Genomic DNA, 57,671 nt, shown 5'->3' on the forward strand with positions numbered 1-57,671 from the left:
CCGTAGTTGTTGGAGCAGTTGGAGATCGTGGTGCGCAGGCCGTAGGTGCGGGTCCATGCGCGCACGAGCATGTCGGAGCTGGCCTTGGTCGAGCTGTACGGCGAGGAGGGCTTATAGGGCGTCTCCTCGGTGAACTTGGCCGGGTCGTCGAGCGCCAGGTCGCCGTAGACCTCGTCGGTGGAGACGTGGTGGTAGCGGATGCCGTATTTCCTCACGGCCTCCAGCAGGCGGAAGGTGCCCTCCACGTTCGTGCGCAGGAACGGCTCCGGGTCGGCGATGGAGTTGTCGTTGTGGCTCTCGGCGGCGTAGTGCACGATGGCGTCGTGGCCGGGGACCAGCCTGTCCAGCAGCTCGGCGTCGCAGATGTCGCCCACGACGAGCTCGACCCTATCCTCGGGCAGCCCCGCGATGTTCTCGGGGTTGCCGGCGTAGGTCAGCTTGTCCAGGACGGTGACGTGCACCTCGGGGTGGTTGTTGACCACGTAGTGCACGAAGTTGCTGCCGATGAAGCCGCAGCCGCCCGTGACGATGATATTCTTGGGTTCGAAAATCTCAGACATGAAAATCCAATCTGAAGCATGTACAGCTTCTTTAGTATGCCGCAGGAAGTGACGCCGCGACGCTATTCAACAAAACTATCGGACATTTCGGCATGCGATAAGAGCCATAACCTTCGCAGAATTACCTCCTGTACAAAACGCCTCCGAAATGCAGTCTTTGTCGTAGTGAAAAACCGAATCCCCAGTTATTTCACGTAAGTACTTATAGAAGAAATCCTCCCAGCTTTTAAACTTCTCACTGTTTACAAAGGCTTCTGGGGTTTCCAAAACCGCCTTAACATCTAGCTCTGAAATTACGCCGGAGCTCAGTAGAAGCCACTCGAATGATTCGGGAAGACAAACCGTAACAGTATCGCGGTGAATGTCTTGCAGCTTAAGGACGCGGTCCGCATAGCACCCAAATGCCGCCCCGTCCGCGACAACAAACACGCGATCGTCGAGATGCTGATCCAACCAGCCCAAAATCGCGCTGTTCGTCATGGCCGAAGTACAGGTAAGCTCACTGTCAGCGAAATGCCGTTCAAAGAACTGGAAACCAGACTTACTGTCCTCGCATAGAAGGATAGAAAAGTCCTGTTTTGGCGCCGACCGGGAAATAGCATAACGATGATTCCCGCGATCTTGATAAACAGGGACGAAAGAATGGTATTTTCCGCTCGTCTTAATCTTGTAAATCTCATCCACGCTATACGGAAGATTGGGGAAATCAGCCCTTGAGATCAGCACGAAATAATTCGAGGAATACAGCACATGATGGGCAAACTCATCAGAATGGATCTCTTTTAAGCCCTCATCGACAAATACAATCGAGTCATGAACGGACGAAAGCTGGTTTCGCCAATCATAATCGGTCAGGGCGACACAGGGACAATCGCATTGCAAGGAAACGCCCGACTGCTCGCCCGTTCGCATGTAGTCTGCGACCATGTCAAACAGTGTCGTCTTACCCGTGCCACTATCGCCACGCACAATAGTGATGTTCCGCTTGATGGTAAATGTGTACTTAGTTCCCCTGCGGCGGGAAATCTTAACGAGATGCGAACCGTTCATAAGCAGTACCTACAGATACGGAATCGACTCGTGAATCAATTCGGCCATGTTGTGAACGATTCGGCCGCTATTCACGACTTTAATTTTAAAATCCTCGCGACCAAAGTCCATCACATGATAGAGATTCACAACAAGCTTGCGGTCTTTCGCCATGTCGAGAATCCACTTGGCACAGTTGTCACCACAGGTAGAAGCGTTAAAAATTTGCTTACGATCAAATCTCATAAGCAGCAGCGTTTTCACGCCACCAGAAAGCTGGAGTGGGGAGATGAATCCAAGCACAGGGCTTTCGATGACGTTTTCGGAGACAACATCCGATCGATCAACATCTTTAATTATCGAGACTGCATAGGGATCCGTAATCCAAGAAGACCGGTAAGAGTTTTTGAAATATGTCGCTGTGTTGTAAATCGCTTCTGGCATATCGCCAAAGTAGACGCTTAACACATCCACTCCCAATCATATTGTCTTTATGGTCAACGTAATCATAACGAAAGGGGCCACCAGATAAACGGTGACCCCTAAAAGAAAACAAGCTTGCGCTAGTACTCGCGCGGGCTGTTGACGATCTCGCCGGCGGCGACCTTCTTCAGGTGCTGCCCGTAGACCGACTTGCCGTAGGCCTTCGCTGCCTCCTCCAGCTCGGCGGTCGTGATCCAGCCGTTCTCCCAGGCGATCTCCTCGGGCACGGACACGGGCAGGTCCTGGGAGTGCTCCACGGCGCGGACGAACTCCGCGGCCTCGTGCAGGCTCTCCATGGTGCCGGTGTCCAGCCACGCGTAGCCGCGGCCGAGGGTGACGACGGACAGCGTCCCCTCCTCCAGGTACATCTGGTTGAGCGTGGTGATCTCCAGCTCGCCGCGCGCGGAGGGCTTCACCTGGTGGGCCTTGGCTGCCACGTCGCCCGGGTAGAAGTACAGGCCGGTGACGGCGTAGGAGCTCTTGGGGCACTCGGGCTTCTCCTCGATGGAGACGGCCCTGCCCTCGCCGTCGAACTCAACGACGCCGAAGCGCTCGGGGTCGTCCACGTGGTAGCCGAAGACCGTGGCGCGGCCCGACTCGGCGTTCTGGACGGCGCGCGTCAGGTGGCGCGACAGTCCGTTGCCGTAGAAGATGTTGTCGCCGAGCACGAGGGCGCACGGCTCGCCGCCGATGAACTCCTCGCCGATGGTGAAGGCCTGCGCCAGGCCGTCGGGGCTCGGCTGCTCGGCGTAGGAGAGGTTCACGCCGTAGCGCGAGCCGTCCCCGAGCAGGCGCTCGAAGTTGGGCAGGTCCGTAGGCGTGGAGATGATAAGGATGTCCCGGATGCCCGCCAGCATGAGGGTGGACAGCGGGTAGTAGATCATGGGCTTGTCGTAGACCGGCAGCAGCTGCTTGGAGGTCACGAGCGTGAGCGGGTACAGGCGGGTGCCGGACCCGCCGGCGAGGATGATGCCTTTCATGTAGTCCTCCGTGTCATTTAACTGATTTAGTTACGACTTATATAATAATCTCTATCGGTCATATCAATTAAAAATATATGAGCGATACCCATTGAACAGGCCATCTAATTGCCTCAGCACGGAAAGAGCGTCAGGAACAGTGAAGATTTACATTGCAGCGCATAAGCACTTTGGCATTGATGCGCAAGCGCCATATCAGCCGCTCTACGTTGGGGCAAGCTCCATTCCAACAGACAATCGTCAGGCTGGATGGCTGTACGACGATCAAGGCGATAATATTTCCCAGAAAAACAAACACTACTGCGAGCTTACCGGCCTCTATTGGATATGGAAGAATTCTCCTGAGTCGATAGTTGGGCTCACGCATTATCGAAGGGCATTTGAGTCCCCCAACGACTCGAAGCAGATGCTCAGAGACTATGAAATTGAGAACATTCTTACCAAGCATGACTGCATTGTTGCAGCCAAAGAACCCTGCACAAGCTCAATCGGGTGCAACTTAATCACTGTTGCTGAGCAGTATAGAATGATCCACTCTTCGACAGATCTGCTACAGGCAAGGGAAATCATCAGGACGAAATGCCCTGGCTACTTGGATGCTTTTGATGAAGCAATTTGTGAGGAGTGCTCTTTTTCGCCATGCAATATGTTTATTTGTAAAAAGGAACTGATGGACAGATATTGTAAGTGGCTTTTCAAAATTGAAAAACAACTTGATAAGCGAATTGACTATATAAGTGGTCGCGATAGCTATCAACAAAGGATGCCTGGCTTTATCTCAGAACGACTATTCAATGTCTTCCTTAAAAAGGAAGACATAAGATGCTATGAATGCCGCATCTTTAACCCAATAAATAAAGAGGCCCTCACGATCGATCAAAGCGCGTGGCCTCAAAGGAGACCGCAACTTACGTGCGCTTGCTCTACGAATGCAATATTTAACGGAGCAGACTATTCATCTGTATTTGATTATTCCTTTTATGTAAATCATTACGAGGATCTATTCGATAGATATAAAGACGACCCCCATGGAGCGCTGGAACATTTCATTGCAATCGGCATTAACGAACATCGAGTTGCGCATCCTCATTTTTCTATTAGCTCTCTTCTGAATGGAAATCCCGATTTAAGAAGTAAGTGCAGTGGAAATCTCGAAGCAACGCAAATGTATATAGCGAATCCTAAAGAGTATATGCATCCAATTGGGTATGAAAACATTCATCCGCTAGACGAGCAAAGCAATTCGACTACGGCCACATGGCATGAACGTCGAATTACAGCAGCGCGCATCCGATACCAAGAAAGAATAGAGAGGCTACCCGTACTGGGCTAATTCAATGTAAGAATAAACCCTAGATCAAGGTGAAATAGCACAGACATCTTCAGTGCAACGGAAAGGTAAATTGAAATGAAAATTAACATGGATTGCATTTGCCGCGGAAGCGGGAAGGTGTACGTTCTTCTAAAGAATGTTGAGACAGATGCATCAAATATTCAGGTGACAGCAGCAAAGAGCGACGGAACGACAATACCAAGCTCAATCTATCCATACGAGTCAAATAACAATCAATACGTCATAGTTCTTCCCGACCTCGGAACTGGTGATTGCGATATTCAGATTAATGATTTGAATGCGCAATATGCCTACGATGCCATTAAAATCAGCTTTGGCACGGCAAAATGGGCGTCAAGATTAAACTACAAAATTAAGAATGATTTGTCCCATTCCATTAGGAACTATGACGATAAGCATGACTTGGATGTAGCAAGCATGCGTTTTCACGAGTTTATCGAAGATGGAGATGAGGCCATTCTTCGCTGCTCAGTAAAACTTCCTCAGCGCAACGACAACAAAATAGCCATCAGCTGCTTCGATACTTCGATGAATCGAATTGAGATCGAGCCGATCACCACCGATGACATTACGATTCCCTTGTGGTTTGCCCCCAATAAAAAACGGCGCGAGATTCAATACTCGGTCCGAATCCCAAATAGCACAAATAGGCTAATCTTCACAATCGAAGATGACAATCACCCGAGCTTTAACAGCTTCGCTGTTGTGGACAACGAAGAGCTCGAAAGGCTGCGCATTTTAACCACATCGAAGATGCAACCTATTTCGATTGATCCATCTGCATATCCAAAATGGCTCGAACAACACAAGGCAAGCTCGGCGATGCTCGAAAAACAATCGATGGTTACCTTCAAGAAAATGCCTTTGTTTAGCATCGTCGTTCCCCTATTCAACACACCCGATAATTTGTTCAGGGAAATGGTGGAATCAGTTCTTAAACAGAGTTATGCGAACTGGGAGCTTGTGCTGGTCAATGCAAGCCCAGATAACAGTGCGCTTGTGGATATGATCGAAACCGCTAAGAATAATGACGCTCGCATTAAGGTGATAGAGCTAGCGAGCAATTCCGGCATTTCCAAAAATACTCTTGCCGGAACAAAAGAAGCGAATGGAGATTTCATTTGCTTCTTGGACCACGACGATACTCTTGAGCCCGCGGCGCTTTATGAATATGCGCATGCAATTAATGCTGAAAACAATACTGATCTCATTTACTGCGACGAAGACAAACTGTTTGCCAATGGCAGCTATGGTGACCCATTCTTTAAGCCAGATTTAAGCATCGATTTACTACGAAGCGTTAATTATATTTGCCATTTTCTTGCAATCAGAAAGACACTATTCGATTCTCTGGAGTACGGCGACGAGCAGTACGATGGAGCCCAAGACCATGACCTGACGCTTAAGGCGATAGAAAACGCACGAAATGTGGTACACGTGGCTAAAATTCTGTACCACTGGAGAATGACCGAAAACTCAACTGCAGGTGACCCGAACTCAAAGCTATATGCATGGGATGCTGGCGTCAAAGCCGTACAGGCCCATTTGGACAGACTTGATGTTTCCGCAAAGGTTTACCGTGGAAACGACCCCTTCACTTATAAAGTTACCTATGCAGTTCCAGATAGTCATCCACTTGTATCAATCATTATTCCGACAAAGGACCATCCCTCTGTTCTCGATACGTGCATTAAGTCGATCATTGAACGCTCAACGTACGATAACTACGAAATCGTCATCATTGAAAACAACAGCGAGAACCCAGAAACATTCGAGTACTACTCTGAATTAGAAAAATGCTATCCCGATATGATCCGCATCGAATATTGGGGTGCAGAATTCAATTTTTCAAAACTGATGAACTTTGGCGCTAGCAAAGCAAAGGGCGATTACCTTCTCTTGTTAAACAACGATACAGAAGTTCTAACCCCAAACTGGATTGAAAACATGCTGGGCATTTGTTCACGAAAAGAAGTTGGCATTGTTGGCGCAAGACTTTTCTACAGCGACAATACTTTGCAACATGCGGGCGTCGGTATCGGAGGAATTGGAGCCGGCCACCTTGGAAAAGACTACCCCAGAGGTAATTGGGGCTACTTCAATCTATGTGACCGCACGCAAGATCTAAGCGCAGTAACTGCAGCATGCCTCATGACTAAGAGAGCTGTATTCGACGAAGTCGGTGGCTTTAGAGAAGAGCTGGCTGTTGCTTTTAATGATGTTGACTATTGCCTCAAAGTGAGAAGTCACAACTATCTTGTTGTATATACACCCGACACCGAGCTGTATCATTATGAGTCGCTATCGCGAGGCTATGAAATCAGCGACGAAAAGAAAATGAGGTTCCATAGGGAATACTCATTGCTCAACTACCTATGGCCAGAATATTACGTGAAAGGCGATCCGTATATAAACAGCAACATCATCAGCGGGAATTTGTATTATCAAATTTAAAAGCGCTATGATGCTTATATCATAAACACGTAAAAAAGAAGAAGGGGCTGCCGGTTTAACCAGCAGCCCCTTCTTCCTAATAGGTCAATTCATATAGAACAAACCCGTTTGCTGAACCTAATTGCCTAATTTGTAATTTATCAGATGAAAACTCCGTCAAATCCCTACTAGACATAACGTACTTCACATAAAGCTGCCTCAAATCATCTTCAGTCAAATTCACTGTGAAGAGATCATCCTGAGTGGAATTAAATGACGTAGACGGGGCGAATACATTAGCAATGACATGAGCATACCTGTTGTATGCGCACTCGTTCTCGTTATTTTCATCGATAGAATTCCAACGCGCCAGATCAGGATAAGCATTGGTAGAGTTAATTACAGGCGCTCCATATGCAGCGCAAAGATTGGCAACTGTCCAAGAACCATCGACAACCCATTTATCTGAATAATCACTCTCTTCGACAAACTGATTAACGAGAGCCTCTAAATTCGTATCTGTAATTGGAGCCGCACCGATTTGAACTGGATTGATACAGAGCCCTGGAATTACGCCGAAGCAAATCGCGAAAGCAACAAATAAACCGGTACATTTTTTACCAAGAATATAGGAGCGAAACGAAAGGCACGAAAAAAGACAGAACAATATAAACATCAACAAATACAGCATCCTTGCAACAAGATATTTCGCAGAAAGAAGGATGAAAATCTGGAATGCTGAACTCAGAATAAGACCGATTATTAAGATAATTGACAAATAACCAATGGAGCTATTATTCCCTTGGGATTCTTTAGCCTTTTCGACAGAAATCAAAAATAGGAGAAGTTCCAGGTAACCAATAGGAAACAACAGTCGCAGAACGGGGACGTTATACATTAAGGTCATTCGAGATAGAAATGACGGAAAACCAATAAATGCAAAGGCCAGGAAAAACAATTGAAGTGCCGTAAGCAAAAATAGCTGCCAATCCCGCCTTTTAATAAAACAGAGCAGAGATGCAAGCGTTCCAAGAGGGAAGAAGCAAAGAATGGTTGCAATTTCGCATTCATTTGAAACCAGTGGTGAATCAAAGGCGTAAAAGAGTGAAATTGCATAAGAAAAAAGTTCAGGAAGTCCGCTTCCACCTGTTTCAAAGCGCGCACCAGGATAAACGGTATTCATAACAGATGTCATTGCTTCGGAGGACTGGAAGAAGGAAAGGAATATTAGTCCCGCTGAAATCAACAGGCAGGATACTAAAACAAAAGTATCAATTAGTGACCATGCAAGAACTGAATGTTGATTGTTAGATTTTAAAGTTTGACAATACTCTGTTGTTCTAAATACACCCATCAAGGCAAAAATGAAGAAAAATGGGACCATCCAAGCAGGGTACATGAGCATTATGTAACAACCACATAGCCATGCTATAGCAGCTAGCGCAATAATCCTGATATTTCTTTTTTGAGTAAAGAGCGCCCTATCCAACAACAAGACAAGGGCTTGGCCATAAAGAATCACCTCGCCCGTGCCCCACCATTGAATTAATGGCGAAAAACAAAGCAAGCATGAAAAGAGAAAGCTGAGCGGCTTTGACTTAATAATGAGAAAGGCACAATCAAAAGAGACAAGAACCATTAGACATAGTTTCGCGAACCAGGCAAACGCTAGGCCGAATTCAAAACCAAATAGCAAATAACCCCAAAGCACTGGTCTAAATAACGTGATTACGCTCCAGCAGGCAGCGCCATAAACCATCCGGACATCCGTTAAATCTCCTCTCAGGATTTCCGAAATTGGAGCATAGCCATTATGGGATTGAGATAATTGAAACAGGGTTCCAACTGAGAACTCATCACTTCGAAGGGACCTCGGTATACCCCAAAACGGAGTATCAGCGTTTTCAGGGAGCATAATGCTCCACATGCCAAGCGATGAACCGCTGATTTTAAAAGCAACGGCAAGCAACGCTACAGTCATACCGATTAACCATCGATATTTATACAAAAACTCGCTTTTATACTCAACCAATTTGATTACAGAAATGACAAATATAATAGTCAATCCAGCAACAAATAGAACTGCCCTATCGTCATTAAGCATCGGGTTGGCAATTGTAAAGCCAACCGTGCCATAGAAAGCATCAATGTAATTAACAAACAAAGACAGATATATCAGTGCAAAAGATAACGGCAGGACAAAAATACCGACATGGTAAAGGCGATACAAGCCGCCGCAAACGCGATGGTTTCGAGCTTCCGCTGCTAAATAGTTGTTCATACAGTTAATCTAAACTCCGTCTTTAATTAACTCTGCTGATTCCGCAAAACATCATTCTCATTTTCAAGTATCGCAATACGTTGAGTTAAGTTCTTGCAAGCCGTAACGAGTCTGCTGATCGCAATACTGAGAGATAGAGAAATCATCAATAAAAGTACCACGGCGACGAGAAACGCAAAATTCGAAGGACTAATAAACCCGATACAGCCTGAGATTCGATAAATCAACTCCGGAAAGCAAACGCTTAATAGCGCCACCACGCACAGGCAGAGCCATAGTAACGAGTACTTTAAAAGTAGCTTTCCTTTGCCGACTAAGGAGACGACATAAAAGAAAAGGCCACTAAAAATTACGCCAGCGCCCACACGAATTATCATACTCATTAGTGAGCCGCCTTTCTATAAACAAAACAGGCCATGGAAATTGCAAGCGAAACTTTAATCATGTAATAAATTGAAGAAAAGCCAGAAATTGATGACACTCCGCCCTGTCTCTCGCGCATAAGTACGGGAACCTCAACCACTGAAAGACCAGTTTTTAATGCTGCGGCAATAGATTCAGGCTCAGGGTAATCGTCTGGGTAGTCCCTACAGAACAGGTCTATAGCCTTTTTTCCGCACGCGCGAAATCCAGAAGTAGGATCTTTAATCGTCTTTCCGGTAAATAACCTCAACCAACCAGAAAGCCATCGGATACCCACTCTCCTTAAAAATGTAGACTGAAAGCCTTCCGTGGGCACGGCAAATCTGGAACCGATGGTTAAATCGGCACCATCAATAATCGGCTCGATTAAATTCCCGATATAAGAAGGATCATGCTGACCGTCACCATCAACCTGGACATCAATGTCATAGCCATGTCTGAGCGCATATTTATGACCGGCCTGAACGGCACCACCGATGCCTAAATTCTGCGGAAGGTCGAGGACATTAAATCCATGCTGACGACAGATAGATAGAGTTTTATCGGTTGAACCATCATTTACAACAACATAATCATAACCAGCTTCAACAACCGACGAAACAGTCTGAACAATATTGGCTTGCTCATTATAGGCAGGAATGATTACCAACACCCGCAACATGTCATCCATTAAAACCCCAACGATCCACATCGGACCTATATTGAAAATAGAACTTGCTTAATTTTATCCAAACAAACCAATCTCGAGAAATGCTCACGATAATAATTGAAGCCATTGGATCCCAACGCTTCAATGGCGTCTTTATTCATTGAAGCAATTTTCACCATGTTGCTAGCAAGTGCGCTAGCATCTGAGGGATTGGAGACGAATCCGCACCTAGCAGAACGAACCGCATTGGCGCCTTCGCCGCGCATTACAGCAAGTATTGGTTTCGAAGACGCCATGCAACTTGAAATTTTCGCCGGAATAGTAAGCTCTAACTCAGGATTGTCAGCAAATGGTGCAATCATTGCCGTTGCAATATCTGAATACGTGGGCACAACTTCAGGATCTACGCGCCCTATAAACAAAATGGACTCGCTTAGTCCCTTATTTGCAACGGTCTTCTGCAATTCCGCTCTGGACATGCCATCGCCAAGAATTAGCAGCTTCATCTCAACAGAACTATTTTTGATTGCATACGAGAATGCCTCAACAACTGTGTCAAGACCCTGTGCGGGAGTTATTGATCCGGCAAAAAGGAAAACGCACTGACTTCCAAATTGCGATCTCAGCTCCTGTGAAATACTCTTTTGTTCGTAAACCTCCTCACAGTGCTGAGGTATTACACTTATCGAAACATCCGGATTCAAAGGTTTAATCCTATGAAATAAGTTGTCGGCCAAAGAGTCACTCAAGGCAATCAGCTTATTACAGGCAGCATACTGCTTGTCGCAAAACGATTTGGCAAAAGCTCTCAGAAAGCTATTTTGGACATTTAAAACGGTGTACAAATTTTCAGGCCAAATATCCAAGACATAGGTGACAAGAGGACATTTACTTCGCAATGCAGCAAACCTTGCTGGAATTATCATCAAAATAGGACTTGTATTATAGCAAAATACAACGTCGTAATTGTTTTTGAGCCTTAACGCCTTGAAAGATGCAGTAATCGGCCAGCTAATATAGTTCAGGAAAATGCGGGCCGAAGTATTACCCTTTCGGCGTATTTCACCAGACCGAAAGACAGACGCACCATGGTAATCATCGCAACGATGGCCACAATAACCATATCCTTCAGCCCATTCACCTGAAGGATAATTTGGAATACCGCAAAGGACATCAACGCTTGCACCGTCTTCAATAAAGCCTTCGACGATGTCGTTGACTCGAAAAGTCTCCGGATAAAAATGCTGCGTTACGACAAGTATTTTTTTACCAGCGCATGAGCTAGTCATTAAATGCTCTTCCTCCACACCATCTTGTCCACGACGCCGGTGTAGCTCTGGATGATCTTGACAACCTTGGTGGACACGGTCTCGTCGGCGTAGTCGGGAACGGGCGCCTCGGGCAGCGACCCCTCCGCATCGAGCTCGACGGCAGTGTGGACGGCCTGCAGAAGACCCTTCTCGGAGATGCCGGCGAGCGTGAAGCACGCCTTGTCCAGCGCCTCGGGGCGCTCGGTGGAGGTACGGATGCACACCGCCGGGAACGGGCGGCCGACGCTCGCGAAGAAGCTGGACTCCTCGGGCAGGGTGCCGGAGTCCGACACCACCGCAAAGGCGTTCATCTGCAGGCAGTTGTAGTCGTGGAAGCCCATGGGCTCGTGCATGCGCACGCGCGGGTCCAGCTTGAAGCCGGTGGCCTCCAGGCGCTTGCGGGAGCGCGGGTGGCAGGAGTACAGGATCGGCATGTCGTATTTCTCCGCAAGCGCGTTGATGGCGGTGAACAGGCTCGCGAAGTTCGCCTCGGTGTCGATGTTCTCCTCGCGGTGGGCGGACAGCAGCATGTAGTGCTTGGGCTCCAGGCCGAGCTCGGTGAGGATGTCGGAGGTCTTGATCTTATCCAGATTTGCGCGCAGAACCTCCGCCATGGGCGAGCCCGTGACGTAGGTGCGCTCGGGGGCGCAGCCGGTGTCCTTGAGGTAGCGGCGGGCGTGCTCGGAGTAGGCCAGGTTGACGTCGGAGATCACGTCGACGATGCGGCGGTTGGTCTCCTCGGGCAGGCACTCGTCCTTGCAGCGGTTGCCCGCCTCCATGTGGAAGATGGGGATGTGGAGCCTCTTGGCCGCGATTGCCGACAGGCAGCTGTTGGTGTCGCCCAGGATCAGCAGCGCGTCGGGCTTCACCTCAACCATGAGCTTATAGCTCGCGGCGATGATGTTGCCCACGGTCTCGCCCAAGTCGGCGCCCACGGCGTCCAGGTAGACGTCGGGGTCTTCCAACGACAAGTCGCGGAAGAAGATGCCGTTGAGCGTGTAGTCGTAGTTCTGCCCGGTGTGCGCCAGCAGGCAGTCGAAGTGGCGGCGGCACTTCTTGATGACCTCGGACAGGCGGATGACCTCGGGGCGGGTGCCCACGATGATCAACAGCTTTAGGCGGCCGTCGTTATTAAAAGAAATATTGGAAGTCATAGTTTTCCCTAAAAGCCGAGTCTAGTATTTAGCCAACAATAATGAGGCGGACAACACGTCACCACATTCAACAAGTTTTGAATCGTCCCTATGCAAGGTCTCGGAGCATCCACCGACATCGTAACAAACGACCGGAACCCCACAAGCCTCAGCCTCAAGATTGACCGTAGGATAATTATCTTCGTATGTTGGATTGAATAAAACGGAGGCAGAACTATATAGTGAGGCCAACTCTATCTGAGAGTCGGTTCGCGGAATACCAACCACCCCCGGAGGTAGTTGCCTCATCTGCTTAGCACTCAGTCCAACCAAAACAATAGAATACTCGGACTTGTCAAGCTTATCCGCAAGGGCAAAAAAGTCTGAAAGACCCTTACGCTTGGACCATGGAGAGGCAACCCCTAAAATAATTTTCCTCGAATCAAGGCCGTATTTCTCCTTAACGCTAAAAACCTCACTATTGGATCGTGGCTTAAAAACGTTGAGATCAATCGTATTGTGTACAACCTCAATCGGATACTTTGATAAATAGCTACAAGCGACCAGTCCAGCCAGCCATTTAGAAGGGGTAATGATAGTCATTCGATTGGAAGGCAGCGAAGTGAAAATCGAACGTTTGGCCTCGTAGCTCCATTTACATGATGCAGAATTAATAGTTGGAGGATATCCCATAAGTTGAGGGCACCTCTTGGCGCCACATCCAGTTTTCCATTGATTGCAGCAAGAATAGGTGAAATAAGGGCAATGGCCGGTAAAAGCCCAGCAGTCGTGCAAAGTCCATACAACACGACAATCAGATCTAATCAACCATTTAAACAGTTTATCAATATTCAAATAGTAACCATGGAGGTTGTGCAAGTGAACCACGTCAGGACCGAACTCATCAAGACGATGAATCAACGCGTCGGTTTGCCTCACCGAATGAAAGCCCGCCTTACCGTCAAGGAGAGTAAGACCAACGTCAAGTATAAAATTAGCCGGTGACCCAAAACAGTATTCACTGACACTGCTCGCAGGCCTTCTTCTGCCCCAGCAAGCAAGCGATTCGTGTCCCTGATCAATAAGAGCAAGATGCTCCTTCATCATAATGCGCCCAGTGGATCCATTTGGAACGCTATTAATATGAGCGTATCTGGTCAAAACCTCTAGACTTCCTCGTAGTAAGTGTCGGGGTCCTCGGGGTCGAAGGGCTCGTTGGCCCACATGACCGTCACGAGGTCCTCGGTGCCGGACAGGTTGGTGATGGAGTGCGTGTAGCCGGGGACCATCTCCACGGCGCGCATGTCCGAACCCGAGACGATGTACTCGTCGACGGGGAACGGGTTGCCGCCGGCATCCTCGCCCACCTTCCTCAGCTTGATGGAGGCGGTGCCGGAGACCACCAGGAACCTCTCCCACTTGCTCATGTGCCAGTGGTTGCCCTTGGTGATGCCGGGCTTCGAGACGTTGATCGAGACCTGGCCGCGCTCCGGCGTGCGCAGGAACTCGGTGAACGAGCCTCGTTCATCCATGTTGGGCTTAAGGCCGTAGGCGAAGCGGCCCGGCTCGTAGTAGGAAAGGAACGTGCTCCAGAGTTTCTTGGAGAAGGAGCCCTCGGAAAGGTCCGGCACCGAAAGCGTCTCGCGGCTGTCGCGGAAGCTGCCCAGCAGGTAGACGATCTCGCCCAGGGTCCTCACGTCGGTTTCCGGGACGTAGCAGAACCCGTCGCCCTCGACGCGCTCCAGCCCCTCGTAGCCGCAGCGATGCTCGTTTCCGAGCAGGGCGCCCAGCATCTCGTCCACCAGGTCGTCGATGTAGAGGAGCTCGAGCTCGACATTGGGGTCGTTCACGGTGTAGGGGCGGCCGTTGGCGATGGCGTCGCAGAAGGTCGCGACGGCGGAGTTGTAGCGCGGGCGGCACCACTTGCCGTAGAGGTTGGGGAAGCGGTAGATGAGCACCGGGGCGCCGGTGCGCTCACCATACTCCCGGAACAGGCCCTCCCCAGCGAGCTTCGACTCACCGTAGGCCGATCCCTCGAAGCGGCCCGACAGGCTCGCCTGCGCGGAGCTGGAGAGCATGACGGGGCACGTGTTCCCGTGGCGCTCCAGGGTATCGAGCAGCGTGGAGGCGAAGCCGAAGTTGCCCTCCATGAACTCGGACTGGTCCTCGGGGCGGTTGACGCCGGCCAGGTTGAAGACGAAGTCGGCGCGGGAACAGAAGTCGTCAAGCTCGTCGGCGGTGGAGTCGATGTCGCACTCCATGACCTCGAGGGGCAACAGGGCCTGGTATTTCGCGCGGCGGTCCTTGCCGTCCCTTATGTTCTTCAGCGCGCAGCAGAGGTTCCTCCCCACGAAGCCCCTCGCGCCGGTGACGAGGACGCGCACCCTACTGCACCGCCTCGTGCTCGCGGCCCTCCAGGGCAAGCTGCACGTACTCGGCGGTCTTGATCTTGGCGATGGTGCCCTCCACGTCGAGCCTCTCGGTGTTGTGGGAGGTGTAGGACTCGTCGGCCTGGGTCTCCACCTCGCCGTCCACGACGAACTTGTCGTAGTTCAGGTCGCGCGAGTCGCATGCCACGCGGTAGTAGCCGCCCATGTCCTCGGCGCGCAGGCGCTCCTCGCGGGTCATGAGGGTCTCGAAGAGCTTCTCGCCGTGGCGGGTGCCGATCACCTGGGTGCCCGTGCGCCCGAAGACCTCCTGGACGGCCTCGGCGAGGTCGCCGATGGTCGACGCCGGCGCCTTCTGGATGAACAGGTCGCCGGGGTTGGCGTGCTCGAAGGCGAACTGCACCAGGTCGACCGCCTCGTCCAGGTTCATGAGGAAGCGGGTCATGTTGGGGTCGGTGACCGTGAGCGGCTCGCCCTTGCGGATGCGGTCGATGAACAGCGGGATGACCGAGCCGCGCGAGCACATGACGTTGCCGTAGCGGGTGCAGCAGATGGTGGTGCGGCCGGCGCCGTTGCGGGCGTTGGCGTAGATGATGGACTCCATCATGGCCTTGGACTTGCCCATGGCGTTGATGGGGTATGCCGCCTTGTCGGTGGACAGGCACACGACGCGGTCCACGCCCTCGTCGATGGCGGCGTGGAGCACGTTGTCCGTGCCGATGACGTTGGTGCGCACGGCCTCCATGGGGAAGAACTCGCAGGAGGGCACCTGCTTGAGGGCGGCGGCGTGGAAGATGTAGTCCACGCCGTGCATGGCGTCGCGCACGCTCTGGGCGTTGCGGACGTCGCCGATGAAGAAGCGCACCTTGGAGGCGAGCTCCGGGGACTTCTCCTGCAGGCGGTGGCGCATGTCGTCCTGCTTCTTCTCGTCGCGCGAGAAGATGCGGATCTCGGCCAGGTCGGTGTTCATGAAGTGCTTGAGCACGGTGTTGCCGAACGAGCCGGTGCCGCCCGTGATCATCAGGGTCTTGTCCTTGAATACGCTATCGCACATTTCAAGCTCCAATTAAATAAACTAAAGGTGAATGAATCTTAAAAACCTTAGTCGATGCTTAACCTACTAATACGTTTCTTATCCTAAACGAAAAGACGACTGCTGCACATAAATTAGAATTAAAAAGCTTTTATACCTGCGCTAAAACTGATAACTCCCCCAATTAGCGTTGAAGAAGTCATTACGGGTGGATATATAGTCTCAGCCAAACACTTTTGTATCTAAGTATTTAACAAATCTCTGATGCACTATTTCCGAATAATGCAAGGAAGCATCGCGACACATCCGACAAGATAAGCAAGCGAAATTGCGGCACTCGTTCCGTTAGGTCCAAATAGCCGAATCAATAAGCTAGAAAGGGGGACGGCAACGATTAAAGCAACTAAATTACCAACAAGATTACCAGCCATCTTTCTCTTAACAATCGTCAGGTCGGAAAAGAAGCCGATAAACGCCGTAAGCAGCGAGCTAATAACCGCACCGTATAGCAAAAAAGAGTACTGATGAATTTGGTCACCAAAAATTAGTCCCAACAAGTAGTCGCCGCAGATAAAACAAGCTAACAGAATAACAATGGACAAAACTAGAGCACCAAGAACGACCTTCATCAACATAGCATTAAATGTTTTATTATCCCCCGACTCACTAGCGCTCGCAAAAACGCCGAGCAAAGGGGCATAGGCATTAGCAGCACCCGCCTGAACGATTGCCGCAGGAGAACACACCGAGGAATAAACACCCAACATTGAGGCACCCAGTACGGTAGCAAGTTCTTGACGCGAAACGGATGTAACCGCAGCACAACAAAAAACCCCAACCGTAGCGGGAAGACACTTATAAAACAGTTCAGACATCGCCTTGAACCTGAAAGAAGGAACGATCGTGTCGAAATTAGAAGCCCAACGTGCATCAACAATCATCACGGGGAGAGACACCGCGATCATCAGAACAATACTCAATACAAGAGAATGTGAGATATACATTCCGGCGCAAAACACCAGAAGAGACAAAATACCTCTCAGTAGCATCGACATGCCACAATAAAACATATTTCCCGCTTTTTGATCAATGCCATGGAACACATCAACCATAACTTCAATTGACTTATATATGCAATAGAGGTACACGGGGAGAAGGGAAGACTGCTGACAGGTAAAGAATGCATAAGGTAATACGAAAACAAATCCCAACACTATTGTGCTTAAACGAAAACCAATGTATTCCCCTGAAGAATACTCACATGAAAGATCGGATACTTGAAAGGATCGAATCTTATATAAACCGATCGGAACAAATAGATTGCTGATTGTCATTGCCAAAGATAAATCACCAGCATAGGTAAAATCCGACGATAGTCGAACTACAGCAACTGTCGTTAACCACTGGCAAGCAAGGTATGCAATAGAGCCAACGGTATTCCATGTAATGTTTTTCTTTAAATTATCAGTCAAATTAACCCAATCGGTTTTAGATTTTATTAAATAGCCTAACCAATTACCTCTTTAGCGATTGCATCAATGCTTTCACCATATCCAACGCCAGGAACAGCCCATTTACCATTTAAATCAATGGTTCTCGGAGCGCAACCACGACTGACATATTTAAAGCGAGCGTCAATACACGGATTGACCAAGGGCTTCGTAGAACCATACGCCTTTAGATGTTGGACCTGCGCCCGCAGTCCCTCACGAACAGATCCGAAGCTATAGCCTGGGTTACCAGCCCCCGTGGCACCAAGGCCTCCAAAATTACACTGATCAGGCTGAACCAAATTGCCAAACTTTAGATACCCAGTTTCTTTCATCACCTGTCCATATAAAACCTCAGGTGAGACGCCTTCCAACTGAGCCTCTTCATATAGAATTCTGCAGAAATCTCTAATGTTCGACGCTCCCCTATCCGTATACACGGCTGAAGGGAATCCTTTAGTACCCACAGTCTTTGTGAACTGATTGGCAGCATCTAGATAGGTTGAATAGGCGGGCGACATAATAAGGCCTTCATATCCAGTCATACTTGCGCCATTACGCCCCTCCTTAATGCCGCAATTTAAATAGTGAATGTAATAGCTCTTCAGGTTCAGCCCGATAGCCTTCCTCAGGTCCGTATAACGATTTCGATAGCCGTAGACGTCGAAGGACTCGCTCCCGCGCCGGCCCTCAGCCATGCCGCAGCTGACGAAATGGCGCAGCACGGCAGCATCGTCAACGAACCTCAAACCGCCCTTGACGGCTGTAAAGGCGTTCAGGACGTCACCGTTGTTGGAGGTATAGAAGTGGAAATCGTAAACGGGGGAATAATCGGTACCGCCCTGCGAAACGACAGCGCCCGCGAGGGAATCACATCCGATCGCAATCCTCCCCTCAGCGCGACCGCTGCTGAGGTAATGGCCATAAAGAGCGGTGAGGTTGGCACCGAACGCGCGACGCAGGTCGGGGTATCTGTTGTAATAGCTCAGCACGTCGAAGGACTCGCTCCCGCGCCGGCCCTCAGCCATGCCGCAGCTGACGAAATGGCGCAGCACGGCAGCATCGTCAATCATTACAACGCCAGCGGGGCTTCGTTTAGAAAAAGCGTTGCGAATATCTTTGTTATTCGATAGATAAAATGAGGGATCATAGACGGATGAATAATCAACACCATTGATAGTCGTAGCGTATCCCTCGATCTTTGAGCATCCGGTCCCATGCCTTCCTTCTGCTTTTCCTGCCGTAACGTAATGCTCATAGTACTTAACTAAATCAAAGCCAAAGGCAGCTCTTAAATCTGGATACTCATTAAAATAACTCTGTACATCAAAAGTGGCAGAGCCGCGCCTACCTTCGCTCATGCCATAGTTAATAAAATGGTCTAGAGCTAAATCGCTATTTCCAGCCGTAGCTTTGGCAACGTCGGGATAATGCGACAAATAGTAATTAGCATCGAATACGGAAGAATAGTCGAGCCAAGTTGACTTAGGAAATTGCGCAATGATCGCATCGGCATCGGCTTCGCCAAGACGCCTACAGCCCTCATCGCTAAAATAATTCAACACGTCCCCCGCATTAGAAATAAAGCCATGCTCGATTAGGATGCCGGGAATACCTTGTTCGCGGGCACAACGGATGACCGCGAACTCATCTCCGACTTCCATCTGGAATACACCGCGATAGCTGAGCCCCATAGAAGCGAGGTTGTTCATAACTTTATTCGCGAGCTCGACGGAAACTTGCGTGTAATCATATTCATTGGCAGTGGGGGCATATACCTCAGCGCCATGGGCAACAGGCGAACCGGAATTAATATGGAAGCTAACAAAGGCCTGCGCACCTTGACTCACGCATCGTTGGACACGATAAAGGTAATCATTTCCGGAGTAGCCACCGCTTTGCTCGCGCGCAAGAACGACTTTAAAACCATACGCCTCAAGCTTATTCTTGCAAGCAGCAACAATCTTCCAAGTTAGATCCGCTTCACTCTTTCCATTTCCTTGCGCACCGGGATCAGTGCCGCCATGGCCAGCATCAAGGGCAATTACCCGTACGTTTTTTCGAGCCGAGCGCGCAGCATAAGTAGAAATGCCGTCCGGTGAATCGGCACACTCCAACGCCTGTTTGATGGATTGAGCCTCAACAGCATTGCCTTCGCCGTCTGCATAGTAAACGGAAGTGCCCTCGGAATTAGCAGAGCTCTCAACAACCGCAAAAGAATAATCCCTGTCAGAGAGATCAATCTCATGTTCAGCATCGTCGCCCTGCAGAACATAGGTTATTGAAGTAAGAAAGTATGTATTGAGATCTAGCTTCGAGCCAAATGTAAATGCGGCAGAATTTACAGCCTGCGCGGAAGCATTAACAGCTCCCTGAACTCCGTTGGCGCTCACATAGTTTAGCGTTGCGGAGGCGATGGTATCGCTGTCATTAGGAGTTGCAAACGCGACGACTTGGTCAGCCCCACTGATAAGGTTCGGGTAGCCAATATATATATATTGGAAGGAAGAATCAGTCGATTCGGCTTGCGGTTCAACCAAAGAAGCATCTGCACCGAAATCCTCATCAGCCGCCTCGTCAACATCCACCGGCAACGACTGCTCGACAGTCATGTCTCCGTCGGCAGGGCCCTCGTCACGTGAAGCTACGCCACCGTCTGCGGACGCCGCATCTGATGTAATATTCACTGATCGTACGCTATTCACAGCATAAGCAGCGGCTACAGGACTCATCAAGGGCGAAATCGTCAAGAGAGCAGCTAAAGAAAACGCTGCTGAGGCACGCAATGCCTTTTTCATATCGTATCCCCCATCACAAATAATGATACTAATGTTGCATTATCTTACAATCTCTTCCGCATCGGAAGTCCAGTTATAAAAGAGAATTGTTATAAAAGCAGATGGGAGACTGCTCCTATAAAAGATAGCAGGCGTACTCAGCGGGCTTTATTTCGTTCTTCCATTGACGCAGCGTTAAACTTTAGCTTTTAAATCAATAAGCAGCGCCCCAAACAACGCAAGCACCTGTGACACGAAAAATTCCTGAAGCAGGCAATTCGTCGTAATTCGCCTAAGCTCACGGCCGCGAAATACAGCAAAATGCCCCAATGTTTCGCTTGCATCAGAGGCGGCTGGGGCTTCATCGTCAGAATAATCTCGCCAGTTGCTTTTGGCAAAGCAAGACGCGATCTCCACGAATCAAACACCAGCAGTGTAGCAAAGCCCAACGCCTCCACAGCTCTTGAGCACCTTATACCGAACCTTGGCACCACTCCTCTCTAAAGCGAGAAGTACTCACTGTCGGAGGATGGGTTTGGTCCGAGCCAGGAGTCGCCATCGAGGAAGAACTCCGCCCAGCGCTGGATGAACAGGGCCTGTTCGCGCTTCCAGCGGCGCAGCTTTTCTTCGTTGGCCTCTTCCCTGCCGCGCGAGGTGAACTCGTAGTGATACAGCTCGGCATAGGGCGCAAAGATGGTGCGGTAGCTCGCCTCCCATACGCGCAAGCAAAAGTCTGCGCCGTTAAAACCAACCGCGAATGCCTCGTTATAGCCGCCGACCCGCTCAAATACGTTGCGTCGGACCATCTGGCAGGTGCCCGTCACGGCGCTAAAGTTACCCGGACGCACGGCGCGGGCAAGATAGCCCTTTCGCTTTGCAAAAGGCATCTTTGTGGCCGCAAATTAAAAAACGCAATACCATGCCCATATCGATACGTCATATGCGGTCAGCGCATTCTATTGATGTGGAAACCGGTTCGATTCCTTGATTTAAACCGAAGCCTCTACAGTAATTAAAAGCGCCTCCAACAACACCAGCACCAGAGGCATGCCAACCGAGTCATCATCGACGGTCTCAGAAAACTTCGCAACGGTTACCACGTCAGTCTTCGGCTCGATCGGCTTCTTAACAGCAGCCTCGGTGATATTCGTCTTAGTTGCAACAACCGTGGGCGTTACCATGCCTATAACAGGCTTTGCGTGCCCACGACGCGCTTTCCTAGATGGTTGTCGACCAATCCGCTACAACCAGAGAACGCTGGTTCGAAATCCCAATCGTTCCATCACCTGTATAGAGGGATCGTCGTCAAATCACGTATGCGGAAGAAAATGTCAAAAGTCTTGGTTCTACGACAAAGCTTGATTTAACAAATCGAAAGGGCCGATAAAACGTATGATGAAACCAATCAAGAGCTTCCTGAGACCTTCCAACATTAAGCAAATCGCGAACACAGCTGTTGGAACCAGAAGCACCTGCAACATTCCCAGTCCAACGCCGACACGCGTAAAGGGAAACTGCGAGCTCCAGAGCCAACTTTGGATAGGCCCATAGTCAGAAATAAGATAAGTAGCAAAACATAGTTTCGCGACAGTGTTAACGAAACGGGAGGAAAAATGCGGCATTTTTAAATCGATCAACAAGACAGAGATGGCTATAACTAATGAAAAAATGGACGCCGGTGAACCAAAAAAGCCGTTATACAAATTCGCAAAGGTCGAGCCCAGCAAACCATCAACATGGAATTGACCATAAAACGAGATTGCAACTCCAACAAAAGAAGCAATGCAGCAAGCAACCAAGTGCCTTATATTCACTGTTGACAAATCTACATACCAGCGAATATAGCAAACAAGAACGCAAATAATAATAAAATCCACTAGTAGCCCGTCGATGGGAATCCAAAAGAGCGGCACATAACGCAGGAATCCAAAGGCGAAGACCAGAAAGATTGATAGATAAAGATGTAGTTTCTGGTCCAACGCATGCAAAGCCGGAATTAAAAAGGGCAGTAAAAATACAAGCCAAGCATAGACGGTTACAAACCACCAACTAGAACCAGTAAGAATTGGTGCAAAAATATCTATCAAATTGGTTGGACTTACTTGAATATCGCCGTGAAGCATGAAGAAAAATCCCAGCGCAATACTATAAAAGAGAACCGTGCCTTCGATTGAAGCTATCTGTTTAACAGCTTGTTTAATGGAGTATCCAGCTTTCCCCGCAACAAACCAGATTGTTATGGCAACAAAGCAGCCGACCGCAGTTCTTCCAATTGGATAGAAAAAGATATTGTAGAAAAACCTAGTAAACGAGCTAGGAAATACGGAAACAGAATCAGCGTTGTGAACAACAAAATGATGAGCCATTACCGTCCACATAAGGACAATGCGAAGTAATTCGATACGGGAATCTCGTATTTTTGCCATAATGCCCCCAAGTAAAATCAAAACCTAATTAAGCCTCGACCTAGAAGCGTTCGAGAATCTCCTCGGCATTCTCTCGCAGATAAATATCTAGGTCCGGCAAGGCAAACTGCACGTAGCCTCTCTGTGGCGCCTGAATAACCTCTCTTTGTAGCAATTTAGCCCTAATAGAGCTGATCTCATTGGTCTTTTTACCCATGCGCTTAGCAATCTCGGCTGATTTAGACTGTTGTTTATCCTCGCACATCGCCAAAAGGTATTTGATATCGTTAGGCCCCAGTCCAGAAATCGCGGGCTCGTGAACAACATCGTGAAAACGAGCCTCTGCCAGCGCAATGCCTTCGGTGACGTCGCGCTCGCTCACAATGGCACTTTTGGCACGATGCAAGTTAGCGCGCTGCCAAATGGAATAACCGACCAGTTGCACCAGATAGGCATAGCCCTTAGTGGCCTTAGCGGCTCTCGACAGAAGATTGTCCTCTATGGTCAAACCAGTCGCGACAAAACTATCGCCCATAGAGAGAGCTACCTCCACCCGGTTGATAGGCGCCAGATCTTCGGGGAGGGCACGTCGCAAGAACGTAAGCGCCTTGCCGTTAATAAGATCCATAACGCCGGCGGGTAAGCCGGCAAAGGCAAGTGCGATATCTACTTTTTCCCCTATCAAAAGCTGAACCGTAGACGCAATGGCACGCATATCGTCAATCGGGGCGTCCTGAACTTCATCGATGGCAATAAAAAGGCCCTTGGATGACTTCGCTGCCGAACTCAGCAACTTTCTAAGGCTCGACTCTTTGGGCGCAACGTCGACTTTCGCGGAAACAAAGCCGGCGTTTACGCCGACCGAAGCATTAGTCGCAAGGGAAGAATCAGCAACCTGATCCCTCAAGTCCAGCAATAGATTAGGGCCAGCAGAGACAATAGCGGTCTTCCATCCAAGCTCTCGAGCACGATCCCTAAGATCGCAGAGCAAAACAGTTTTTCCGGAGCCCCTCGGTCCAGCAATGCGCATGAGCCTCGCAGGTGCACCAATTCCCGCATTCAAACTCTCAGTAAACTCAAGGGCAATATCATCACGACCAATTATGCGCGGAGGCTCAGCGCCGGCAGTGGGACGAAACGGGTTATGGAATGCTGTGGCGCTCACTTGTTTGCCTCTCAAGACAATCGATTATCGGTCAATCTTAGCTTTATAAGTTTATCGTAGACTATATCGGATTATATCGTGTTGCATAAGTCTGTATAAACTTATCGCGGAAGTATCGAGCTTTCGTAATTTGTCTTAGTAGGTAGTCCAACGTTGCTTTCTTCCAAGCTCATAGCGAAAGAAAGTTTAGTACTTCCTAAAAACCATTGCTTTAGACCGAGAAGTACTCGCTCTCGGAGGATAGGTTCGGTCCGAGCCACGGATCGCCCGTCAAGAAGAACTCTGGCCAGCGCTGCATGAACAGGGCTTGCTCGCGTTTCCAACGGCGCAGCTTTTCCTCGTTGGCCTCTTCCCTGCCACGCGAGGTGAACTCGTAGTGATACAGCTCGGCATAGGGCGTATAGATGGTGCGGTAGCCCGCCTCCCATACGCGCAGGCAATAGTCTGCGTCGTTAAAGCCAACGGCGAATTCCTCGTTGTAGCCGCCGACGCGCTCAAATACGTCGCGTCGCACCATCTGGCAGGCACCCGTTACGGCGCTAAAGTTGCCCGGGCGCACAGCGCGGGCAAGATAGCCCTCGCGCTTTGCCGAGAAGTCCTGGTTGGCATGGGCAAGTGCGCCACGCACGCCAACCACAATGCCCGCGTGCTGCACCAGATGATCGGCAAAGTAGAGCTTGGCGCCCACCACGCCCGCATCGGGACGCTGCATATAGCCCATCATCTCTTCGATAAAGTAGGGGCTTATGACCTCGGTGTCGTTGTTCAGCAGCAGAAGGTAATCGCCCTTGGCATGCTCCACGCCAAAATTAATGATCTGAGAGTAATTGAACTCGCCCGGCCAGTACACAACGCGCGCGATGCCCTTGCCTTCAGATGCTGCAGCCACGCGCTCTGGCAGGGTTTCGTAATACGCAAACGTCTCCGGGGCTTCGCTGTTGTTCTCCACCAAGACAATCTCGTAATTGGCATACGTGACTCTCTGGGCGATCGACATTACACAGGCGTCGAGCGTCTCAATGTGATCCTTGGTGGGAATCACAATGCTCACCAGCGGCGCAGGCTCCGGCAGCGCATAGCGCATGCGGTAGACAAACGGCGTCTCGGTCTCCTCGACCGTCCCGTGAACGCCCAACGAATCAAAGTGGCGCTGCAGCGCAAGGCGCCCGGCCTCGATGGCATACGGCTTGCTATCGGCAGAACCATCGGCGGTCGATCCCGGAAGCACGCGCCAGTGATACAGCACGTGCGCAACATGTTCAAACCGTGCGCCCGCCGCAAGGCAGCGGAGCGTCAGGTCGTAGTCCTGGGCACCCGCAACATCTTCCGGAGACATGCCAATGCGATCGATAAGTGCCTTCTCCACCATCAGAAAATGCGTCACGCAGTTATGGCTATAGAGCAGGTCGACGTTGAGCCGCGTCTTAAAGACCGGCTGGCCCCACTCCCCCGTTTTCTGGAACATGTCCTCGTCGCAGAACAGGACCTGGGGACGCTCGCCCTCGGCAACCTTGTTCAGCGCGGCAACATAGTGGAATAACGCGTCCGGTTCCAGGATGTCATCGTGGTCCAAGAACGCGATGTAGTCGCCCGTCGCTTGCTCAATACCAGCGTTGGTGTTGAGCACAATGCCGCCGTTGCCGGGAAGCTCGATGCGACGAACGCGCTCGTCGTGAGCGCCTGCCGCAAGGGCGGCCACCGCGTCCCATTCGGGCGAGGCGTCCATAAGGAGCAATTCCCAGTTGTCATAGCTCTGGGCTAGCACCGAGTCCAGCAGCTCGCGCAGGTAGACCCGATCAGTCTTGTAGCACGGCACCACAATGCTCACAAGCGGCCTATAGGCAAAGGCCGCCGAAGCGACACGCTGGCACACCAAATCGGCCGGCTTTGCGCGATGTTGCTCAAACCAACGCCGATAAGCTGCGTCGTCTGCACGCGCATCCTTCATGCGGTTCCAGCTATCGTCGACCATGCCGTTGTACAGGCGACCATCCATAGCGCAAAACCCGCTCTGGATTAGGCCCGTGGGATCAGCCGCAATCGCGACAAAATCCCGTATATCCTGAGGCATCTCTACGCTCAGATACGTTTTATTGACGCGGCATCCGTTCTGCTGCGGCACGTCAACCTGCGATTCAAAAACATGCACGGTAACATCGATGGCGTTCATATGTGTATCGAAGATCTGGAACTCAGGGGTGCACTGGGGGTCTCCCGCCCAGGTAACCTCATAGCGCCACACCGCGCCGGCGTCTGCCGGCAAATAGCGAATGGCATCGATCTCGTAGCGACCGCAGCATTCGCCACGCTGCGCATCGCGGATAAGCGCGCACAGCGCAGGCTTTGCTTTGTAGTTAACCTTGGATTCCAGCTTGGCCACGCGGCTATCGGGGCGAATGGAGCCAAGCTTTTGGCCATCGGACGCAAATGCGACGTCAATCGTAGAGCCGTCCAAAAAGGGAAGCACCAAGACGGCGAGCTCGCGCTCGTAATCGGAAACGGAAGGGCAAAGCGCCAGCACACGGCCATGATCGACCGGGAGCACCAGCGACGGCACACAAGAACCGCTCGTCGTCGCATGGGCAAACGCTTGAGAACCCTCCCGTTCAATAAGCGCGGCGACATCCTGACCGGCAAAACGAAGCAGCACAAACAGACGGCCCTGACTGCGGCAAAGTGCCAAACGCTTGATACTCATCTACACTTCTCGCTTTCCCAGGGCGTTCGCTGCCATACGTTTGCAGGCACCCAGGCGTCCAAACCTCAAGACGTCGTAATCGAACATGAGCTTTTTGCACTCACGGGCATTGGGGGCCTTGCTGGTAAGCGCCGCACGCACCATAGCGGCAACAGAAGGAGCGCATTGTGCGAGCGCAGCATCGCTGCCCACGGCAGAACCGGCAAGCGCCGCGGCAACGGCGGCAAACACCTTGCCGCAGTCCGAACCCAGCAACCTGAGCGCATCGTACAGCACCAGATCGCATAGGAAGTACGCCAGGTCATCGGCATACTGGACATCGAGACCGTCGCGTTGCCAGTCAGCCAGCACCGTGGAGTAAATCTTCACGTGCTCCAGCAGTCGCGTCTCGTCGTCATAGCGCATGGTGTCCATAAGCGAGCCCTTGCGCGCCACGCGGTAGTCATACAGCTTGTTCGAGATAAGCGCGGTCTTACGCGAACGACCGTACACGGCAAAATCGAAGACCTGGTCCTCGCCATACTTAACGGTTTCGTCAAACACGATCCCGTTGCCCAGCAAAAACTCACGCTTGCAGGCGGTGCGCCATGCAAAGGGGCGAGACGCTTCCTTAAACAGCAGGTCAGAGCTATAGCCTTCAAACGACACATCGCGCGGGCTCAGCACATAGTTAAGCCACGGATACCCCGCCTCCAGCGGATACGGATTCGCGCCAAAGGTCAACACGTCGCAATCCTCGCGTTCAAAGGCATCGACGATCACGCGGCATGCATCGGGCGTAAAGCGGTCGTCGGAATCCAAAAAAGCAACAATAGGCGCCGTGGACGCAGCGATACCCGCATTGCGGGCGCTCGACAGGCCGCCGTTGGGCTTATCGACCAGCGTAAAGCGCGCGTCCTTTTCGCAATAGGCAGCCGCAATATCGCGCGAACCGTCCGGCGAGCCATCGTTGACCAGCACGCCTTCCCAATCGGGCATGTCCTGCGCAAGCAGGGAGTCCAGGCACCAGGCCAGGCACTCCTCCACGTTATAGATAGGAACGACAACGGAAATCTTGGGGGTAGCCATAGTCAAGTGCTCCTACTGTGCGACCGGAACGTCATCGGGGTGCGGGTTGTCGCCGTAGGCGCGCTGATACGTCAGCACGCGCCAGACCAGCGGCAGGCCGCCGATCTTAAAGTAGTGTTTAAACGTATTGAGCTTGCCCGGCTTCTTAAAATCAAAGCGCGAATCGATATAGGCGCGGGGCGACTTGACCATCAGTCGCAAGTCGGTCTCGCCACGCGGGTCGAAGAGAGACAGGTCAAAGCGACCGGCATCCCAATCGGCCTTGAGCTCGGGAGATGCCTTCTCCCAAAACTGCTCGCGCAATTCATCGACCAGGCGCTCATCATTCCAACGGTACGTATCGACCTTCATGCGCATTAAAATACCCTGAAGCTGAGCCTTAAGCTCGGGGCGTTCATCCAAAAAGCGCTGCATCTCGGTATATTCGTCGCACACGCAAAACACCTTGTTAGGAGAATTAACGGAGCTCTTCTCGTTATCTTGGCGATAGCACAAAATGGGGTCCGCGATAAACGCAGCACGCTCGGCGCATGCCCAGACCTTAAAGTTAAAACCCGCATCCTGATACGAAGCACCTGGCGTGGGAAGAAACCGAATCTGATTGTCGTTGAGGAACTCGCGCCGGTAGATAGCCGACCAAATGGAAGGTTTGCGGTAGAAGATGCCCGGGCGATCGACGGGGCGATACGCGGCGCCCGTCATATGCTCGTCGATGATCCCAAACAGCTCACGCCGCTCGCTGGGCGTGGACCAATACAGGTAAAAGTCGCCCTTTACCACATCGGCATGCTCGGCATCGGCCTTGGCGACCAGCTTTTGGAGTGAATCCTCAAACATAAAGTCGTCGGACTCAAGGATGCCCACGTACTCGCCGCGCGCCATCTCCAGGCCGCGGTTCATCGAGTCGCCGTAGCCGCTGTTGGCCTTGTCGATCATCTTTACACGGGGGTCGCGCTCCATGTACTCGCGGATGATATCTGGCGAGCTATCGGTGGAGCCGTCGTTGATGCAGATGATCTCGATGTCCTCGAGCGTCTGCGCCACGGCGGAATCGAGGCACTCACGCAGGTAGCGCTCAACATTGCAGATGGGAACAAGAAGCGAAACTTTAGGGGTATCAGAGTTCTGCAAGAGAACCTCCTGTTGAATAGCGTGTAACAGGGTTATTTTAGCAGCCGAGTTGCGGCGGGCGGCAGCGCTTGGAATTAGATAAAACGCTCCAGGCAGGCTTTGAGACCGCGAGTCGAAAGATAGAACAGCGCGGCATCTGCCATCGAAACGCCCGAGGTCGCCGCAACGAGCTTGTGGGCAACACGGCGAACGGCGCCCTTAGCAGGCATATCCGCCCACTCCGTTCCCAAAAACGTCGTGAGGTCCATGTTGACGCGAGCCGCCACGCGATGGAAGTCATCGGCATCCAAGCGCGCCAGGTCGAACACAATGAGGTCCAGGAACCAGGTGATCAGCTCGCCGGGGCACAGGTCCAAAAGACCGTAGGCCGCCCAGCCCTCCAAGACCTCCTCGAGCATTCTCATGTGGGCGTCAAGCTTTTTGGCGCGAGCCTCGGCACTGTTGAACTCGTGCGTCGCCGATTCGCTCTCCATCACGTAGTGGTAGAACTTGTCCGGCATGACGACGGTCTTGCGGGCAAGCGCATAAGCCGCAAATTGGAAGACGACGTCCTCGCCCAAAGCCAAACCGGGGGCGAAGCGAATGCCTTCGCGATTGAGCAGCTCGCGCGAAAAAGCCACGCGGCAGGCATAGGGCTGCGCATTCGAATGGAACAGAAGTTGGGGATCACGGGCGTCGAAGGTACCGGCTTTGGGGCTCATGAGTTGATGGACGCGTTTGGGGGCAGCATCGGCTGGTTCACAGACGCCGCCAAAAACGGCGGCCTCGGCATCTGCAGACTCCATGGCATGCAGTACGCGCTCGACCGTCTGGGCATCGATATAATCGTCGGCGTCCACAAAAAAGACGGTCTCGCCCTCGGCGGCATCGATACCGGCATTTCGAGCACACGAGACACCCGCATTTTCCTGGTCAATCACCAGTACGCGATCGTCGGCCTGCGCGACCTGGCGCAACACGTTCAACGAATCATCAGTCGAACCGTCGTTGACGCAGACAACCTGAATCGAGCGTTCGGACTGAGCCAACAGCGAATCGAGGCATCGCTGAATGGAGCGCGCAGAGTTGTAAACGGGGACGACAATGGTCGCTTTGGGGGTCAAAGTCTCTCCCATGTCGACCTACCCCCTCAGCGATTCGATGAGGAAGGCAGCAACCACGCCTGGGCCTCCAACCGAGGCGTAATACTTAGCACGCCCCAAGGCACCATCCGTCGCAAAACTCGGATGCTCGTCAACCCAGCCCTCAGGATCTTTGAGGATGGCAGCGAGATTTGCGCGCTTCCACGGCTTGAGGTCGTCAAGCGAAAACTCCCCCGCGTCCAAGGCCGCTTGGAACTCCTTGGCCATCTGAACCAGGAACTCCTTATAGAACTTAGGCGCCAAGCGCACGTAGTTCCACATATACGAATCGTACTTAATGAGCTGATTGAACTTGAGCATGCGCGCGACGTCATCACTTGCGTGGTCACGGGCATAATCCTGTCGAATCCAACGCTCGATCTCGGCATACTCGGTATTGACGCAAAAGACCTTAGCCGAAGAATTGACCGAGGAATTCTCGTTGTCCTGGCGATACGACAGCACGGCATCGTGCAGGTAAACAGCCTTATCGGCGCACGCGATCACCTTAAAGGCGAATGACGTGTCCTGAAAGGATGCCCCCGGAGTCGGCAGGAACGTAATGCCGTTGCGCTCAAGAAAATCGCGACGGTACACGGCCGACCAAATCGATGGCTTTTGCTTAAAGAACTGCGTCGTATCGCTCGGATGCACTGGCTTGCCACAATCCTGAGGTCTAAACATCTCGTGCAGCGAACGGCGTTCCTCGGGCTTAGACCAGTAGAAATCAAAGTTCGCCTTCGCAAAGTCGGCATTATTGCTATCGGCGGCCGAGACAAGCTTTTCGAGTGCGTCGGACGCCATAAAGTCATCGGACTCCAAGATGCCAACGTACTTGCCACGCGCCATCTCCAGACCGTGGTTCATCGAGTCGCCGTAGCCGCTGTTGGCCTTGTCGATCATCTTGACGCGCCTATCGCGCTCCATATACTCGCGAATAATCGCCGGCGAGTTGTCGGTCGACCCGTCGTTAATGCAGATGATCTCAATATCCTTGAGCGTCTGTGCCAGGGCGGAATCGAGACACTCGCGCAGGTAGCGCTGAACATTGTAAATGGGAATAAGCAGCGACAGAACAGGGCTGCCAGAGACGTTAGTAGACAAATGTGCTCCTTAGGAAATACCTGTCGTTTCATGGTATCAAAGGGTCAGCGCGCCAGCGGGCGTTTATATAATCTATGGAGCCTCTTGCGGGCAAAGCAGCCCCACATCATGCGGCGGGCCCATGGCAGGTTCCTGCGTTTTATTCAAAGCTTGCCGTCAAGGTGCGCCGAGCCTTTACAATAGGACAGTCCCAAGGACGTATTCGATAGCTTCCGCGCAGCGCATGCGCGCCGCGCGTGAAAGGATATATTGCCCCATGCCTTCAACCCTTCCCGCTCCCATCGATAAGCTCGCCATCGTCGTCGTTACGTACAAGCGCCAGGAACTCCTGGCCAACTTGTTCGACTCCATGACCGAGCTCACGGCAACGCCCTGGCGCATCGTGATTGTCGATAACGAGAATTCGCGCGAGACCGAGGCCATGTGCGCCGCATTTAACGAGCGTCTGGCCAACCTGTGGGGTATCGACACCGAGCAGCCCGACGCGCAGGGCGGCACCGACCGTGTCATCTACGCCCCGCAGCTCGAAAACGGCGGCGGTGCGGGCGGCTTCTCCGCTGGCACTAAATGCGCCTACGATCTGGGGGCCCAGTGGTTCTGGGTGATGGACGACGACGTGCTCGTCATCCCCGAAGGCATCGAGCGTCTTGCCAAGTGGACCGACCGCTACGATGTCATCCAGGGTTCGCGCCTGGACTTTGACGGCGGCGCCTTCTTTTGGCAATACCAACTCATCCTTTCGCTCGGCATTCCCAACCCTGTCGCCAAGTGGGACTTGGGACCCGAGGGCTACCGCACCATGAACCAACTGTGCTTTGAGGGCGGCATGTTCTCGCGCCGCGTGGTCAACAAGATTGGCCTGCCCGACGCACGCTTCTTTATCTACGGCGACGATGCCTGCTACGGCTACGTGGCCAGCCAGCACTTCCCCGCCGCCGTGGTTGCCGACGTGGTGCTCAAGCGCGCCCGCGCCGTCTCCAACTGGGACATCGCCGGTAAGCGCCAACTCAACTCCACGAGCGACACCAACCGCTATTACATCATGCGCAACCGCGGCTATCTGGCCCGCTACATGCAGATCTATGGCGACTATCACCCCATGCTGTTCCGTCTGGGCAACGCCGCGACCTTCTGCAAGGAGTTCATTCGTCTGGCCGCCGTTGACAAGTGCTTTAAGACCGGTATTCCGGCGCTGCGCCGTGGCATGAAGGACGCCCGCAAGATCATCAAGGACCCCAACTGGAAGCCCATGCCGCCCCTGAAGGACGCCGAGTAGCAAAGGGCTTTCGCCATCCCCTATAACCGCTGGCACACCACGGACACGCGCTGCCCGTCAAAGCCAAAGCCCCAGCGCATACGCCCGACGGCAGGGCGTGGCACGCGAATATCATCGATGCCGTTGCGCTCGATTTCGAGCAGCGCCTGAACCGCCAACAGTTCCAGGCCCAGGGCATCGACGCCAGGGTCGTACATCATGTTGATCGTTATCAGCGGGCGCTCGTCCAGCATGCCGAGCGTGTCGGCCACGTCAAACACCCGACCGGTGGGAATCACCTGGATATCCCAGCGATCCGAGACGCCACTTCGCTTGGAGCTGGGATTGCAATAGCCGGGCAGTCCAAAGCAGAGCCCCTGAAGCGCCAGATGATAGGCTGTCGGCATATCTGATTGGCCCACATCGATGCCCAGATCGCCGATAGCACAGCTCAAAGCTTGCTTTACAGTGTCCTCGTCTCCTCGACACAGCCCGTCATGGAACGAGTCGATAACTCCAACGTCCTCAACGGCGCACTCAAACCATTCCAGAATTACAAGACGGAGCGCCTGACGCACTTCGTTGTTAGGCAGACGCAGGGAACGAAGGCACGCGCCGTCCTCCGAATGCCCCGTCATGTCCGTCGTAAGAAATCCAGACAGATACAGCGCTGTCCAGATATCTTCGGGCTTGGCAGCATCGGCCTCCTCGGCATGCACATGCACTGGCGCCTCAATAAACCCATGCGGCTCAAGCAAATCGAACAATGCGGACAGGCGCATGAGATTCCAGTCGCCGACGCATGCGCTCAGACGGTCGGCGTAACCATACAGATCTGCCCGAACGGGCGCGACGCAACCGCGATGTGCGTAGTCCACCACGCGCTCCGGGATCGAGCAATAAAAACCACCAAACAGATAGCCCTCGAGCCACTCACGCGCGTCATCCAGACAGCCGTTGCGACCGATGCGATCAACAGCACCTGGACTTCGTCGTCCGAAAAACCGAACCATCGATCACACCAGCTCGACAGCGGTGTCGCCGACCGATAGGAAACCCCACGTTGGGACAACGCGAACTCGGCAGGACCGGGGCGCTCGCCCATAAGACACGTCAATCGCAACGAGTCGCCGGCGTCGGCAATGGTGTCGAACAACATTCGGCTGAGCGACTCTAGGGAATCCACGCTACCGTCGTCCTTAGCGCCCAAACGCTTTGGACATACCACGTCGTAGTCGTCTATCAGAAGAACAACATGTTCATCGAAAGCTACCTGGAGCAGTTTAATAAGCACGCCAAGCGCCGCATCGATCTCCCTATCGCTGGCCACCCCACGCGCCACCCTCTCGATAAGACGAACCTCACGTCTTGACAGATCAGGCGCGGCAAGCAGCGGCAGCAATCTGGCGCACTCGCGCACGACAGCTCCGCGAATTGCTGCCGCAGCACCAGCGCCATGCCTCGAAGCGGCAGCTGTAAAGTCGAGCATGATGACCGGATAACTCGCGTACTCATCACGATAGCGACCGCCGCCCGCCTGCCAAATCTGGGTACCAGCGAACAGGCTTCGATCCGGCAGCCGGTGATCAGGTCGTTCCAAATAGCACTTGAGCATCGATAGATTCATGCTCTTGCCAAAACCCTTGGGCCGACAGCAAAGCGCAACAGGTGCTTCACTGTCCAATATATCGGCAATAAACATAGTCTTATCGACGAGTAAACACCGATTGATTGCATCGGAAAAGTCGTATGCATCAACCGGTAGAGCTGCGCTATCCGCATGATTGAGCAACCGTGCACCGAACGCATGAGTAAAACCACAATTCACCTGTTCAGACACCGTAAACTCTCCTTCTAACGCAGCACGATGTCCATTGTAGCGAGCGGGTAGAGCGCAACAATATCGACATGCAAACGTTTCGGGCAGCGGTAGCAACAGACCCCCGAGGGGGCATAACAAATCGTTGCACAACAAAAAAGGGGCCCGATGCCGCCGCACCGGACCCCGTCCCAAACTCTTATAGAAAACGATTTGGAAGATTACTCCTCCAAGCCGTCCTCCCCAGAAGCCTTCTTCTGCTGATCGAGCTTATGCTTACCACTTACGATAGACGTAGCGCCCAGTGTGGCCAAGCTTGCACTGGCAAGGCTCGCCATCACAATCAAGTCGCCCGTCTTGGGCATGTTGCCGCCCGAGGACTTGGTAGTTGTAGTCGTCGTGGTCGTGGTGGTCACCGTTTTGGAGTCATTTTGCTCTTGGACCTGGTTGTCAGCACCGCTCTTGTCGTCGTCTTCGGACTGTTTCTTTTCGCCCTCGGCCTTGCTCTTGTCCTTCTCCTCAGATTCAGACTTCTTATCCTCGTCCTTCTTCTGTTCGGACTTGTCGCTCTTCTCCTCAGAGCTAGAACCCTTATCGGATTCGGTCTTCTCGGAAGCCTTGTCCTTGGAGTCGCCCTTTGCGGCTTCGATCTTTTCCGTGGAAACCTGATCAGAGTTGCCCTTGTTCTGGGTCGAGCCGTTATTGACGCCAGCCATCAGCGAAGAGCCCAGCGTAGAACCAAGCTGCTCGGAGAAAGAAGGCTTCTTGTCCGGCGAAGCAACGGGAACGTCCGGCGCCTTATTCGAGTCATCCTTGGAAGCATCGGAACCAGGGGTTGCGTCAGAGCCGGAGCCGTTGTTAGAGCCGGTGCCAACGGACGAATCGCTCGAGCCGGTGGATGAGTTAGAGGTGCCAGCACCGGTCGAACCAGAAGCGTCGCTGTCCGTATTGCCTGCAGAGCTTGAAGACGAATCGCCCGCAGCAGAGCCGTTCGAAACGGAGCCGTTCGAGGTGGAGCCGTCGTTGGTAGTGCCACCAGCAGAGCCATCACCGTCAGCATCGGTCGAGGGCGCATCCATCCTGTCATCGTTAGCATCGTCACGCGAGTCGTCATTCGAATCAGGCGCCGGCGTAGGCTCGGGCTGCACGGGCGTCGCAGCGGCAGCGGCCTCGTCCTCGGCGATATAAACCAAGCAGTCCTTCAGCTCGTTGCGGTAGCGGTTCTTCCAGCCCTCATGATACTGGGGCTGGCTCGAAAACTTGGTGGCAACGTTATCGACCACGCTATTGAAGAGCGCCGTCACAAACTCGCGGTCGGACATATCGTTGGAGAGATTCGCCCAACGGAAGAAGTCCCTGCAGCCACCGGTGCCGCACATGTTGGTAATGCTCCACACCATGCCCTTAACGCAATCGGCACGGCCCGAAATATCAATACCTAGGCCGCTCTTGAGCCACGCCTCGGTCACCGCATAGTACGAGTTGTACGCATAGGCATCTTGCAGAGCCGAAAACTCAGCAGGGTCGGTGTTATAAGCGCCCTGGAAGGCCTCCTGCGCAATACGGCCCAGCTCAGTGAGCTGGGCGTTCTCGTACATGGCATTGCTCGTGTTAGAAATCTCGCTGCCGCGATCAATCGCATCCTTGAGCATGCTGTATTTCTCGGGATTGTAGTTGTAGACCTGCTTCATAAACGGAATGAGCGACCAACGACGGTCGAACTGGTAATAACCCAGCGCGTTATAGCCGTCGCCATACGAAAAGCCCTGGTTATAGTTGCCATGGCTCTCGTACTTGGTAAAGTACTTCATCTCGGGGGTCACGTTAACAAACGAAACGCCCTGGACCGACCTCAGCACGCCCGAGAAGGACTGCTGGGTGTAGAGACCCTTATCGATATCGGTGGCATCCGAGGCAACGCCCGGCGTGGGCTCCTCGGCAGCGGCGGGTGCCGGCACGGAAACGGCGCCAAACGAAAGCGCCAGCGTCAGGCCCGCGACAATCGCAGAATGCTTGGGCTGCATAAGATCCTCCCTGCATTGGTGTAGTTAAAGTGCAGTTTGCAAAGATAGAAATAAGTATTGCAGCTCGCCCGTTGTTGCACAACAACCCCTCGGTAAACGGCAACAACCCTCCGCGAAATCTTAAGGAATTGCGCTCAACCTACAGCTTAATGTCAAAGTTGATCTCTGGGACGGCGGCAAGGTCGGCCAACGACACGCCGTCGACGTACTTTTCGATCACGTCGTCCAGACCGCGCCAGAATTTGACGGTCGAGCAGAGATCGCTGCGAGCGCAGCTGTTGTCGATGCCATCGCACGCCACCGGAGCCGTGCTGCCCTCGACGGCGCGCAGGATGTCGCCGGCACGCACCTCGGCCGGGTCCTTGGCCATCATGTAGCCGCCGCCCTTGCCGCGCACGCTCTTAAGTAGGCCCGCCTTCATGAGCGGACGAACCAGCTGCTCCAGATACTTTTGCGAGATACGCTCGCGGTCGGCGACCTCGCGCAAAGCGATCTTGCCCTCGGCGTCGCCCAGCGCTGCGATATAGATCATCAGTCGGAGGGCATAGCGGCCCTTAGAAGAAATGAGCATACCTACCCTCCCATCGCATCTGGGACAACATAACCAGGTTTGTTTGTCCCAAATCTTAAGTAAGTGGGACAAACACAACAGGTTATTTTGTCCCAGAATTTGAAAAGTCGAGTGGATTAGTCGGGTTTTCCCTTGACTAACGCCGAACCCATAGTAACTTTATTCCGAGAAGATTCCTAGGGTTTAGTACACCTATGAGTACACCATATACAGAGAGGGACAGCATGAGCGCAAATCCGCTGCTTTCCATCGAAGGTCTGACTGCCTCCGTGGACGAGAAGACCATCCTCCACAACGTCAACCTCAACGTCGCCGCCGGCGAGACCCACGTGCTGATGGGCCCCAACGGCGCGGGTAAGTCCACCCTTGGTCACCTGGTCATGGGCGACCCCGTCTACACCGTCAACGACGGCCGCATCATCTTTGACGGCCAGTACATCACCGGGCTCACCACCGACAAGCGCTCGCGTGCCGGCCTGTTCCTGAGCTTTCAGGCCCCGGTCGAGATCCCGGGCGTGCCGCTGTCGAGCTTTTTGCGCGCCAGCATCGCCGGCCGCCCCGGTCTGGAGATGAAGGGCAAGGAGTTCCGCCGCCGCGTCAAGGAGCTCGCGGCCGAGCTCAACATGGATACCGCCTATCTCAACCGCGAGCTGGGCGTGGGCTTCTCGGGCGGCGAGAAGAAGAAGGTCGAGATGCTCCAGCTTCTGCTGCTGCAGCCCAAGCTCGCCATCCTCGACGAGACCGACTCAGGCCTGGACGTCGACGCGCTTTCCACCGTCAGCCACGGCATGGACGCCTACCGCAAGAGCTGCGACGGCTCCATGCTCATCATCACGCACAACACGCGCATCCTGGAGCACTTGGATGTCGACCGCGTCCACGTTATGGTCAAGGGTCATATCGTGCGCGAGGACGACGCCTCGCTCATCCCCTGGATCGACAAGAACGGCTTTGAGACCTTCGAGCGCGAGGCCGCCGAGCAGCGCGCCCAGGCCGAAGCCGCCGCTGCCGGGCAGCAGGCGTAAAGGGGCGACGCAATGACCAAGAACCGCACCGAGGTCGCGGACATCGACCGCAGCCTCTACGACTTCACCTATGGCGAGGAGGGATTCGAGCGCCTCGACGCCGGCATCACGCCCGACATCGTGCGCGAGATCAGCGCCAAGAAGGACGAGCCGCAGTGGATGCTCGACCTGCGCCTCAAGTCCCTCGAGATCTTCAACCGCTTCCCTGACCCGACGTGGGGCCCCTCCATCGAGGGCCTGGACATGGACAACATCGTCACCTACGTCAAGCCCAACACCGACCAAAAGCACGACTGGGAGTCGGTGCCCGACGACATCAAGAACACCTTTGAGCGCTTGGGCATCCCCGACGCCGAGCGCAGCTACCTGGCGGGCGTCGGCGCGCAGTACGACTCCGAGCTCGTCTACCACAACATGCAGGATACGGCGTCCAAGATGGGCATCGTCTACTCCGGCATCGAGGAGGCCCTGCACGACCCGCAGTGGGAGCCGCTCATCCACGAGAAGTTTATGACGCTCATCCCGCCCACCGACCACAAGTTTGCGGCCCTGCACGGCGCCGTATGGTCGGGCGGCTCGTTTGTCTACGTGCCCAAGGGCACCAAGCTCGACTTCCCGCTGCAGAGCTACTTCCGCCTTAACGCCAAGGGCGCCGGCCAGTTTGAGCACACGCTCATCATCGTCGAGGACGATGCCGACCTGCACTTTATCGAGGGTTGCTCCGCGCCCAAGTACAACGTGGCCAACCTCCACGCCGGCGCCGTCGAGCTCTTTGTGGGCAAGCGTGCGCACCTGCGCTACTCAACTATCGAGAACTGGTCCAAGAACATGTACAACCTCAACACCAAGCGTGCGCGCGTGGACGAGGACGGCGACATCGAGTGGATCAGTGGCTCCTTCGGCAGCCACGTGGGCTACCTCTACCCCATGAGCGTGCTCAACGGCCGCCGCGCTCGCTCGAGCTTTACCGGCATCACCTTTGCCGGCGCCGGGCAGAATCTCGACACCGGCTGCAAGGTCGTGCTCAACGCCCCCGAGACCTCGGCGACCGTCGAGACCAAGGGCATCTCCAAGAGCGGCGGCATCCAGACGTTCCGCAGCTCTATTGTGGCGACACCCAAGGCCGAGGGTTCCAAGGCAACCGTGAGCTGCCAGTCGCTGATGCTCGACGACCAGAGCCGCTCCGATACCATCCCCGCTATGGACATCCGCGCCAAGAACGTCGACATCGGCCACGAGGCCACCATCGGCCGCATCGGCGACGACAAGGTGTTCTACCTGATGAGCCGCGGTATCTCGGAGGAAGAGGCCCGCACCATGATCGTCAACGGCTTTGCCAACCCGGTCTCCAAGGAGCTGCCGCTTGAGTACGCCGTCGAGATGAACAACCTGATCAAGCTCGAGATGGAAGGAGCGATCGGATAATGAAACAGACCACGAACACCGCTGCGACCACGCTCGAGCAGGTTAATGCGATGCCGGCCGCAACTTGGGGCTGGCTCAAGATGAACCAGACCAAGCTCGAGCTTTCGGACGAACTTGCCGCCGCCCCCGCCGAGGCCGTTGAGGTCGAGGGCTTGGACGAGCAGCTTGCCGGCTCGGCCGACGCCTTCGACGCCGCCATGGACGCCATGGCCGAGCGCTTCCCCGAGCGCCGCGCCTCCGCCCCCGGCGACGCTGCCGACCGTGCCCGCATCACGCCCGAGACCGAGCTCGACGTGCCCGCCACCTCTGTTTACCAGGCCGGCGCCATCAAGCTCGAGGAGGAGCTCTCCCCTGCCGAGGCCTTCGAGACCGGCATGGGCGAGGCCGCCTATGCGTATCTGACCGAGCACGCCACCAAGCGCATCGTCATCGATGTTCCCGCCTACCAGCACGCCGCCGTTACCGTGCGCGTGAGTGGCGTCGACGCAGCGGCTGCGATTGCCGCCATCGACGTCGTCGCCCGCCCGCAGGCAACGCTCGACCTCGCCCTAGCCCTGGACTCCCCCGTTGCCGGCGAGGGCGTCGTGGGCTCCGTGCTGCGTGTGTGCGCCCACGAGTACGCCACCGTCAACGTGACCTGCACGCAGACACTCGACGACAGCTGGATCGCACTCGACGACACCGGCCTGTTCCTAGACGAGGGCGCGCGCGTCAACGTGCAGCACACTGTCCTGGGTGCCGGCGCCAGCGCCACCGGCCTTGCCGGCGACCTGCTGGGCGATACCGCCAAGGTCACCATCGATACCGATTACCTGGGCGCCTGCGAGCAGGTGCGCGACTTTAACTACGAGCTGCGCCACCGCGGTCGCAAGACCGAGTGCGAGATCGACGCCAACGGCGTGCTGACCGGCACGTCCAAGAAGGTCTACCGCGGCACCATCGACCTCGTGCACGGCTGCAAGGGTGCAACCGGCACCGAGCGCGAGACGGTGCTTTTGGCCAACAAGGGCGTCGACAACAAGACCGTCCCCGTCATCCTCTGCGACGAGGACGACGTCGCCGGCAACCACGGCGCCACCATCGGTCACGTCCGCGACGAGCAGCTGTTCTACCTCGCCTGCCGCGGCCTTGACCAAAACGCCGCCGAGGACCTGTTCATCCGCGCCAAGCTGGAAGACGCCGCGCTTTCCGCCACCGACGAGCGTACCCGCGCCGCCGTCGTCCGCTTGGGCAACAACCTGATCGACAACTTTGAAGAGGAGCTCGCATGATCGACACCGAGCACGTTAAATGCGACACCTGTACCGCCCCCGAGCCCATGGAGCTCGACGCCAGCGACGAGGCCTCGCGCGGCTGGCCTACCGTAGACATCGAGACCAACCCCTACAAGGCACAGTTCCCGCTGTTCCAGCAGCATCCCGAGATCGCCTTCCTCGATAGTGCCGCCACCGCGCAGCGTCCCGCCTGCGTGCTCGACGCCGAGCGCGATTTCTACCAGCGCATGAACGCCAACCCCCTGCGCGGCCTGTACTCGCTGTCCGTCGAGGCCACCGACGCCATCGCGAAGGTCCGCCAACAGATCGCCGACCTCATCGGCGCCCCCCAGGCCAACGAAGTCGTCTTCACCCGCAACACGAGCGAGTCGCTCAACCTGGTCGCCAAGAGCTTTGCACCCACAGTCCTCGAGCCGGGCGACGAGGTCGTCATCACCATCATGGAGCACCACTCCAACCTGATTCCGTGGCAGCAGGTCTGCCGCGAGACCGGTGCCAAGCTCGTCTACCTCTACCCCACCAAGACCGGCCAGCTCACGACCGAGGAGGTTCTGGCCAAGGTGGGCCCCAAGACCAAGATCCTGGCCGTGGGTCAGGTCTCTAACGTCCTGGGCGTCGAGAATCCGGTCAAGAACCTCGGCAAGCTCGTGCACAAGTACGGCGGCTATCTGGTCGTCGACGGCGCACAGTCGCTGCCGCACATGCCAGTCAATGTGGCCGATCTGGGCGCCGACTTCTTTGCCTTTAGCGCGCACAAGGCCATGGGCCCCATGGGCATCGGCGTGCTGTGGGGCAAGATGGATCTGCTCAACGCCATGCCGCCCATGCTTACCGGCGGTGAGATGATCGACTCGGTTACTGAGCAGGACGCCGTCTGGGCTCCCGTCCCCGAGAAGTTCGAGGCCGGCACGCAGGACGCCGCCGGCATCTTCGCCACAGGCGCCGCCCTCGACTACCTCGTCAACACGGTGGGCTACGAAAACATCCAGGCACGCGAGCAGGCACTCGTCCACTACCTGATGGGCGAGCTCATGCAGCTCGACTTTGTCCAGATCATCGGCTCAATCTATTGGGATAACCACCACGGCGTCGTGAGCTTTAATGTCAAGGGCATCCACCCGCACGATGTCGCGAGCATCATGGACATGGACGGCGTCTGCATCCGCGCCGGTCACCACTGCGCGCAGCCGCTGCTCACCTGGCTGGGCGTCGAGAACCTTGCCTGCTGCCGCGCCAGCGTAGCCTTCTACAACGACAAGGCCGACATCGACAAGTTCATCGCCGGCCTGCATCACGTTTGGAGCACGTTCAATGGGTAATCTGTACACCTCCACCACATTTATGGAGCACAACTCGCACCCCGACTATAAGTACGAGATGGATGCTCCCACGCACGAGCACGACGGCATCAACCCTAGCTGCGGAGACGAGCTCACCTTGCAGCTGCGTGTCGAGAACAACGTGATCGAGGAGGCCTCCTTTACCGGTCACGGCTGCGCCATCAGCCAGGCCAGTGCCGACATCATGGCCGACCTCATCACCGGCGAGACCGTCGAGGAAGCTCGCCACCTGGCAGAGCTCTTCCTCGCCATGATCCGCGGCGAGAAGCTCTCCGAGGAGGACCTGGAAGACCTGGACGAAGCCGCCCAGCTCCAGGACATCTCGCACATGCCCGCCCGCGTCAAATGCGCCGAGCTCGCCTGGCGCACCCTCGACGGCATGCTCACGGGACAAAATAATCAGTAGTATTTGTCCCAAATCTTAAGAATTTTATTGGCCGAATCGCTTGACAAGAGTGGTTCGGCCATTTTCTATTCCGAGCCCTCAGCCTGAGCCTTTACCTGCGCATAAGCGCGCACGATACGAGAGACGGTACTCTTGCTGATTCCCGTATACCGTTCGATCTCGCGCACCGTGTAGCCGCCATCGTGCAGAGCGAAAATGATTCCGTCTCGCCGCGAGGGCGCTACGGTCTTGAGTTCGTTGAGCGGCACACCCAGGCGCTTCGCCATCTTGTCGGCAAACGCACGCCGCTCCCACTCCGTCTCATCCATATCGTGAATCACCGGATCGGAACCATCGGGCATCGACAGAGAATAATCCAGAAACCCCTTGGCAGACTCAAAGAGCTCAAGCACACAAGAAGGATCCGAAAATCCCCTCGTCATATCGTTGTCATACGCTCGAAGATACTCGGCAAAGCTGCTCCAGGGATAACGCTCGATCAGGGCGATACCCGCCTCCTGCGGATTAGCGTGAACATAGCGAATGGCAGCCATCAGATAACGGTCGGTATCGAGCGAGCGCCGGTCAAAACGGTTCTGGAACAGATGGCCCGTGCGCCCCGTGCGTTTATTGAACCGCCGCGCGTACGTCAAAAGCAGCCGGTGCATCGCCGCGCTCATCGCGTCCTCGTAATCTGCAAACACCAAATGCACGTGATTGCCCATAAGGCACCAGGCTACAACCGTCACGCCCGCCTCGCGGCAGCAATCACGCATCAGCTCCAAAAACTCCCACCGGTCTTCATCGCCCTCAAAGATGAGCTGCTTGCCCACACCGCGGGCACAGACATGGTAAAAGCCGGTAACCGTTCTCCAAACGCGCTGCATGGCGCTCCCTTCGCCGGGATCTGATTGCCATCCAATACAGCACGATTGAAGCGTGCCATCAAAACATTCACGCAAAACAATACACTCGCGCGGCCAAAGGCAGTAAACGGGCGGCGAACGGCACCGTTGCAACAGGTCAGACCCCGCAACGCATACAAGAGCTGACCAAAAGCTTGCCCAAGACGAACCCCCTCTACGGAAATTCGCGACCACAGAACATATAGTTAAACCGTTTCAATTAAAACTTCCGGACTTCTCGCTACGAAAACTGAGCCGTTCGCCGAATATTCCGTGCATTTCGCGGTATTATAGGGGCTGCATGTCATGTCCCTTTCGAAGGGTCGCCCGGCAATCGCCAGCCACGACCCCCAGACGGGACGCCAACACGATAGAGAGGAGAGGCATGCAGTACTCACAGGAAGTGGAGAACATGTGCCCCGTTGCCAAGGGTGCATACCACGGCCCCGCACCCATCCCCGAGGAGGGCAAGTGGGTCCAGGCTAAGGAGATTTCCGACATCTCCGGTCTTACGCACGGTGTGGGTTGGTGCGCACCTCAGCAGGGCGCCTGCAAGCTCACGCTGAACGTCAAGGACGGCATCATCGAGGAGGCCCTCGTTGAGACCATCGGCTGCTCGGGCATGACCCACTCTGCTGCCATGGCTTCCGAGATCCTTCCCGGTAAGACCATCCTCGAGGCCCTCAACACCGACCTCGTCTGCGACGCCATCAACGTTGCTATGCGCGAGATCTTCCTGCAGATCGTTTACGGCCGCAGCCAGACCGCGTTCTCCGAGGGCGGCCTGCCCGTGGGCGCCTCCCTCGACGACCTCGGCAAGGGCCTTCGCTCTCAGGTCGGCACCATGTTCGGCACCAAGGCCAAGGGCGCTCGTTACCTCGAGCTCGCTCAGGGCTACGTCACCCGCATGGCTCTCAACGACAAGAACGAGATCATCGCTTTCGAGTTCCTGAACCTCGGCAAGTTCACCGACGCCGTCAAGGCCGGCAAGACCCCCGAGGAGGCCATCGCTGGCGCTATGGGCCACTATGGTCAGTGGGAGAACGCTGCCAAGTACATCGACCCGCGCACCGACGAGGAGACTCACTCCGTCGCCAGCGTGTTCCCGGTTCACGAGTAGAAAGGGAGGGAAATAACTATGACTGTTACGTTCGAAGGTTACGAGCGCCGCGCTGACAAGATCAACAAGTGCCTCGCCGACAACGACATCGCCTCCCTCGAGGAAGCTCTGCAGATCTGCACCGACAAGGGCTTCAACCCGCGTGAGATCGTCAACAACACCCAGTCCATCGCCTTCCAGAACGCCGAGTGGGCCTACACCCTCGGCTGCGCTCTCGCTGTCAAGCGTGGCGCCAAGACTGCTTCTGAGGCTGCCGCCATCATCGGCGAGGGCATCCAGGCCTTCACCGTTCCCGGCTCCGTCGCCGAGGACCGCAAGGTCGGTCTGGGCCACGGCAACCTGGGCGCTATGCTGCTCTCCGACGACACCGAGTGTTTCGCCTTCCTGGCCGGCCACGAGTCCTTCGCTGCCGCTGAGGGTGCTATCGGCCTGGCTCTGAACGCCAACAAGGCTCGCAAGAAGCCGCTGCGCGTTATCCTGAACGGTCTGGGCAAGGACGCCGCCCAGATCATCGCCCGCATCAACGGCTTCACCTACGTGAAGACCCAGTTCGACTACTACACGGGCGAGCTCAAGGTCGTCGAGACCATCCCTTACTCCGATGGTCCCCGCGCTGCCGTTAACTGCTACGGCTCCGACGACGTCCGCGAGGGCGTTGCCATCATGTGGCACGAGAACGTCGACATCTCGATCACCGGTAACTCCACCAACCCCACGCGCTTCCAGCACCCCGTCGCTGGCACCTACAAGAAGGAGCGCCTCGAGGCTGGCAAGAAGTACTTCTCCGTCGCTTCTGGTGGCGGCACTGGCCGTACCCTGCACCCGGACAACATGGGCGCCGGCCCTGCCTCTTACGGCATGACCGACACCATGGGCCGCATGCACTCCGACGCCCAGTTCGCCGGTTCTTCCTCCGTGCCTGCGCACGTCGACATGATGGGTCTCATCGGCATGGGCAACAACCCCATGGTCGGTGCCACCGTCGCCTGCGCTGTCGCCGTCGAGGAGGCCCTCAAGGCCTAATCGCGCCCGTGCGATGCTCATATAGTTGAGCTTTGGAGCCGCTACCTTTCGAGGTAGCGGCTCTTTTTGTTTGCGCTGCTGCAGGGTGGCTAACGCCAATATATCAGTTGGGGCGATATACGAGATGTGATGAAATGGAGCATCAGAACGCCCATGACGCCCACCTGCCATATGTGCCCTTTACCGATTTGCCGAGTCTTTGCGGCCCCATTGCCGATCACCCGTGCGACAATGCGCCGGACGAGAAAGGAATCCGATGGAATCGACTGATGTACTGGTAATTGGATCTGGCATTGCGGGACTTTGCGCCGCCATCGAAGCGGCACGCACGGGTGCAACCGTCACTGTGGCAAGCGCCGGCAAGACTATGAGTGGATCGAGCTTCTTCCCCGGAACCTGGGGCCTGGGGCTTATCGGACCCGTTAACGAAGACGACGAACAAGACCTCATCGACACCATCCAGACCGTTGGTGGCGGCGTCGCCGACCCCGAGCTTGTCCAGACGTTTGTCCGCGGCATTCCCCAGGCAATTACATGGCTCGAACGGGATCTGGGTGTTGAACTTCAACGCCCACAAAATGCCGAGAGCGCCCAGCAAAAGCAGTTTATCCCCTGCTTTGACCACAAGACGCGCATGTGGCGCGGCCTCACCCGCAAGCCCCTTGAGGACGCTCTGACGACCCGAATCGAGTCACTCGGCATTCGCCTGCTCCCCCGCTATGAGCTTATCGACCTTGTTGAGGACACGAACGGTAGAATAACCGGAACCGTGCTCTACGACCTCACCGAAAATCGAATCGTGCCCTTTGCTGCCAAGGCCACGATCATCGCAACCGGTGGCACAGGCGGCCTGTTCGAGCGCAGCCTTACGTCGGCTGATGTGCTCAGCTCCTCGCAGGCCATCGCGCTGGCGCACGGCGCAACACTTACTAATATAGAGTTCATGCAGATGATGCCCGGTTTCATCGAGCCCAAGCGCAACCTGGTCTTCAACGAGAAAACCTGGCGCTACGTACATGTAGACCAGCCGGTAGATATTGCCGACGACAAGCTGGACGACCTGCTTGAGCAACGCTCCGGATACGGTCCCTTCACTTCGCGCCTGGCTTCCAGCGCCATCGATCTCGTCATCGATCAGGCAGGTGTCGAAGGCCTGGCACTCCACTACGACTTTCCCCGCGAGGATGTCCCAGAGTTTGTGCAGACCTTTGCCACCTGGCTGCAAGACGAGCACGGCATCGCCCCGACTGACGAGATGCGCGTTGCGATGTATGCCCACGCCGCTAACGGCGGCATCAAGATCGATAAGACCGCGCAAACGGGCGTTGAGGGCCTCTACGCTTGCGGCGAGGCGACAGGCGGCATGCACGGCGCCGACCGCATTGGTGGCTTGTCAAGCGCCAACGGCATCGTGTTCGGGCGCATCGCAGGCGCATCGGCAGCCCAAGCAGCACAGAAAGAGCCCGAGACAGCCCTGAAGGCGGATATCGCCCTCCCCCAGTACGGCATAGCCGCAACAGATGCCGAACGCCTGACACACAGCCTAAGGCACACGATGAGCACCTATTGCATGATCAACAGGACCGAAACAGGCCTATCCGAGGCACTACACGAGCTTGAAAACATTCAAGATGATGCCACAGCTCTAAATAAGCCGCATGCCAACGACAGCGAAATCGCTGCGCTCGCCCGCATACAGTCGCAGATTCAACTAGCACAGGAAATGGTCAAAGCCATGCGCAACCGAACCGAAAGCCTGGGCTCGCACTATCGAGCGAATTAAACTGGACACCTATCTAAAGCAGAACACAACTAATCGATATCTATGGGCCCCGTGAGCTCGAAGTGGCACGGGGCCCATTCGTGTCCGCACGGCAGCGTATCCTTATTCCGAATACAGAGCGTGCAAAGCCTGCATAGACAATAGACCAGCGAGGAGGAGATATGGACAGTAGAGATATCGAGAAGTGGCGTGTCAAACTTGATAGCTACGCCAATGTGGAAGACGGCGTTGAGTATTGGCTCGCACGCGATTTAATGGAACCCATGGGATACACTCGATGGGAGAACTTCGCCGAAGTTGTTAAGAGGGCAAAAGTCTCGTGCGAAACAAATAAAACTCCAGTTGATTCCCATTTTCGTGACACCACGAAAATGGTAACTGCCGGTGTCGCCGCTCGTGCGGTTAAAGACTACAAGCTTACGCGCTATGCATGCTATTTAATCGCCCAGAACGGAGATTCAAACAAGCCAGAGATTGCACTCGCCCAAGCATACTTTGCCGTGCAGACGCGCCGCCAAGAGCTCATAGAGCAGCGCTTCGCAGAGATTCAGCGCTTACAGGCGCGCCACTCGCTATCCGATTCAGAGAAACAGCTCTCGGGTATTGCATTCAAACGCGGCGTGGACTCCAAAGGATTCGCGATCATCAAGTCGAAGGGCGATGAAGCGTTATTCGGCGGCAGAAGCACGGCGGAAATGAAGCAGCAGCTCGGCATACCCAAGAGCGCGGCATTGGCGGACAGGTTAGCCGATGTCCTCATCAAAGCAAAGGACCTTACGAACTCGATGACGGCCTTCAACGCCGAGGAACACGACCTGTACGGTCTGGACAAGATCAAGCAAGAGCACGTCGAGAACAACACAAGCGTGCGTGGCAGCCTCATCGACCGCGGAATTGTACCCGAGAACCTACCGCCTGCCGAAGATACAAAGAAGCTCGAACGTCGCGTGAAAGCAGACGAGAAAAAGCTCAAGGAGGGTACAGACGGATTCACCGACCCCCAGGGCAGGCTCGACTTGTAAAGCGTCTGTGCCCTTACGGGTTCAGCCTCATGAGAGGTTAATAAAAAAGACGGCCAACCGAAGTTGACCGTCTTAACAATCTTTGGTGGGCCGTCAGGGGGTCGAACCCTGGACCTTGGGATTAAGAGTCTTGAACGTGATGTTATGGAGTGCCTTGTAGCAGCAAAATCGCAGGTAGTTATGTTTCCACACTCTCTCACCGCACTGAAACTGCATTGCAGAACGGATATTGACGGATACCCGGCAATGCATAAAGCCCCTCCCCGTCAGTTCATGCCGGGGAGGGGCTGCATCTATCAATTTCTAAAGTCTTTTTGGCTGCCGACGCGCACGATTGCCCATCCGAGAAGACCGGTCAGCAGTCCTGCAGCAGCGCCGACAATAAAACAGATATCAAACGGATTCATATGCACACCTATCGATAGAGTTGCTTGACGAGCGCTTGGCCGATGGCGACGTTGGTGTCGCGGCCCTGGTATCCGTCCGCACCCGATGATCCGCACGAGATACCTTGAGCGATAAGCCACTGCTGGTGTTTGAAGACCGTTCCCGAACCCATCTGTCGCGCCTGAACACCGCCGACCACGGGATAGACTTTGCATCCGACCTTGTCCTGCAGGGCGCGGACGGCATTCGAGCCAACCCCGCCCTTGACGTACTCGATTACGCCGCGGTCGCATGCCCAAAGGTATCGCTCATTCGCCGGCCATTGACCGGAGATCACGCCATCGGCAGTCGTGCCGAGCTGGCGTTGCAGCTCCTTGGCCATCTTCGGGCCGAAATATCGCGTGTCTCCGAGGCTCGGGACCGTATTGTCCGCGACTTCCGTATTTGACCCATTCAGTGTCTTGCCGTCGCCAAGCCAGTAGAGCGTGCCGTCCCATGGGTAGCTGTAGTACGCCTTGATGTTGGACTCGCGCCCGGTCTGGTCGCCCTTGGTGCCGGTGACGGTCCCCTTTTCAGAAATGGAGAATTGGGCCAAGAGGTCGCCGCGAGCTGATCCATAGGGAGAGACGCACACGGCGGTGTGGCACTTCTCGTTGAGGTAGATGTCTCCACGCTGGGCGGACTTGACGCCCATCTTACGCCAGCCGAAAAGACCCGTCTTGAGCAGCTGCTCCCGCATGTTTCCGGTATACGAGGCTCCGAAGGTATTGACGCCGACCGCGCGGAGGGCGGTCACTACGGCCGAGGAACAGTCGCGATCGCCACCGGCAATAGTGACGGTGGTGCCGTCGGACAGACAAATCGTCTCGGTCGTTCCGTCCCCCATGCGGTTGGCCTGCGAGTATCCGTGACCGCCGCCCCCATCATGGGAGACGAGGTGTTCCATGACCTGCGCGAAGGCCTCGCGCTGTGTGATGGCCATGGCCTACTCAACCGCCTTGGCGTCATATGCGGCATGGGGCTCGCTGTACGACATGGCACGCTTCGAGTCCGACGCGCCCTTGGTGGTCGGATCGACGATCACGCCGAAGCCGGCGAGAACGGTCAGGATGATTCCGACGAGCTGGATGAGCGACCCCTGAGAGATAGGCGCCACGACTCCGAGGATTCCGAGCACCTGATAGGCTGCGCTGATTACGGTGGCGGCCAATGCCGCGAGCGTCTGCTTATTCTTGAAGCGAAGGGCCCAGTTGATTTTCATTTTTCAGCTCCTAATCTGACCCGCCGATACCGTGATGCAGGTCGTAATTCTTCTCGACGCGGTCGAGCCGGTTGAACAAGGTGATGACCTGTTGCTCGACTTTCGTGAGGCGCTCGCCGTGGTCGTCGAGCTTGCGGTTGATCTCCTTGACGCCGTCCTTGATCTCGCTCGTGTCGCCGCAAAGGCTGTCGAGCTTGTCTTCGGTCCGCTGCTCCTTGGCAGACGATGTTTTGGATACGGAGACGCGCCCGATGAAGAACGTGACAATCACAACGGCGGCCGAGAGGACCGACGTTGCCTCCCCGATGCTCAGCGCCGGCACCCTAAACCTCCTCCGCGTACTCTTCTCCGACGATCTCCTCATATTCGTCGCATGTGATCCACTTGCAGTCCACGGCTCGATGCACCATGGCCTTGGTCCAGAGGCCGCGCTCGTAGTAGCGCCTCACCTTGTCATAGTTCTTCGAGTGCGCCACCGTGGTTGCAGCCTTGACGCGTACCGCCATTACTGTTCACCCCCGACCGTCATCATCAGGTAGTCGATGTTTGCCGTGTTGGTCTCGGTTTGGCTGGGCTCGGCGACCTTCTCGCGCATCTGCTCAAGCAGCTTGTCCACGTCCGGGGCCTCACCCTTTCCGTAGGCGGCGACGGCCGCGGTGTAGGCGAGCTTTCGCGCCTTCCGCTCAACGTACTCGTCATCGTCGATAACGCCCGCGTCGTGCGCCGCGTCGGGGTCGCCGATCTGCGACAGCAGATCGCGCAGGGCGTTGACCTTGGCCATGGTGCCGTCTTGAAGCTCGTTGGGGCGCGGCATGTCTTCCTCAGTGTCCATGCGGACTCCTCTCTTGTCGGGGAATGTGTCGCCATCGTATTGGCGCCGTGAGATTGCCGGGCCGCTTCGATGGGCGCAAAGAAAGAAGGCGCGCCGCGGCACGCCTTCGATGCTTCTGTTATTTCGCGGCCGCTTCGCTTAGGCCGCTGCTTTGAGTTGCCGGTTCTCCGCTATTGCGAGGGCTTGCCTCCGCTTGAATCGTCCCTCGGGTTGGCCTGCATTGAGCACCCCCCCTCCCGCGCGAGATTTTCGAACAGGCTGCGGTACAGCGCGTCCATGGCCCGCACGCTGCGGTGCGCGTCCAGCCGCTTCATGCCGCCGCGCCAGTTCTGGTAGCTCCGCTCAACCTGCTCGGGGGTCATGATGCCATCGGCGACCATGCGGGCCATCTTCTTGAGCTTGCGGCGCTCCCGCGTTATGGAGTCTCGGCACGGCTTCACGACTATGCGGCCCGTCTCCGTGTAGAAGATGCGCTTCTTCAGCCACGTGAACCCGCGCGACAGCTTCACCACGCGCGTCTTGCGCGGGTTCAGCTCTATGCCCAGCTCGGCGCACTTGCGCCCTATCAGCAGCAGGCACACCTGCAGGTACTCCTTGCTCTCGTGGATCAGGTAGAAGTCGTCCATATAGCGCCCGTAGGCCTCGGGGCGCAGCATCTCGACCACGTAGTGGTCGATGCGGTTGGGGTGCGCCACCGCGCATATCTGGTTCGGCTCGCTGCCCAGACCCAGGCCCACCTCGCCCTGGACGTCTATCAGGCGGTGCTCGAGGGCGACCACTCGCGGGTCCAGCAGCGCGTCGGCCACTTGCCGCTTGACGGGCGCGTGGGCTATGCGGGCGAAGTAATCTGAGAAGTCGCCCAAAAGGATGTATCCCTCGCGCCTGTGCCGCCGCCAGTGGTCGGCCAGGTGGCGCTTGAGCAGCTTCAGGGCGTAGTCGGTGCCGCGCCCCTTGATGTTGGCGGAGTTGGCCGTTATGAGTGTCGGGACTATCGCGGGTACGAGGGCGTTCTGAGAAAGCGACTTCTGAATCACTCGCTCTGGGAAGTGCACGGCGCTGATGTGGCGCAGCTTGCCGCGCTCCCACAGGTCGAAGCGGATGAAGCCTCGGCATATGTCGCGGCCCTCCAGTAGGTCGCGGCGTGACTTGACGGCGTTTCGCAGGTAGTCCTTCATGTACCGCTGCGTCGACGACTTCCACATCACGCCGCGCGCAGCCTGCTTCGACGCCCTGCACAGGCTGTTGAGGTCGGCCACGGACTCAAGCGTGCACGCCTTCACGCGCTCGGCCTTGGCCCTCGCGCGCTTCTCCTCGCGGCGCTTTCGGCGCGCCGCCCGCCTTTGTTCGGAATTCACAGAAGGCACCCCGCACGGCTCTCAGTGTGGCTCTGGCAGCCGCTTGAGGTATGGCCATGAAACGCGGCGAAGCCACGGAGCGCCGCGCCATGCAAGCAGCGTCCGGCCACCCTCGCGGGGTGCGTATTTACGGGCGCATGCCCGACGGTCGCGCCTTCCTTCCTCTCCGCGCTCTGCTTTCGGCTCTGGGGCCTACTCGGTCTGGCAATAAGGGAATCCGGGGCGGGGGCGAACCCAGACGTTCGTCGCGGAGTTGTAGTTGGCATTGCCGTTGTTGTTGACGTAGCACACGTTGGACGACGAGCCACCCATGACGGAACGCAGCCACCAATTGTACCGATATACAAGGCGCGACCGCCGCCCATTATAGCGAACGAAGGCGCTCAAGCTCGGCCTCGGCCTCCGCTATGCGCTCCTCGGTCGATTTCTTCCCGGTCACGCGCACGTTCTTGCGCGCGCCCTTGAGCAGCCTTATCTCCTCCTCGACCATGTTCGCCAGCTGCTCGAAGCGGTTCGCGTTCACGGGCAGCCCAATGTCCATGAGACACTGCATGTCGAGCATCAGCTGCTCGCAGTCGGCTATGGCCAGCGTCAGGTACCGCTTGCGCTCCAGCGCGTTGAACGAGCTGTTTGGGTAGAAGCAGTCGGCGCGGTTGACGTTGTACACGATGCTGCGCGCCGTCTCGACGGTCGGCACCGCGTTGAGCAGGCGGTACGCCTTGGGCACCACCGAGGAGGAGGCCATCAGCTTGTTGACCTCCACGCGGATGGCGATGGCCTGCGTGAAGAACTTGTACTCTGAAACCTCGCGGTTTCGCTGGTAGACGCCGCTCACGTGCACCTCCTGGGGAAACTGGCGAAAAAACCGGCCCGCTTCGCGGGCGAGAGGCGACCGCGCAAGGCGGTCGCCTAAAAGCAGAGTATAGAGCACTCGGCTGGCTAGCCGACGAGGAAGCCGGGGCGGGGGCGAACCCAGACGTACGTCGCGGAGGAGTAGTGGGCAATGCCGTTGTTGGTGACGCAGCACACGTTGGACGACGAGCCACCCATGACGGAACGCAGCCACCAATGGTACCGATTTCCGTTGAGACGGTGCGCCGTGTCGCGGAACAGGTCGAACTGGCAGTCGAAGCCGACGCTGTAGCCCTTGGTGCCCCACACCGGGCAGCCGTACACCTCCATCTCGGACAGCGAGAACACCTTGCCGATATCCTGCCAGCTCCACGAGTTGGAGTCGTTGAGCGCGCCGCTGGCGCTGTAACGCTCCTCAAGCAGGACGCGCTGGGTCAGCAGGTACTTGGTCAGGCTCTCGGGCAGGCACGCCTCGAAGGCCGTCTCCCACGCCTTGAGGTTGCTGTTGGGGTAGGGGCATTTCTGGTCGGCGGTGCCCTGGTTCGTGTTGGTCGTGTTCCACATCAGGAAGCTGTCGTTGGCAACGCCGGTCACGGTCTTGGCCACGGCGATGGGCGCGGAGGCCACGAAGGCGATGTGGTGGCCCTTGCTGTTGTCGCCGCAATAAAGATACGGGTCGATGTGGGCCAGCAGGAAGCGCACGGACTGCTGGGCCGCGACGGCGGATGCGCTCACGAGGGGCACGTCGATGTAGTCCCCGACGCGAAGGCCCGCGAAGTTGCCGACCGCCGCTCGCTTGTGCAGCGCGTCGTACACGCTGCCGCTGCCGATCTCTCCCGCCAAGATGGTGGCGATGTTCTGCCCGCCGTACTTGCCGATTTGGCCCTGGCGGTTGTACTCGGCGTTGTTGAGCGCCGTCTGCGCGTTGCTGCGCGCGGTATCGTCGATGACGTTGAGCGACTGGCCGCCGACGACCAGTGTCTTTGCATTTGCCATTTATCCTCCTTAGGCAAGGGTTACCGTGCTGCCCGAGACCGAGCACGTGCCGCCGAACGACACCGTGTCGCCGGACACCGACGCCTTGGATGCCGGGCAGTAGACGGTCCCGTCCATGTAGATGAACTTCCCCGTCGCGTCGGCGAGCATCGTCGCGAGCTGGCCGTTCTGACGGCGCAGCTCCGCGATATCGGATTCGCCGCCGGCGCCCTGCGCCACCGAGTTCGCGATCTGCAGCGCCTGGTTCGCGGCGGCCTCGGCATGAGACGCCGCGCCGTTGGCCGCGGCGGCCGCATTGCTCGCCAGCGCAGTCGAGGCGCTTGCGGTATCGTTCGCGGCATTCGCCTTCTGAACGGCGGCGTTGGCGTTCTCGGTGGCAGTCGAGCACTTCGCGGCGGCCGTTCTGGCAGCTCCGGCGGCGACGTTGGCGTCATATGCCTGAGTCTTTGCGGTGCCTGCGGCGCTGCTCGCCAGCAACGCGGCGCTCTCGGCCCTCTTTCGCGCCGCCTCGACTTCGTCGTAGTTTGCCGGGCGGAACAGGTAGGTGGTGATGCTACCGTCGCTCTCCGTCACGTCGAGGCCGTCGATATAGTCGTCCTCCCCGACCTTCACCTCGTAGACGGCGGACCCGTCGCTGTTGTTGGCCATGCGGCTTCCCTTCCGCGGGCCTGCGCCCGCACGATAATCAAGCGATGATCCCGATCGCCGTCCAGAGCGGCGGCGACCCGATGAGGATGGCGCGCTGACCGGGCGCCGCGCCCCGACAGGACGTCGTCATGCAGATGCCGGCGACAACCGAGCCCCCGATGCGCACGTCGACGGTCCTGGAGTCCGCCGCGACGACGGTGCCGTAGGCGATCGAGACGCCGGGCGCCGAAGGGCCGGCGACGATATCGGCAAGGTCCGCGGCCAGGGACGGCATGGCGCTCACGAGGCATCACCCCTCATGTACATGCGGAGCTCGATCCTCATGGGGCATCCCATCGAGAGCTCGAGGTCCATCTTCCGGATGCAGGCGCGGGCGAGCTCGATCCCGACAGACGGCAGCCTGATGGCGCACGCCGAGTAGACGTCCGCCGACGGGTTGAAGATCGCCGTGATGATCGGGCGGCGGATGACCGAGCACTCGGTGGCGAGCAGGCTCGCCGCCTTCTCGTTCGCAGCCTCGACCGCGAACTGCGTTGCCACAACGCCCTCCTCGACCTTGACCTGCGCTACGTCGATGTACGATCCGGTCGGCGCGCTAGCGGCAAGGTAGATGTAGCCCGCGCTGTATTCCTCGGACTTGGCCGGGGTGGCCGTGAGCGACAGCCTCGTCCAGCCTGGCCCGATGGCGACCGTCGCGGTCTCTCCCCCGTCGTCCTCGCGCCAGATTGGCTGGACCCTCACCTGCACCCTCTGCGACGCGTAGAGGTAAACGGACTCGGTGTACGGCTGGCCCTTCTTGAGGAATATCTTGTCCTGGGCGATGCCGATCTCGCCGGAGCCCGACCCCTTCGTGATGCGGATCGCCTGGCTGATGCCGCCGATCGGGCACCCGGAAACGCCGACGGTCTCGATGGTCCCCCCGCCGCCGCTGCACCTGAAGGTCGCGCTGTCGTGGGTGCCGTCTCCGGCGAGCGGGTAGGAGCCGCCGGCGATGACGCTCTCCCCTGACGGGAGGTCGCTGTACTGGTACCGCTTCACGATGCGGCGGCCCGTGGAGACGGTCGACCACTCGCTCTGCGGGCTGTCGTCCGAGGCCGTTCCCCTGACGCTCTCGCCCTGGGTAGCGAAGTCGACGTGCACCACGTTCACCGCGTCGAAGTCGTCCTGCTCGTCGGTGAGGTCGGGAAGCACCCGGCAGTCCTCGCCCTCTGAGAAGGTGTGGTCGATCGGCCTCGCCGCCGGTTCCAGGTAACGCCTGAACAGCACGCGCCCGTAGGCATCGGTCGACGCGCTCCTGAATCCTGCAGCGGAGAGCAGCCTATTGACCGCGCCCAGCTTGTTGTCCGGCGTGTCCGCCGTGGCGGCGATCCCGAAGACCCATGCCGTCGACAGCGTGTAGTCGCTCGGCTCCGCGATCACCTCGAGCCCGCACCCCTCCGCGATCGCCTTGGCCGCGGAGACCGCGTTTGCGCCGGCCGGCACGGTGTACGGCTCGTCGAAGTCGTCCTTCGCGAGGTCGTGGAGTCTGCCGTAGAGCGTCGCGATGCCGGTCGCCACCTCGCCGCTCACCGTGCGGGACGGCGTCGAGCACTCGAAGGTCCCCAGGCACACGGTGCGCGACGCGCCCGAGATCGGGTCCTCCGCGTCGAGGTAGATGCGCACGAAGTCGTTGCCCATGTCGAGCCTGCCGACGTAGTCCAGCGATGCGGACTCATAGGTGTCCGTGTCCTGGTTGCGGCTGATGCTCCCGCCGGTGAAGCACTCGATGGCGCCGGCCTCCAGGCCGGTCGACCGCGAAACGCGGGCGTACCGGTAGGAGGTCCTGAACGACGCGAGCCAGATATCATCCGACACCGTTGGGCTCCCTCCATCGCTCCCTCTTCGTCGATACGGACACCCTGTAGTCCTCAGGCGCGCACCTGGTGAGCGTCCCCGTGACGGCGGCGAAGCCGCGGTCGCCCAGATGGGGTCGCACCCAGGCGCTTCCGTAGCGGCCGAACAGGCCGCGGACGCGCAGGTAGTCGTCCTCCTCGATCGTGAACTCCATCGACTCCTTCATCGAGAGGTTGCCGCTCTCGAACCCCATGGGCAGGCCGCCGCCGACGAAGTGGAACTGGTCGCGCTCGCGCTCGGGGCTCGCCGAGTACTGCGGCGGGCCGCCCATGTTCCTGTCGCCCACGACGACCTCGGAGGCGTCCGGCCCGAAGTTGAGGGCGAACCCGTCGCACGGGCACACGGTCCCCACCTCGGTCGTCGAGGTGGTTCCGGAGGCCGCGTAGCCGCGCGCGACGTAGGAGAACCCGACGTTGAGCGGCGGCAGGCGGTCGATGACGCTCTGCCCGGACTTGAGGCCGCTCGCGAGCAGGAGCCTCGAGCCGTCCGCGAGCACGCGCTCGATATCGAACGAGGCGCACGGCGGGAGGCTGTGGACGGTTGCGCGCGTCCCCTTTATGGACATGCCGCCCCTGATGCGGATGTTGCCCTCGGGCGTCATGGCCATGGGGCCGCGCAGCTTGTGGTCCCTGACGGAGAACTCCGAGATGCCGTCGCGCACCGTGACGACGGCTGCGAGCGCGTCGCTGTAGGAGACGTTGACGATGGGCGTGGCGGGCACGAGCCAGTCGGTCGAGAACGAGCGGGTGACGGTCGTGGACAGGCTCGAGCCGCCGCGGACGGTGAGCTCGAGGACGTACGCGGACCTGTTCTCCAGGCCGGAGGCGATCTCGTGCGACCGCGCGCCCGCGGCGACCGATGTGTCGATGACCGCGGAGCCGCCGCGCAGCAGCCTCAGGCGCTGGTAGGTGATGCCGGTCTCGTCGACAGCGGTCCAGGCGGCGCGCAGCGGGAGCTCGACGACGGCCTCGCCGTCCTCCGCGGGGGTCGTGAAGAACGCCTGCGGCGGGTCGGCGACCCTGAACACCGCGTACTCCGACCACGCTCCCCATGAGGGGTCGGCGCCCTTGGTGCGGACGCGTAGCCGGTAGGTGCCCTTCGCGGACAGGGTCAGGGATGTCGTCGACGCGGGCCCGGTGATGTGGTGCGGGACGGTCTTGCCATCGGGCCCGACCAGCTCAATCTGCGCCGCCGTCTGGGCTGTCCCGTCGGGGTGGTTCCGCGTCCAGCCGATGGTCGCCGTCGACCCAGTCGGGTAGGCGGGGTCGACCCCGGAGACGGCGGGCGCGTACGGCGGGCAGATCGTCGCCACTGCGTTGGATGCCGTCCACGCGGAGAAGACGGTGTCCCCCGCGCCCGCCACGGGCTCCTCGCGGTAGGTGCGGACCTCGTAGACGACCTTCTCTCCCGCCACGGCAGACGGGTCGGTCATGGTCCAGACGCCCGGCTCCTGTCTGTCGGC

54 protein-coding genes (1 of these 54 running past the window's edge) are annotated in these 57,671 nt (G+C 56.2%); 12 read left to right on the forward strand and 42 right to left on the reverse strand.

Going from position 1 to position 57,671, the window contains the following annotated elements; all coding sequences use genetic code 11:
• The 4 genes from DXD48_RS02585 to rfbA form a co-directional block, all read right to left on the reverse strand.
• A partial coding sequence (locus DXD48_RS02585) for a dTDP-glucose 4,6-dehydratase (RefSeq protein WP_117563877.1) occupies positions 1 to 560 on the reverse strand: 560 nt, incomplete at its 3' end.
• Positions 561 to 635: 75 nt separating this feature from the next.
• A complete protein-coding gene (locus DXD48_RS02590) occupies positions 636 to 1,610 on the reverse strand; it encodes a hypothetical protein (RefSeq protein WP_117563878.1) in 975 nt (324 codons plus the stop codon).
• 9 nt (positions 1,611 to 1,619) lie between these two features.
• Positions 1,620 to 2,057 (reverse strand): DUF4869 domain-containing protein, encoded by a 438-nt coding sequence (locus tag DXD48_RS02595; protein ID WP_055252684.1) that lies wholly within the window; start codon positions 2,055 to 2,057, stop codon positions 1,620 to 1,622.
• Positions 2,058 to 2,152: 95 nt separating this feature from the next.
• Positions 2,153 to 3,052, reverse strand: a complete 900-nt coding sequence (rfbA, locus tag DXD48_RS02600; protein WP_089573663.1) for a glucose-1-phosphate thymidylyltransferase RfbA — start codon at positions 3,050 to 3,052, stop codon at positions 2,153 to 2,155.
• 139 nt (positions 3,053 to 3,191) lie between these two features.
• Between rfbA and DXD48_RS02605 the strand changes: the two genes are divergently transcribed.
• Positions 3,192 to 4,385: a DUF4422 domain-containing protein gene (locus DXD48_RS02605; protein WP_158548911.1), complete on the forward strand. Its 1,194-nt coding sequence runs from the start codon at positions 3,192 to 3,194 to the stop codon at positions 4,383 to 4,385.
• 75 nt (positions 4,386 to 4,460) lie between these two features.
• Positions 4,461 to 6,860 carry a glycosyltransferase gene (locus DXD48_RS02610; protein ID WP_117563880.1) on the forward strand — a complete coding sequence of 800 codons (2,400 nt, stop codon included), beginning with the start codon at positions 4,461 to 4,463 and terminating at the stop codon, positions 6,858 to 6,860.
• A 76-nt stretch (positions 6,861 to 6,936) separates the two neighbouring features.
• Here DXD48_RS02610 and DXD48_RS02615 read toward each other — a convergent pair whose 3' ends face one another.
• The 20 genes from DXD48_RS02615 to DXD48_RS02705 form a co-directional block, all read right to left on the reverse strand.
• Positions 6,937 to 9,120, reverse strand: a complete 2,184-nt coding sequence (locus DXD48_RS02615; protein ID WP_117563881.1) for a hypothetical protein — start codon at positions 9,118 to 9,120, stop codon at positions 6,937 to 6,939.
• 26 nt (positions 9,121 to 9,146) lie between these two features.
• Positions 9,147 to 9,503, reverse strand: coding sequence for a DUF2304 domain-containing protein (locus DXD48_RS10360; RefSeq protein ID WP_117563882.1), 357 nt, complete (start codon positions 9,501 to 9,503; stop codon positions 9,147 to 9,149).
• Entirely contained in the window at positions 9,503 to 10,213 is a 711-nt protein-coding gene (locus DXD48_RS02625) for a glycosyltransferase family 2 protein (RefSeq protein WP_233502336.1), read from the reverse strand. Before DXD48_RS02625 ends, DXD48_RS10360 begins: the two co-directional genes overlap by 1 nt.
• A 26-nt stretch (positions 10,214 to 10,239) precedes the next feature.
• Positions 10,240 to 11,499 carry a glycosyltransferase family 4 protein gene (locus DXD48_RS02630; protein WP_147324133.1) on the reverse strand — a complete coding sequence of 420 codons (1,260 nt, stop codon included), beginning with the start codon at positions 11,497 to 11,499 and terminating at the stop codon, positions 10,240 to 10,242.
• Positions 11,481 to 12,656: a non-hydrolyzing UDP-N-acetylglucosamine 2-epimerase gene (gene wecB / locus DXD48_RS02635; protein WP_117563884.1), complete on the reverse strand. Its 1,176-nt coding sequence runs from the start codon at positions 12,654 to 12,656 to the stop codon at positions 11,481 to 11,483. Before wecB ends, DXD48_RS02630 begins: the two co-directional genes overlap by 19 nt.
• 21 nt (positions 12,657 to 12,677) lie before the next feature.
• Positions 12,678 to 13,742: a glycosyltransferase gene (locus DXD48_RS02640; RefSeq protein ID WP_117563885.1), complete on the reverse strand. Its 1,065-nt coding sequence runs from the start codon at positions 13,740 to 13,742 to the stop codon at positions 12,678 to 12,680.
• A gap of 59 nt (positions 13,743 to 13,801) precedes the next feature.
• On the reverse strand, positions 13,802 to 15,019 hold the full coding sequence (locus DXD48_RS02645; protein ID WP_117563886.1) for an NAD-dependent epimerase/dehydratase family protein: 1,218 nt from the start codon (positions 15,017 to 15,019) through the stop codon (positions 13,802 to 13,804).
• Position 15,020: 1 nt separating this feature from the next.
• On the reverse strand, positions 15,021 to 16,076 hold the full coding sequence (locus tag DXD48_RS02650; protein ID WP_117563887.1) for a polysaccharide biosynthesis protein: 1,056 nt from the start codon (positions 16,074 to 16,076) through the stop codon (positions 15,021 to 15,023).
• A 248-nt stretch (positions 16,077 to 16,324) separates the two neighbouring features.
• Entirely contained in the window at positions 16,325 to 17,527 is a 1,203-nt protein-coding gene (locus tag DXD48_RS02655) for a lipopolysaccharide biosynthesis protein (protein WP_147324134.1), read from the reverse strand.
• 35 nt (positions 17,528 to 17,562) lie between these two features.
• A complete protein-coding gene (locus tag DXD48_RS02660) occupies positions 17,563 to 20,343 on the reverse strand; it encodes an N-acetylmuramoyl-L-alanine amidase (protein ID WP_117563889.1) in 2,781 nt (926 codons plus the stop codon).
• Positions 20,344 to 20,517: 174 nt separating this feature from the next.
• On the reverse strand, positions 20,518 to 20,739 hold the full coding sequence (locus tag DXD48_RS09995; protein WP_147324135.1) for a hypothetical protein: 222 nt from the start codon (positions 20,737 to 20,739) through the stop codon (positions 20,518 to 20,520).
• An 83-nt stretch (positions 20,740 to 20,822) separates the two neighbouring features.
• On the reverse strand, positions 20,823 to 21,209 hold the full coding sequence (locus DXD48_RS02665) for a glycosyltransferase family 2 protein (RefSeq protein ID WP_117563890.1): 387 nt from the start codon (positions 21,207 to 21,209) through the stop codon (positions 20,823 to 20,825).
• A 102-nt stretch (positions 21,210 to 21,311) separates the two neighbouring features.
• The gene (locus DXD48_RS02670) at positions 21,312 to 21,503 is read right to left on the reverse strand and encodes a hypothetical protein (RefSeq protein ID WP_117563891.1); all 192 of its coding nucleotides are present in this window, start codon (positions 21,501 to 21,503) and stop codon (positions 21,312 to 21,314) included.
• Between the two features lie 165 nt (positions 21,504 to 21,668).
• Positions 21,669 to 22,748 carry an acyltransferase family protein gene (locus tag DXD48_RS02675; protein ID WP_117563892.1) on the reverse strand — a complete coding sequence of 360 codons (1,080 nt, stop codon included), beginning with the start codon at positions 22,746 to 22,748 and terminating at the stop codon, positions 21,669 to 21,671.
• Positions 22,749 to 22,788: 40 nt separating this feature from the next.
• The gene (locus tag DXD48_RS02680; protein WP_233502337.1) at positions 22,789 to 23,892 is read right to left on the reverse strand and encodes an ATP-binding protein; all 1,104 of its coding nucleotides are present in this window, start codon (positions 23,890 to 23,892) and stop codon (positions 22,789 to 22,791) included.
• 211 nt (positions 23,893 to 24,103) lie between these two features.
• On the reverse strand, positions 24,104 to 26,590 hold the full coding sequence (locus DXD48_RS02685; RefSeq protein ID WP_117563893.1) for a glycosyltransferase family 2 protein: 2,487 nt from the start codon (positions 26,588 to 26,590) through the stop codon (positions 24,104 to 24,106).
• Positions 26,591 to 27,658: a glycosyltransferase family 2 protein gene (locus DXD48_RS02690; protein WP_117563894.1), complete on the reverse strand. Its 1,068-nt coding sequence runs from the start codon at positions 27,656 to 27,658 to the stop codon at positions 26,591 to 26,593.
• Positions 27,659 to 27,670: 12 nt separating this feature from the next.
• The gene (locus DXD48_RS02695) at positions 27,671 to 28,789 is read right to left on the reverse strand and encodes a glycosyltransferase family 2 protein (RefSeq protein WP_158548912.1); all 1,119 of its coding nucleotides are present in this window, start codon (positions 28,787 to 28,789) and stop codon (positions 27,671 to 27,673) included.
• Positions 28,790 to 28,863: 74 nt separating this feature from the next.
• Entirely contained in the window at positions 28,864 to 29,904 is a 1,041-nt protein-coding gene (locus DXD48_RS02700; protein WP_117563896.1) for a glycosyltransferase, read from the reverse strand.
• Between the two features lie 6 nt (positions 29,905 to 29,910).
• Positions 29,911 to 31,014: a glycosyltransferase gene (locus DXD48_RS02705; RefSeq protein ID WP_117563897.1), complete on the reverse strand. Its 1,104-nt coding sequence runs from the start codon at positions 31,012 to 31,014 to the stop codon at positions 29,911 to 29,913.
• A 256-nt stretch (positions 31,015 to 31,270) separates the two neighbouring features.
• Here DXD48_RS02705 and DXD48_RS02710 point away from each other — a divergent pair, with 256 nt between their 5' ends.
• Positions 31,271 to 32,290, forward strand: coding sequence for a glycosyltransferase (locus DXD48_RS02710; RefSeq protein ID WP_117563898.1), 1,020 nt, complete (start codon positions 31,271 to 31,273; stop codon positions 32,288 to 32,290).
• Between the two features lie 20 nt (positions 32,291 to 32,310).
• Here the strand turns inward: DXD48_RS02710 and DXD48_RS02715 are convergent, their stop codons facing one another.
• The 4 genes from DXD48_RS02715 to DXD48_RS02730 all read right to left on the reverse strand — a co-directional run bounded on the left by DXD48_RS02715 (position 32,311) and on the right by DXD48_RS02730 (position 36,683).
• Complete coding sequence (locus DXD48_RS02715) at positions 32,311 to 33,147, reverse strand: hypothetical protein (RefSeq protein WP_147324136.1); 837 nt, start codon at positions 33,145 to 33,147, stop codon at positions 32,311 to 32,313.
• Positions 33,078 to 34,109: an AAA family ATPase gene (locus DXD48_RS02720; protein WP_117563900.1), complete on the reverse strand. Its 1,032-nt coding sequence runs from the start codon at positions 34,107 to 34,109 to the stop codon at positions 33,078 to 33,080. Before DXD48_RS02720 ends, DXD48_RS02715 begins: the two co-directional genes overlap by 70 nt.
• 200 nt (positions 34,110 to 34,309) lie before the next feature.
• On the reverse strand, positions 34,310 to 36,112 hold the full coding sequence (locus DXD48_RS10070; protein ID WP_158548913.1) for a hypothetical protein: 1,803 nt from the start codon (positions 36,110 to 36,112) through the stop codon (positions 34,310 to 34,312).
• 139 nt (positions 36,113 to 36,251) lie between these two features.
• Entirely contained in the window at positions 36,252 to 36,683 is a 432-nt protein-coding gene (locus DXD48_RS02730; protein ID WP_117563901.1) for an Rrf2 family transcriptional regulator, read from the reverse strand.
• Positions 36,684 to 36,907: 224 nt separating this feature from the next.
• Here DXD48_RS02730 and sufC point away from each other — a divergent pair, with 224 nt between their 5' ends.
• Genes sufC through sufU form a run of 5 tightly spaced genes read left to right on the forward strand, consistent with a single transcriptional unit; the run spans position 36,908 to position 42,153 of the window.
• Positions 36,908 to 37,708 carry a Fe-S cluster assembly ATPase SufC gene (sufC, locus tag DXD48_RS02735; protein ID WP_117563902.1) on the forward strand — a complete coding sequence of 267 codons (801 nt, stop codon included), beginning with the start codon at positions 36,908 to 36,910 and terminating at the stop codon, positions 37,706 to 37,708.
• A gap of 12 nt (positions 37,709 to 37,720) precedes the next feature.
• A complete protein-coding gene (gene sufB, locus DXD48_RS02740; RefSeq protein WP_055252286.1) occupies positions 37,721 to 39,133 on the forward strand; it encodes a Fe-S cluster assembly protein SufB in 1,413 nt (470 codons plus the stop codon).
• The gene (locus tag DXD48_RS02745; protein WP_117563903.1) at positions 39,133 to 40,404 is read left to right on the forward strand and encodes a SufD family Fe-S cluster assembly protein; all 1,272 of its coding nucleotides are present in this window, start codon (positions 39,133 to 39,135) and stop codon (positions 40,402 to 40,404) included. Before sufB ends, DXD48_RS02745 begins: the two co-directional genes overlap by 1 nt.
• Positions 40,401 to 41,726, forward strand: coding sequence for an aminotransferase class V-fold PLP-dependent enzyme (locus DXD48_RS02750; RefSeq protein ID WP_199407881.1), 1,326 nt, complete (start codon positions 40,401 to 40,403; stop codon positions 41,724 to 41,726). Before DXD48_RS02745 ends, DXD48_RS02750 begins: the two co-directional genes overlap by 4 nt.
• Entirely contained in the window at positions 41,719 to 42,153 is a 435-nt protein-coding gene (gene sufU, locus DXD48_RS02755; RefSeq protein WP_117563904.1) for a Fe-S cluster assembly sulfur transfer protein SufU, read from the forward strand. The genes DXD48_RS02750 and sufU overlap by 8 nt, the downstream gene beginning before the upstream one ends.
• Positions 42,154 to 42,218: 65 nt before the next feature.
• On the opposite strand, the gene DXD48_RS02760 is transcribed toward sufU, so the two are convergent.
• A complete protein-coding gene (locus DXD48_RS02760) occupies positions 42,219 to 43,019 on the reverse strand; it encodes a transposase (protein ID WP_117563905.1) in 801 nt (266 codons plus the stop codon).
• A 403-nt stretch (positions 43,020 to 43,422) separates the two neighbouring features.
• Between DXD48_RS02760 and DXD48_RS02765 the strand changes: the two genes are divergently transcribed.
• The 4 genes from DXD48_RS02765 to dinD all read left to right on the forward strand — a co-directional run bounded on the left by DXD48_RS02765 (position 43,423) and on the right by dinD (position 47,985).
• Positions 43,423 to 44,157, forward strand: coding sequence for an iron-sulfur cluster assembly scaffold protein (locus DXD48_RS02765; protein WP_006235554.1), 735 nt, complete (start codon positions 43,423 to 43,425; stop codon positions 44,155 to 44,157).
• 18 nt (positions 44,158 to 44,175) lie between these two features.
• Positions 44,176 to 45,180, forward strand: coding sequence for a GGGtGRT protein (locus tag DXD48_RS02770; protein WP_117563906.1), 1,005 nt, complete (start codon positions 44,176 to 44,178; stop codon positions 45,178 to 45,180).
• A gap of 256 nt (positions 45,181 to 45,436) precedes the next feature.
• Positions 45,437 to 46,963, forward strand: a complete 1,527-nt coding sequence (locus DXD48_RS02775; protein WP_117563907.1) for an FAD-dependent oxidoreductase — start codon at positions 45,437 to 45,439, stop codon at positions 46,961 to 46,963.
• A gap of 161 nt (positions 46,964 to 47,124) precedes the next feature.
• Complete coding sequence (dinD, locus tag DXD48_RS02780) at positions 47,125 to 47,985, forward strand: DNA damage-inducible protein D (protein WP_089572018.1); 861 nt, start codon at positions 47,125 to 47,127, stop codon at positions 47,983 to 47,985.
• A gap of 415 nt (positions 47,986 to 48,400) precedes the next feature.
• On the opposite strand, the gene DXD48_RS02785 is transcribed toward dinD, so the two are convergent.
• From DXD48_RS02785 to DXD48_RS02840, 13 genes are all read right to left on the reverse strand, one after another.
• The gene (locus DXD48_RS02785) at positions 48,401 to 49,354 is read right to left on the reverse strand and encodes a hypothetical protein (protein ID WP_006235549.1); all 954 of its coding nucleotides are present in this window, start codon (positions 49,352 to 49,354) and stop codon (positions 48,401 to 48,403) included.
• Between the two features lie 3 nt (positions 49,355 to 49,357).
• A complete protein-coding gene (locus tag DXD48_RS02790; protein ID WP_006235548.1) occupies positions 49,358 to 49,633 on the reverse strand; it encodes a phage holin in 276 nt (91 codons plus the stop codon).
• Between the two features lie 10 nt (positions 49,634 to 49,643).
• Complete coding sequence (locus DXD48_RS02795) at positions 49,644 to 49,955, reverse strand: hypothetical protein (RefSeq protein WP_117563908.1); 312 nt, start codon at positions 49,953 to 49,955, stop codon at positions 49,644 to 49,646.
• A gap of 1 nt (position 49,956) precedes the next feature.
• Positions 49,957 to 50,139, reverse strand: coding sequence for an XkdX family protein (locus DXD48_RS02800; RefSeq protein ID WP_117563909.1), 183 nt, complete (start codon positions 50,137 to 50,139; stop codon positions 49,957 to 49,959).
• Positions 50,139 to 50,465 carry a hypothetical protein gene (locus tag DXD48_RS02805; protein ID WP_117563910.1) on the reverse strand — a complete coding sequence of 109 codons (327 nt, stop codon included), beginning with the start codon at positions 50,463 to 50,465 and terminating at the stop codon, positions 50,139 to 50,141. The genes DXD48_RS02800 and DXD48_RS02805 overlap by 1 nt, the downstream gene beginning before the upstream one ends.
• Before the next feature lie 170 nt (positions 50,466 to 50,635).
• Entirely contained in the window at positions 50,636 to 51,820 is a 1,185-nt protein-coding gene (locus tag DXD48_RS02810) for an RNA-directed DNA polymerase (RefSeq protein ID WP_117563911.1), read from the reverse strand.
• Between the two features lie 192 nt (positions 51,821 to 52,012).
• Positions 52,013 to 52,207 carry a DUF6273 domain-containing protein gene (locus DXD48_RS10365; RefSeq protein ID WP_370446240.1) on the reverse strand — a complete coding sequence of 65 codons (195 nt, stop codon included), beginning with the start codon at positions 52,205 to 52,207 and terminating at the stop codon, positions 52,013 to 52,015.
• A complete protein-coding gene (locus DXD48_RS02815) occupies positions 52,185 to 52,655 on the reverse strand; it encodes a hypothetical protein (protein ID WP_233502338.1) in 471 nt (156 codons plus the stop codon). Before DXD48_RS02815 ends, DXD48_RS10365 begins: the two co-directional genes overlap by 23 nt.
• Positions 52,656 to 52,759: 104 nt before the next feature.
• Positions 52,760 to 53,668, reverse strand: a complete 909-nt coding sequence (locus DXD48_RS02820; protein WP_117563912.1) for a DUF6273 domain-containing protein — start codon at positions 53,666 to 53,668, stop codon at positions 52,760 to 52,762.
• Between the two features lie 9 nt (positions 53,669 to 53,677).
• A complete protein-coding gene (locus DXD48_RS02825) occupies positions 53,678 to 54,316 on the reverse strand; it encodes a hypothetical protein (protein ID WP_117563913.1) in 639 nt (212 codons plus the stop codon).
• Between the two features lie 37 nt (positions 54,317 to 54,353).
• Positions 54,354 to 54,599 (reverse strand): hypothetical protein, encoded by a 246-nt coding sequence (locus tag DXD48_RS02830; protein WP_040359421.1) that lies wholly within the window; start codon positions 54,597 to 54,599, stop codon positions 54,354 to 54,356.
• Complete coding sequence (locus DXD48_RS02835) at positions 54,596 to 56,170, reverse strand: hypothetical protein (protein ID WP_117563914.1); 1,575 nt, start codon at positions 56,168 to 56,170, stop codon at positions 54,596 to 54,598. The genes DXD48_RS02830 and DXD48_RS02835 overlap by 4 nt, the downstream gene beginning before the upstream one ends.
• Positions 56,160 to 57,671: the 3' portion of a fibronectin type III domain-containing protein gene (locus DXD48_RS02840; protein ID WP_117563915.1), read on the reverse strand. The gene runs 816 nt beyond the window's last position; 1,512 of the gene's 2,328 nt are visible here — the last part of the coding sequence; its start codon lies beyond the right edge, outside the window; the stop codon is at positions 56,160 to 56,162. The genes DXD48_RS02835 and DXD48_RS02840 overlap by 11 nt, the downstream gene beginning before the upstream one ends.

The organism is Collinsella sp. TM05-37 (assembly GCF_003436455.1).
Lineage (GTDB): Bacteria > Actinomycetota > Coriobacteriia > Coriobacteriales > Coriobacteriaceae > Collinsella.

Coding starts and splice junctions, on each gene's coding strand:
- DXD48_RS02760 (WP_117563905.1), bottom strand. CDS start 43,019: ATGCAGCGCGTTTGGAGAACGGTTACCGGCTTTTACCATGTCTGTGCC.
- DXD48_RS02590 (WP_117563878.1), bottom strand. CDS start 1,610: ATGAACGGTTCGCATCTCGTTAAGATTTCCCGCCGCAGGGGAACTAAG.
- DXD48_RS10360 (WP_117563882.1), bottom strand. CDS start 9,503: ATGAGTATGATAATTCGTGTGGGCGCTGGCGTAATTTTTAGTGGCCTT.
- DXD48_RS02775 (WP_117563907.1), top strand. CDS start 45,437: ATGGAATCGACTGATGTACTGGTAATTGGATCTGGCATTGCGGGACTT.
- rfbA (WP_089573663.1), bottom strand. CDS start 3,052: ATGAAAGGCATCATCCTCGCCGGCGGGTCCGGCACCCGCCTGTACCCG.
- DXD48_RS02625 (WP_233502336.1), bottom strand. CDS start 10,213: ATGGATGACATGTTGCGGGTGTTGGTAATCATTCCTGCCTATAATGAG.
- DXD48_RS02710 (WP_117563898.1), top strand. CDS start 31,271: ATGCCTTCAACCCTTCCCGCTCCCATCGATAAGCTCGCCATCGTCGTC.
- DXD48_RS02820 (WP_117563912.1), bottom strand. CDS start 53,668: ATGGCAAATGCAAAGACACTGGTCGTCGGCGGCCAGTCGCTCAACGTC.
- DXD48_RS02665 (WP_117563890.1), bottom strand. CDS start 21,209: ATGCCTTTTGCAAAGCGAAAGGGCTATCTTGCCCGCGCCGTGCGTCCG.
- DXD48_RS10070 (WP_158548913.1), bottom strand. CDS start 36,112: ATGCAGCCCAAGCATTCTGCGATTGTCGCGGGCCTGACGCTGGCGCTT.
- DXD48_RS02765 (WP_006235554.1), top strand. CDS start 43,423: ATGCAGTACTCACAGGAAGTGGAGAACATGTGCCCCGTTGCCAAGGGT.
- DXD48_RS02805 (WP_117563910.1), bottom strand. CDS start 50,465: ATGGACACTGAGGAAGACATGCCGCGCCCCAACGAGCTTCAAGACGGC.
- sufC (WP_117563902.1), top strand. CDS start 36,908: ATGAGCGCAAATCCGCTGCTTTCCATCGAAGGTCTGACTGCCTCCGTG.
- DXD48_RS02640 (WP_117563885.1), bottom strand. CDS start 13,742: ATGATGAAGGAGCATCTTGCTCTTATTGATCAGGGACACGAATCGCTT.
- sufU (WP_117563904.1), top strand. CDS start 41,719: ATGGGTAATCTGTACACCTCCACCACATTTATGGAGCACAACTCGCAC.
- DXD48_RS02800 (WP_117563909.1), bottom strand. CDS start 50,139: ATGGCGGTACGCGTCAAGGCTGCAACCACGGTGGCGCACTCGAAGAAC.
- DXD48_RS02650 (WP_117563887.1), bottom strand. CDS start 16,076: ATGTGCGATAGCGTATTCAAGGACAAGACCCTGATGATCACGGGCGGC.
- DXD48_RS02730 (WP_117563901.1), bottom strand. CDS start 36,683: ATGCTCATTTCTTCTAAGGGCCGCTATGCCCTCCGACTGATGATCTAT.
- DXD48_RS02770 (WP_117563906.1), top strand. CDS start 44,176: ATGACTGTTACGTTCGAAGGTTACGAGCGCCGCGCTGACAAGATCAAC.
- DXD48_RS02690 (WP_117563894.1), bottom strand. CDS start 27,658: ATGGCTACCCCCAAGATTTCCGTTGTCGTTCCTATCTATAACGTGGAG.
- DXD48_RS02615 (WP_117563881.1), bottom strand. CDS start 9,120: ATGAACAACTATTTAGCAGCGGAAGCTCGAAACCATCGCGTTTGCGGC.
- wecB (WP_117563884.1), bottom strand. CDS start 12,656: ATGACTTCCAATATTTCTTTTAATAACGACGGCCGCCTAAAGCTGTTG.
- DXD48_RS02700 (WP_117563896.1), bottom strand. CDS start 29,904: ATGGGAGAGACTTTGACCCCCAAAGCGACCATTGTCGTCCCCGTTTAC.
- DXD48_RS02670 (WP_117563891.1), bottom strand. CDS start 21,503: ATGGTAACGCCCACGGTTGTTGCAACTAAGACGAATATCACCGAGGCT.
- sufB (WP_055252286.1), top strand. CDS start 37,721: ATGACCAAGAACCGCACCGAGGTCGCGGACATCGACCGCAGCCTCTAC.
- DXD48_RS02745 (WP_117563903.1), top strand. CDS start 39,133: ATGAAACAGACCACGAACACCGCTGCGACCACGCTCGAGCAGGTTAAT.
- DXD48_RS02785 (WP_006235549.1), bottom strand. CDS start 49,354: ATGGCCATCACACAGCGCGAGGCCTTCGCGCAGGTCATGGAACACCTC.
- DXD48_RS02660 (WP_117563889.1), bottom strand. CDS start 20,343: ATGAAAAAGGCATTGCGTGCCTCAGCAGCGTTTTCTTTAGCTGCTCTC.
- DXD48_RS02610 (WP_117563880.1), top strand. CDS start 4,461: ATGAAAATTAACATGGATTGCATTTGCCGCGGAAGCGGGAAGGTGTAC.
- DXD48_RS02750 (WP_199407881.1), top strand. CDS start 40,401: ATGATCGACACCGAGCACGTTAAATGCGACACCTGTACCGCCCCCGAG.
- dinD (WP_089572018.1), top strand. CDS start 47,125: ATGGACAGTAGAGATATCGAGAAGTGGCGTGTCAAACTTGATAGCTAC.
- DXD48_RS02685 (WP_117563893.1), bottom strand. CDS start 26,590: ATGAGTATCAAGCGTTTGGCACTTTGCCGCAGTCAGGGCCGTCTGTTT.
- DXD48_RS02675 (WP_117563892.1), bottom strand. CDS start 22,748: ATGGCAAAAATACGAGATTCCCGTATCGAATTACTTCGCATTGTCCTT.
- DXD48_RS02825 (WP_117563913.1), bottom strand. CDS start 54,316: ATGGCCAACAACAGCGACGGGTCCGCCGTCTACGAGGTGAAGGTCGGG.
- DXD48_RS02790 (WP_006235548.1), bottom strand. CDS start 49,633: ATGAAAATCAACTGGGCCCTTCGCTTCAAGAATAAGCAGACGCTCGCG.